The sequence below is a fragment of the Streptomyces sp. GQ60 genome (assembly GCF_059758875.1).
The window spans coordinates 170804-227725 of record NZ_JCAXEG010000011.1; the positions used below are offsets into that span (position 1 = coordinate 170804).

General features: G+C 72.3%; 51 protein-coding genes and 2 pseudogenes (2 of these 53 only partly in view). 37 read left to right on the top strand and 16 right to left on the bottom strand.

The window, feature by feature from the left end:
- The 9 genes from AC6CKD_RS25940 to AC6CKD_RS25980 all read left to right on the top strand — a co-directional run.
- Nucleotides 1–918, top strand: the 3' portion of a protein-coding gene (locus tag AC6CKD_RS25940) for an ABC transporter permease (protein WP_498330346.1). 363 nt of this gene lie to the left of the window's left edge; only the last 918 of its 1281 coding nucleotides appear in the window; its start codon lies beyond the left edge, outside the window; it ends in the stop codon at nt 916–918.
- A complete protein-coding gene (locus AC6CKD_RS25945) occupies nt 915–2702 on the top strand; it encodes an ABC transporter ATP-binding protein (protein WP_498330347.1) in 1788 nt (595 codons plus the stop codon). The genes AC6CKD_RS25940 and AC6CKD_RS25945 overlap by 4 nt, the downstream gene beginning before the upstream one ends.
- Entirely contained in the window at nt 2699–3736 is a 1038-nt protein-coding gene (locus AC6CKD_RS25950) for an LLM class flavin-dependent oxidoreductase (protein ID WP_498330349.1), read from the top strand. Before AC6CKD_RS25945 ends, AC6CKD_RS25950 begins: the two co-directional genes overlap by 4 nt.
- Nucleotides 3733–4395, top strand: a complete 663-nt coding sequence (locus AC6CKD_RS25955; protein ID WP_498330351.1) for a flavoprotein — start codon at nt 3733–3735, stop codon at nt 4393–4395. Before AC6CKD_RS25950 ends, AC6CKD_RS25955 begins: the two co-directional genes overlap by 4 nt.
- A complete protein-coding gene (locus tag AC6CKD_RS25960) occupies nt 4392–5411 on the top strand; it encodes a phosphotransferase (protein ID WP_498330352.1) in 1020 nt (339 codons plus the stop codon). Before AC6CKD_RS25955 ends, AC6CKD_RS25960 begins: the two co-directional genes overlap by 4 nt.
- Nucleotides 5353–5997 carry a GOLPH3/VPS74 family protein gene (locus AC6CKD_RS25965; RefSeq protein WP_498330353.1) on the top strand — a complete coding sequence of 215 codons (645 nt, stop codon included), beginning with the start codon at nt 5353–5355 and terminating at the stop codon, nt 5995–5997. The genes AC6CKD_RS25960 and AC6CKD_RS25965 overlap by 59 nt, the downstream gene beginning before the upstream one ends.
- Nucleotides 5987–8782 carry a M16 family metallopeptidase gene (locus AC6CKD_RS25970; RefSeq protein WP_498330355.1) on the top strand — a complete coding sequence of 932 codons (2796 nt, stop codon included), beginning with the start codon at nt 5987–5989 and terminating at the stop codon, nt 8780–8782. The genes AC6CKD_RS25965 and AC6CKD_RS25970 overlap by 11 nt, the downstream gene beginning before the upstream one ends.
- A 23-nt stretch (nt 8783–8805) precedes the next feature.
- Nucleotides 8806–9489, top strand: coding sequence for a response regulator (locus AC6CKD_RS25975; RefSeq protein ID WP_498330357.1), 684 nt, complete (start codon nt 8806–8808; stop codon nt 9487–9489).
- 152 nt (nt 9490–9641) lie between these two features.
- Nucleotides 9642–10598: a sensor histidine kinase gene (locus AC6CKD_RS25980; protein ID WP_498330358.1), complete on the top strand. Its 957-nt coding sequence runs from the start codon at nt 9642–9644 to the stop codon at nt 10596–10598.
- Between the two features lie 83 nt (nt 10599–10681).
- Here AC6CKD_RS25980 and AC6CKD_RS25985 read toward each other — a convergent pair whose 3' ends face one another.
- A complete protein-coding gene (locus AC6CKD_RS25985) occupies nt 10682–12181 on the bottom strand; it encodes an MDR family MFS transporter (protein WP_498330359.1) in 1500 nt (499 codons plus the stop codon).
- A 14-nt stretch (nt 12182–12195) separates the two neighbouring features.
- Nucleotides 12196–12828, bottom strand: coding sequence for an NADPH-dependent FMN reductase (locus tag AC6CKD_RS25990; protein ID WP_498330360.1), 633 nt, complete (start codon nt 12826–12828; stop codon nt 12196–12198).
- A 113-nt stretch (nt 12829–12941) separates the two neighbouring features.
- On the opposite strand from AC6CKD_RS25990, the gene AC6CKD_RS25995 reads away from it, so the two are divergent.
- The 5 genes from AC6CKD_RS25995 (at nt 12942) to AC6CKD_RS26015 (ending at nt 17431) form a co-directional block, all read left to right on the top strand.
- Nucleotides 12942–13613 (top strand): TetR/AcrR family transcriptional regulator, encoded by a 672-nt coding sequence (locus AC6CKD_RS25995; protein ID WP_498330361.1) that lies wholly within the window; start codon nt 12942–12944, stop codon nt 13611–13613.
- Between the two features lie 101 nt (nt 13614–13714).
- Nucleotides 13715–14872 carry a serine hydrolase domain-containing protein gene (locus AC6CKD_RS26000; RefSeq protein ID WP_498330503.1) on the top strand — a complete coding sequence of 386 codons (1158 nt, stop codon included), beginning with the start codon at nt 13715–13717 and terminating at the stop codon, nt 14870–14872.
- Nucleotides 14873–14937: 65 nt separating this feature from the next.
- Nucleotides 14938–15495 carry a GNAT family N-acetyltransferase gene (locus AC6CKD_RS26005; RefSeq protein WP_498330363.1) on the top strand — a complete coding sequence of 186 codons (558 nt, stop codon included), beginning with the start codon at nt 14938–14940 and terminating at the stop codon, nt 15493–15495.
- A gap of 65 nt (nt 15496–15560) precedes the next feature.
- Nucleotides 15561–16070 (top strand): SigE family RNA polymerase sigma factor, encoded by a 510-nt coding sequence (locus AC6CKD_RS26010; RefSeq protein WP_498330365.1) that lies wholly within the window; start codon nt 15561–15563, stop codon nt 16068–16070.
- Nucleotides 16071–16159: 89 nt separating this feature from the next.
- Nucleotides 16160–17431 carry a hypothetical protein gene (locus AC6CKD_RS26015; protein ID WP_498330367.1) on the top strand — a complete coding sequence of 424 codons (1272 nt, stop codon included), beginning with the start codon at nt 16160–16162 and terminating at the stop codon, nt 17429–17431.
- A 42-nt stretch (nt 17432–17473) separates the two neighbouring features.
- On the opposite strand, the gene AC6CKD_RS26020 is transcribed toward AC6CKD_RS26015, so the two are convergent.
- Nucleotides 17474–19141 (bottom strand): bifunctional 3'-5' exonuclease/DNA polymerase, encoded by a 1668-nt coding sequence (locus AC6CKD_RS26020; RefSeq protein ID WP_498330369.1) that lies wholly within the window; start codon nt 19139–19141, stop codon nt 17474–17476.
- A gap of 328 nt (nt 19142–19469) precedes the next feature.
- Here AC6CKD_RS26020 and AC6CKD_RS26025 point away from each other — a divergent pair, with 328 nt between their 5' ends.
- The 3 genes from AC6CKD_RS26025 (at nt 19470) to AC6CKD_RS26035 (ending at nt 23185) form a co-directional block, all read left to right on the top strand.
- A complete protein-coding gene (locus tag AC6CKD_RS26025; protein ID WP_498330371.1) occupies nt 19470–20636 on the top strand; it encodes a DUF2786 domain-containing protein in 1167 nt (388 codons plus the stop codon).
- 126 nt (nt 20637–20762) lie between these two features.
- The gene (locus AC6CKD_RS26030) at nt 20763–22844 is read left to right on the top strand and encodes an FUSC family protein (protein WP_498330373.1); all 2082 of its coding nucleotides are present in this window, start codon (nt 20763–20765) and stop codon (nt 22842–22844) included.
- Between the two features lie 104 nt (nt 22845–22948).
- Complete coding sequence (locus AC6CKD_RS26035) at nt 22949–23185, top strand: DUF397 domain-containing protein (protein WP_215011402.1); 237 nt, start codon at nt 22949–22951, stop codon at nt 23183–23185.
- Nucleotides 23186–23272: 87 nt separating this feature from the next.
- Here AC6CKD_RS26035 and AC6CKD_RS26040 read toward each other — a convergent pair whose 3' ends face one another.
- Nucleotides 23273–23782 carry an ATP-binding protein gene (locus tag AC6CKD_RS26040; protein WP_498330375.1) on the bottom strand — a complete coding sequence of 170 codons (510 nt, stop codon included), beginning with the start codon at nt 23780–23782 and terminating at the stop codon, nt 23273–23275.
- 341 nt (nt 23783–24123) lie between these two features.
- Between AC6CKD_RS26040 and AC6CKD_RS26045 the strand changes: the two genes are divergently transcribed.
- The 6 genes and pseudogenes from AC6CKD_RS26045 to AC6CKD_RS26070 all read left to right on the top strand — a co-directional run.
- On the top strand, nt 24124–24984 hold the full coding sequence (locus AC6CKD_RS26045; protein WP_498330376.1) for a Sco1979 family transcriptional regulator: 861 nt from the start codon (nt 24124–24126) through the stop codon (nt 24982–24984).
- Nucleotides 24985–25093: 109 nt separating this feature from the next.
- Nucleotides 25094–26551: an aldehyde dehydrogenase family protein gene (locus tag AC6CKD_RS26050; RefSeq protein WP_498330378.1), complete on the top strand. Its 1458-nt coding sequence runs from the start codon at nt 25094–25096 to the stop codon at nt 26549–26551.
- 60 nt (nt 26552–26611) lie between these two features.
- Nucleotides 26612–28681: pseudogene (mrdA, locus tag AC6CKD_RS26055) on the top strand (penicillin-binding protein 2); the annotation flags it as partial.
- A 119-nt stretch (nt 28682–28800) separates the two neighbouring features.
- Nucleotides 28801–29313: a DinB family protein gene (locus AC6CKD_RS26060; protein ID WP_498330380.1), complete on the top strand. Its 513-nt coding sequence runs from the start codon at nt 28801–28803 to the stop codon at nt 29311–29313.
- Between the two features lie 214 nt (nt 29314–29527).
- Nucleotides 29528–30280: a MerR family transcriptional regulator gene (locus AC6CKD_RS26065; RefSeq protein WP_498330382.1), complete on the top strand. Its 753-nt coding sequence runs from the start codon at nt 29528–29530 to the stop codon at nt 30278–30280.
- An 85-nt stretch (nt 30281–30365) separates the two neighbouring features.
- A pseudogene (locus AC6CKD_RS26070) lies at nt 30366–31037 on the top strand (DedA family protein); the annotation flags it as partial.
- 137 nt (nt 31038–31174) lie between these two features.
- Here AC6CKD_RS26070 and AC6CKD_RS26075 read toward each other — a convergent pair.
- Nucleotides 31175–32887: a threonine/serine exporter family protein gene (locus AC6CKD_RS26075; RefSeq protein ID WP_498330383.1), complete on the bottom strand. Its 1713-nt coding sequence runs from the start codon at nt 32885–32887 to the stop codon at nt 31175–31177.
- Nucleotides 32888–33069: 182 nt separating this feature from the next.
- Nucleotides 33070–33564: an inorganic diphosphatase gene (locus AC6CKD_RS26080; RefSeq protein ID WP_214947725.1), complete on the bottom strand. Its 495-nt coding sequence runs from the start codon at nt 33562–33564 to the stop codon at nt 33070–33072.
- Between the two features lie 161 nt (nt 33565–33725).
- On the opposite strand from AC6CKD_RS26080, the gene dacB reads away from it, so the two are divergent.
- The 7 genes from dacB to AC6CKD_RS26115 all read left to right on the top strand — a co-directional run bounded on the left by dacB (nt 33726) and on the right by AC6CKD_RS26115 (nt 42323).
- Nucleotides 33726–35168 carry a D-alanyl-D-alanine carboxypeptidase/D-alanyl-D-alanine endopeptidase gene (dacB, locus tag AC6CKD_RS26085; RefSeq protein ID WP_498330384.1) on the top strand — a complete coding sequence of 481 codons (1443 nt, stop codon included), beginning with the start codon at nt 33726–33728 and terminating at the stop codon, nt 35166–35168.
- 38 nt (nt 35169–35206) lie between these two features.
- Complete coding sequence (locus tag AC6CKD_RS26090; protein ID WP_498330385.1) at nt 35207–36358, top strand: zinc-dependent metalloprotease; 1152 nt, start codon at nt 35207–35209, stop codon at nt 36356–36358.
- 237 nt (nt 36359–36595) lie between these two features.
- Nucleotides 36596–37711 (top strand): tRNA lysidine(34) synthetase TilS, encoded by a 1116-nt coding sequence (tilS, locus tag AC6CKD_RS26095; RefSeq protein WP_498330387.1) that lies wholly within the window; start codon nt 36596–36598, stop codon nt 37709–37711.
- Between the two features lie 66 nt (nt 37712–37777).
- Entirely contained in the window at nt 37778–38338 is a 561-nt protein-coding gene (gene hpt / locus AC6CKD_RS26100; protein WP_030158549.1) for a hypoxanthine phosphoribosyltransferase, read from the top strand.
- 183 nt (nt 38339–38521) lie between these two features.
- On the top strand, nt 38522–40558 hold the full coding sequence (ftsH, locus tag AC6CKD_RS26105) for an ATP-dependent zinc metalloprotease FtsH (RefSeq protein ID WP_498330388.1): 2037 nt from the start codon (nt 38522–38524) through the stop codon (nt 40556–40558).
- Nucleotides 40559–40654: 96 nt separating this feature from the next.
- Nucleotides 40655–41263 carry a GTP cyclohydrolase I FolE gene (folE, locus tag AC6CKD_RS26110; RefSeq protein ID WP_403713815.1) on the top strand — a complete coding sequence of 203 codons (609 nt, stop codon included), beginning with the start codon at nt 40655–40657 and terminating at the stop codon, nt 41261–41263.
- 64 nt (nt 41264–41327) lie between these two features.
- A complete protein-coding gene (locus AC6CKD_RS26115; RefSeq protein WP_498330391.1) occupies nt 41328–42323 on the top strand; it encodes a hypothetical protein in 996 nt (331 codons plus the stop codon).
- 4 nt (nt 42324–42327) lie between these two features.
- On the opposite strand, the gene AC6CKD_RS26120 is transcribed toward AC6CKD_RS26115, so the two are convergent.
- From AC6CKD_RS26120 to AC6CKD_RS26145, 6 genes are all read right to left on the bottom strand, one after another.
- A complete protein-coding gene (locus tag AC6CKD_RS26120; protein ID WP_498330393.1) occupies nt 42328–42816 on the bottom strand; it encodes a DUF3180 domain-containing protein in 489 nt (162 codons plus the stop codon).
- Between the two features lie 94 nt (nt 42817–42910).
- Entirely contained in the window at nt 42911–43507 is a 597-nt protein-coding gene (gene folK / locus AC6CKD_RS26125) for a 2-amino-4-hydroxy-6-hydroxymethyldihydropteridine diphosphokinase (RefSeq protein ID WP_498330505.1), read from the bottom strand.
- 8 nt (nt 43508–43515) lie between these two features.
- Complete coding sequence (gene folB / locus AC6CKD_RS26130) at nt 43516–43875, bottom strand: dihydroneopterin aldolase (RefSeq protein ID WP_030010912.1); 360 nt, start codon at nt 43873–43875, stop codon at nt 43516–43518.
- 131 nt (nt 43876–44006) lie between these two features.
- Nucleotides 44007–44450: a nuclear transport factor 2 family protein gene (locus AC6CKD_RS26135; protein WP_498330396.1), complete on the bottom strand. Its 444-nt coding sequence runs from the start codon at nt 44448–44450 to the stop codon at nt 44007–44009.
- On the bottom strand, nt 44447–45352 hold the full coding sequence (gene folP / locus AC6CKD_RS26140; protein ID WP_498330398.1) for a dihydropteroate synthase: 906 nt from the start codon (nt 45350–45352) through the stop codon (nt 44447–44449). Before folP ends, AC6CKD_RS26135 begins: the two co-directional genes overlap by 4 nt.
- Nucleotides 45353–45462: 110 nt before the next feature.
- Complete coding sequence (locus AC6CKD_RS26145; RefSeq protein WP_498330400.1) at nt 45463–47313, bottom strand: phosphatidylglycerol lysyltransferase domain-containing protein; 1851 nt, start codon at nt 47311–47313, stop codon at nt 45463–45465.
- A gap of 152 nt (nt 47314–47465) precedes the next feature.
- Between AC6CKD_RS26145 and AC6CKD_RS26150 the strand changes: the two genes are divergently transcribed.
- A complete protein-coding gene (locus AC6CKD_RS26150; protein ID WP_498330402.1) occupies nt 47466–48572 on the top strand; it encodes an alpha/beta hydrolase in 1107 nt (368 codons plus the stop codon).
- 78 nt (nt 48573–48650) lie between these two features.
- On the opposite strand, the gene AC6CKD_RS26155 is transcribed toward AC6CKD_RS26150, so the two are convergent.
- Complete coding sequence (locus tag AC6CKD_RS26155; protein WP_498330404.1) at nt 48651–49640, bottom strand: ABC transporter ATP-binding protein; 990 nt, start codon at nt 49638–49640, stop codon at nt 48651–48653.
- A gap of 132 nt (nt 49641–49772) precedes the next feature.
- Here AC6CKD_RS26155 and AC6CKD_RS26160 point away from each other — a divergent pair, with 132 nt between their 5' ends.
- The 4 genes from AC6CKD_RS26160 to AC6CKD_RS26175 all read left to right on the top strand — a co-directional run bounded on the left by AC6CKD_RS26160 (nt 49773) and on the right by AC6CKD_RS26175 (nt 53512).
- Nucleotides 49773–50507: an ABC transporter permease gene (locus tag AC6CKD_RS26160; RefSeq protein ID WP_498330405.1), complete on the top strand. Its 735-nt coding sequence runs from the start codon at nt 49773–49775 to the stop codon at nt 50505–50507.
- Entirely contained in the window at nt 50507–51172 is a 666-nt protein-coding gene (locus AC6CKD_RS26165) for an ABC transporter permease (RefSeq protein ID WP_498330407.1), read from the top strand. Before AC6CKD_RS26160 ends, AC6CKD_RS26165 begins: the two co-directional genes overlap by 1 nt.
- Before the next feature lie 59 nt (nt 51173–51231).
- Nucleotides 51232–52224, top strand: a complete 993-nt coding sequence (locus AC6CKD_RS26170) for an ABC transporter substrate-binding protein (protein WP_498330408.1) — start codon at nt 51232–51234, stop codon at nt 52222–52224.
- Nucleotides 52225–52321: 97 nt separating this feature from the next.
- Nucleotides 52322–53512, top strand: a complete 1191-nt coding sequence (locus tag AC6CKD_RS26175) for a hypothetical protein (RefSeq protein ID WP_498330410.1) — start codon at nt 52322–52324, stop codon at nt 53510–53512.
- Between the two features lie 30 nt (nt 53513–53542).
- On the opposite strand, the gene AC6CKD_RS26180 is transcribed toward AC6CKD_RS26175, so the two are convergent.
- The 3 genes from AC6CKD_RS26180 to AC6CKD_RS26190 form a co-directional block, all read right to left on the bottom strand.
- Nucleotides 53543–53758, bottom strand: coding sequence for a hypothetical protein (locus AC6CKD_RS26180; RefSeq protein ID WP_498330412.1), 216 nt, complete (start codon nt 53756–53758; stop codon nt 53543–53545).
- Nucleotides 53759–53834: 76 nt separating this feature from the next.
- A complete protein-coding gene (locus AC6CKD_RS26185) occupies nt 53835–54734 on the bottom strand; it encodes an arylamine N-acetyltransferase family protein (protein ID WP_498330414.1) in 900 nt (299 codons plus the stop codon).
- 18 nt (nt 54735–54752) lie between these two features.
- On the bottom strand, nt 54753–55895 hold the full coding sequence (locus tag AC6CKD_RS26190) for an NADH-quinone oxidoreductase subunit D (protein ID WP_250754463.1): 1143 nt from the start codon (nt 55893–55895) through the stop codon (nt 54753–54755).
- Between the two features lie 124 nt (nt 55896–56019).
- Here AC6CKD_RS26190 and AC6CKD_RS26195 point away from each other — a divergent pair, with 124 nt between their 5' ends.
- Both AC6CKD_RS26195 and AC6CKD_RS26200 read left to right on the top strand, forming a co-directional pair.
- Nucleotides 56020–56511 (top strand): PH domain-containing protein, encoded by a 492-nt coding sequence (locus AC6CKD_RS26195; RefSeq protein ID WP_498330416.1) that lies wholly within the window; start codon nt 56020–56022, stop codon nt 56509–56511.
- A 203-nt stretch (nt 56512–56714) separates the two neighbouring features.
- A protein-coding gene (locus tag AC6CKD_RS26200) for a PH domain-containing protein (RefSeq protein ID WP_498330418.1) crosses the window boundary here: on the top strand, nt 56715–56922 show its start. The gene runs 1127 nt beyond the window's last position; 208 of the gene's 1335 nt are visible here — the first part of the coding sequence; it begins with the start codon at nt 56715–56717; the stop codon falls past the right edge of the window.

Consider the following 56922-nt stretch of genomic DNA (forward strand, 5'->3'; position numbering starts at 1 on the left):
AAGGCGGTCCACGAGGGCAAGGCCGAGGCCGCGCTCGTCGGCGGGCAGATCGTCGTCCAGGAGAAGCTTCCCGAGGCGCTGGGCGCGGCGGTGCAGGAGGCTCACCGCACGACCGTCACCGTGGACCGGCTGAGGAACGACGGCCTGCGGGACGGCGAGATCGCCGAGGCCCTGACCGTCGAGCCGCTTCAGGTGACGGCCCTCGATCCGGATGTGGAACGCGACTTCCAGCGGACGATGACCGCCGGAATCGGCGTGATGCTCCTCTTCTTCATGATGCTGATGTTCGGCCAGGGGATCGCCCAGGGCGTGCTGGAGGAGAAGTCGAGCCGGATCGTGGAGATCCTGCTCGCCAAGGTCAGGTCCTGGCACCTGCTCACCGGGAAGGTGCTGGGCATCGGGGTCGTCGCGCTCGCCCAGATCACCGCGATCATGGTGTGCGGAATCGGCTTCGCGCTGATCACCGGGCTGCTCGACGCTCCAGTCGACGCCATCGGCACCGGGCTGCTGGTCATCGCCTGGTTCGTTCCGGGCTACTTCCTCTTCGCCACGCTCTGGGCCCTGGCCGGCGCCATGGTCTCCCGCCAGGAGGACATCCAGCACGCGGCCGGCCCGGTCAGCTTCCTGCAGACGATCGGCTTCACCGCCGCGCTGCTGCCGTTCATCGATTTCAGCCCGACCCTCACCCGCATCTTCTCCATCGTCCCCGGCAGCTCGTGGGCCGTGATGCCCGTACGGATGGCCGCGGACCCGGTGCCCTGGTGGGACATCGTGGCGGCGGCGCTCCTGATGGCCGTGGCGATCGGCGTCCTGCTGCGCGTCGGCGGCCGCATCTACATGGCGGCGATCCTCCAGCACGGCGGAATCATCAAGACCCGGGAAGCGCTGCGGCGCGCCCGTGAAGGGGCCGGCTCATGAGCACCGACGGCACGGCGGCCGGTGGAGGGGCGCGCGGGGAGGACGCGGAGCTGCGGATCCTGCACGAACTGACCGCGGGCAACGGCCTGAAGGTGGCGGCCATCGCCGTCCTCTCGCTGCTTTCGGCGGCGGCGACCCTCGCGCTGCCGATGGTGGTCGGAACCCTGGTGCGGGAGGTCCAGGAGGGCAAGGGCCTCACCTGGACGACCGCCGCGATGGCCGGAGTCGGGGTGGGCGCCGCGGCGGCCGGGGCACTGGCCGCGTATCTGCTGTCCCAGTTGGGCGAGAGCCTGATCTGCCGGCTCCGCATCCGCACCATGCGCCACGGCCTCGGCCTGCGGATGTCCGACGCGCGCCGCGAAGGCAGCGGCAACCTGGCGTCGCGGCTGACCGCGGACGCGATGCAGCTGAAGGGCGCCATCGACATCGGGCCGATCCAGCTGCCGATGGCGTGCATCACCCTGGTCGGGACGCTGGTCATCATGGGCATCCTGGACTGGATGCTCCTGCTGATCACCATGGGGGGCTTCGTCACGGCCGTGGCGATCGTGGCCGTCGTGGTCGTGGGCCTGCGCCGGAAGTACGGCGCCGTCCAGGAGGAACTCGGTTCCCTCACCCAGCAGTTCGTGACGACCCTCGACGCGCTGACCGTCATCAAGGCGTACCGGGCGGAGCGCCAGGTCGCGCGGGTCCTGGCGGGCCGGGCGCAGAGCCTGTCCCGGCTCGGCACCGAGGTGGCCAGGCTCGAGTCCCTCGTGGTCCCGGTGATCAACCTGGGCCAGCAGATCGCGCTGCTCACCGTCCTCATCGGCGGTGGAGCCCGACTGGTCTCCGGAGACCTGGCCCTGGCGGACTTCGTCGCCTTCCTGCTCTACCTGCTGCAGCTCACCGCGCCGCTGATCATGGCGGCCTCGGGTGCCTCCACCATTCAAGCCGGGATGGTGGCCAAGGAGCGGTTCAAGAGCGTCTTCGCCCTGCCCGTGGAGACCGTGGAGCCCGTGCCGGCCGGCCGTGGGGCGGCCCTCGCTCCGGCACGGCCCGGAGCGCCCGCGGTGCGGTTCGACCGCGTCAGCTTCGGCTACGGCGACCAGCCCGTGCTGCACGAGGTGGACCTCACCGTGCCCGCCGCCGGCCTCACCGCCGTCGTCGGGCTCTCGGGAGCCGGCAAGTCCACCGTGCTGGGCCTCATCGAGCACTTCATCACCCCGCACTCCGGGCGGGTCGAGGTCTTCGGCCACGACCTGCGGCATCTTCCGCTCGGCGAACTCCGTGGGCAACTCGCTTACGTGGACCAGGGCTTCACCCTGGTCCGCGACTCGATCCGGATGAATCTGAACCTCGGCCGCGAGGACGCCCTGCCGGACGGGGCGCTCATGGAGGCGCTCGCCAAGGTCGGCCTGGAGGAGGAGATCCGGCGGCTCCCGGCCGGCCTCGACACCGTGCTGGGCGGCGGCGACGACCTGTCCGGCGGACAGCGCCAGCGGCTGGCGCTCGCGCGGGTGGCCCTCACCGACGCCCGGCTGGTGCTGCTGGACGAGCCGTCCTCGCAGCTCGACAGCGTCAACGAGGGGAAGCTGCGCCGCGTCGTGGACGACCTCGCGGGCGACCGCGCCGTGCTGGTCGTCGCACACCGCATCTCGACCGTGCAGCACGCCGACCAGGTGATCGTCATGGACCAGGGGCAGGTCATCGCCCAGGGCACGCACACCGGTCTGCTCGGCAGCTGCCCCGCGTACACCGAACTGGTCGCCGGCCAGCTCCTCAGCACCCTGGAGACCGCGTGAGCACCATCTCCGTCCTGATGCCGTTCATGCCGACCAGGTCGGAGCAGGCCCTGCCGCTGGCGGCCCTCGTACAGCACAGCGCGGCGCACCGGCTGTGGCAGGGGCAGGCGCTGGTCGTCGAACCCCACCAGACCTTCAGCCATCTGGCCGCCTCCGGCTTCCGGGTGCCCGTGGGCACGGGCGTGACCCTCATGCCGTTCCGGCACCCCTACGAGGCCGCCCTGCAGGCGCGGTCGCTGGCCCTGGCGACCGGCCATCCGGTGGTGGCCGGGTACGGTCCGGGCGCGGCCGTCCTGCAGCGCAGCGTGCTCGGCGCGCCCTACGCCAGCCCGCTCACCGCGGTACGCGAGTACCTGACCATCGTCGGCGGGCTGCTGGCGGGACGCCGGGTCGAGCACGACGGCGATTACTTCACCTGCCACGTCGAGCTGGTGCCGGAGCCCGGTCCTCCCGTCGAGGTCGGACTCGGTGTGCTGCGGCCCAGGATGGCCCGGGTCGCGGGGGAGGTCGCCGATGTCGCCATCACGTGGATGACCCCGCCCCGCTATCTGCGGGAGGTCATCGCGCCCGCCCTCCGCGAGGGCGCCCGGACGGCCGGGAGGCCGGTGCCGCGGCTGGTGGCGATGGTTCCCCTGGCGCTGGGCGCGGCCGACCGCGATCCGGTGGAACTGCTGCTCGCGGGCAACGCCGGACATCTGAAACTGCCGCACTACCAGGACATGCTGCGCCGGTCGGGAATCGACGTCGATCCGGACGACCTGGCCGGGTCGGCCAAGGCGGTGATCGCCGGGCGCGGCTTCGTCAGCGGTGACGCCGACGAGATCCTGGCCGTGCTCGACGAGTACCGGGCGGCCGGAGTGGACGAGATCGTGCTCAACGTCACCGGACTGTGCCGGCGCTACGGACTGCCCACGGCCCTCGGTGAACTGGAGACCCTCCTCGGCGCGCTCGCGGGGGGCGCCGTGTCCGGCGCGGACGGCACTGCGGCCGACGCCGGCCGCTTCGCCTCGGCCTCGCGCGGGGGTGTGCTGTGAACCACCAGGCGCCCGCCGCCGGCGGTGTCCCCGACTTCGGCGTCTCGCGGCTGCTCCTGGTCGGAACCGGGTCGGTCTCGGTCTCGGACCTGCCGTTCTGGGCGGAGTGGCTCCGCGCCTCCTACCCCCGTCTGGAGATCAAGACGGTGATCACGCGGAGCGCCGAACGCTTCGTGAGCCGGGCCTCGTTGGCGGCCCGGACCGGTGGTGACGTCCTCGTGGACGCCTGGCCCGAGGACACCGCACACGCCCGGCACGTCGCATGGGCGGAGTGGGCCGAAGCGGTGGTCGTCCATCCGGCGACGCTGCACTTCGTCGCCCGTCTCGCGCTCGGCCTGGCCGACACCCCCGCGCTCCTCGCCGCGCAGTGCACGGCCGCCCCCGTCGCGGTGGCGCCCGCGCTGCCGCCCGGTGGCCTGGACAGCGCCGCCTACCAAGCGCACTGGACCGCGCTGACCGCACGGCGCAACGTCGTGGTCGCGCCGCCCCGCTCGGGGGTGAGCGCGACCACCGGGCGGTCCGACGCGTGGGTGCCCGCGCTGCTGCCGGACGTCATCGAACTGCTGGAGCGGCGCAGGGTGGAACTCGCCGAGCGGGCCGGTGCGGCGGCGCCCCTGCCGCCGACGGCCGCGCTGCTGGCCGAGGGGAGCACGGTATGACGACCGAGTTCGCCACCGGCCTGCTCCGGACCACGATCACCCGCCGCGACGGCGGGGGACACCGCTGGACGAGATCCCCCGGTGGGCTGGCCCCCGCGCCCTTCTCCCCGGTGAACGCCGCCCTGGACGGCACGCTCGCGGTCCTCGGAACCCCGGGTGGCGCCCGGCTGGTGCCGGGCCGCGCGGGCGGCGGGCAGCAGGAGCGTACGTACGACCTCGGCGGCGGCGAATCCGTCGCCGGCTGCCTGCTGCGGGACGGCGCGCACGCCGGTCTGGAGCCCGCGGTGCGCGAACTGGGCGCCTTGCTCGGCGCCCTGCACGCCGTTCCGGCTCCCGTCACCGGACCGCGGCTCGTCGCCCCGTCGCGCGGACTGGTCCGGCTGGAGCGCTGGCTGGGCGGCCGCGCGCCGCAGGTGTGGGCCGCCCAGGCGGGGGCCATGCTGAAGGACCGGCTCGGGCCCGCCCGCTGGGCGACGCTGCGCGCCTGGTGCGCGCCGGCGTACGGGGACGGGGGCGACCGCCGCGAGGGGGCCGACCGTGGCGACGGGACCGACCGCCGCGACGGGACCGAGCCGCTGGTCGTGACCCACGGCGCCCCCGGACTGGGATCCCTCGTCGTCGATCCCTCCTCGGGTCGCGCCGAACTCCTCATCGGCGAGGACCTGTGCCTGGGCCCCTGGCACTCCGACCTGGGCTGGGCGCTCGGCGAGATCGTCGAGCTCTCCTGGCAGCTGGGAGGTGATGCCCGGCAGTGGCAGCGCCTCAGCGACGCGCTGCAGGAGGGCTACGGACGGCGGCTGGGCTCCACCTGGCCCCGGCACGCGGCCGTACGGGTCGCCCTCCATCTGCACGACTACACCGCGTACGTCGGCTGGCACCCGGTCGAGTTCGAGCGGTTCGCCGCGTTCCTCACCTTTCTCATCGATCTCATTCCTGTCCGTCCCCAGGAGGGTTCCCATGCAGAATCAGCTTTCACTTCCGTCCGGCCTGTACCTGCTGGCGTGGAACACGGATAAGCAGAAGCTCACCAGCACCGACACCATCGGCCATGTGGTGCGGGCCGGGGCGCTCGCCGAGCTCGCCCTGCGAGGGCTGCTCACCGACGCCGACGGCAGGCCCGCCGCGGCCGAGGGGGCGCCGACGGGAGAGCCGGCGCTCGACGATCTGCTCGGGCTCATCGCCCGCTCCAGGCCCCTGGCCTGGAAGGGATGGATCAACCAGGGCGTGAAGCCCACCCTCACCGCCGTGCGGGAACGGCTCGCGGAGGCGGGCTGCCTGAGTCTCGACGCCCACCGCCTCGGCGGCGTGGTCCCCGTGACGACCGTGAACCTGCGGTCCACCGAAGCCGGCGACGTCCTGCGGAACCAGGCCGTCCGGGCGCTGCGCGGCGAGGAGCCGGCCGACGCGGTGGCCGACCGCGACGCCGCTCTGGTCACGCTGGCCGCGGCGGGCGGTCTGCGTACCGTCATCAGCGAGGCGGAGACCAAGGCGTACGGACAGCGGCTCGCAGCGCTGGCCGGACGCGGCGGCCCGGCCTTCGAGTCGCTGCGCAGGATCCTTCCGGAACTCCGCGAGACGGTGGAGACCGCCCATGCGGGGTGAGCGTCCGCCGCTGCACCGGGTGACCCTGGCCAACGGGCTCCGGGTGCTGCTGGCACCCGATCCCCGCGCCCCGCGGGTGACGGTGTGCGTGCACTACGGGGTCGGCTTCCGTTCCGAACCCCCCGCCAGGGAGGGCTTCGCCCACCTCTTCGAGCACCTGATGTTCCGGGGCAGCGAGAGCCTGCCGAACGGCGCGTTCTACGACCACGTGCACGCCTCGGGCGGTGAGGCCAACGGCACCACCCACCAGGACTACACCGACTACTACCAGGCGGTACCGGCGGAGGCGCTGGAGCAGGCCCTGTTCAGCGAGGCGGACCGGATGCGGGCGCCCCGGTTCACCCCGGCCAGCCTCGCCGAGCAGCTCGACGGGGTCGCCCAGGAGATCCACCAGGCGACCGTGGCCCGCCCCTACGGCGGGTTCCCCTGGCCGCTGCTGCCCGGCCTGCTCTACGCGTCGCACGCCAACGCCCACGACGGGTACGGGGACATCGCGGAGCTGCGGCACACCACACCCGACCAGTGCGCCGAGTTCTTCGACACCCACTACGCCCCGTCCAACGCGGTCCTCACCGTCGGCGGCGGCTTCGACCTCCGTGCCGGGCTCGAACTCGTCGAGCGCCACTTCGCGGACATACCCGACCGCCCGGTACCGCCCCGCCCGGAGCTGGACGAGCCGGTGCCGGCGGCCGACCGGTGGAGCGTGTGCACCGAGGCCGGGGTCTCCGCGACCGCCGTCGCCGTCGGCTACCGCCTCCCCGACCCCGGCCGTGACCTGTCCGGCTACCTCGCACACCGGGTGCTGGCCAGGCTGCTGGCCGGCGATGGCGACGTCGACAGCAGCTGCGGCTTCTTCGGCCCCCTGGACGCCAGGAGTCCCGACACCCTGGTCCTCACCGGCCGCCTGGCGGCCGGGAGTTCGCCGCGGGACCTGCTGGCACGGATCGAGGGGCAGTGGGGGGCGTGGGCGGAGGGTGAGGACCGCGACGACGCCGTGGCCCGGGCCGTCGGCGCCCTGGTCCTGGAACACCACCGGGACCACGATGACCTCCAGGTCCGCACGCGCGCGCTGGGCCGGCTGGAAACGCTCTTCGGCCGCGCCGAGCTCCTCGACGAGCTCCCGCTGCGGCTCTCGGAGATCGGCCCGTCCCAGGTGGCCGAGGCGGCGCGGGGTCTGCTGCGCGCGCACAAGGCGGTTCTGGTGATCGAACCCGGCCCGGTGCGCACCCGCCCGGCAGCCGCGGTCCGCCCCGCGCCCGCGGCTTCCGCACCGTCCCCGGCCGCGTCCCCGGCCGCGCTTCAGGCCGCGCTTCAGGCCGTGTCCCCGGCCGCGCCCCTGGCAGCGCCCCCGACCGCCTCCCCGGCCGCGCCCCTGGCAGCGCCCCCGACCGCCTCCCCGACCGCGCCCCTGGCAGCGCCTCCGGCCTCGCCCCCCGCCGCTTCCCCCGCGATGGCGGGCCGGCCGCACCGCACCGCCGTGCAGCTGGGCAGCAGCCCGGCCGGACCGCGGCGCGTGCCCGGGCCCGCACCCGAGCCGCGCCCCGTCAAGGACCCGGTCCTCACCGTCGGCGCGGACGCCACCCTGGGCAACGGCCTGCGGCTGGTGGCCGTCCACACCCGCACCCCGGTGGTCGAGCTGCGCCTGAGGAAGCCCCTCGGCGTGCTGGGCTGGACCCGGCCCGACGCGGTGGACGAACTGCTGCGCCTGCTCAACCAGCGGGCCCGTACGGCCTGGCGGGCCGCCTCCGTACGGGGAGAACTCCAATGGTCCACCGACGGCCAGTGGCTGGAGGCGACCGGCCACGTCGCGCCGTCGGACGTGGACACCTGGCTGTCCGTCCTGGCCGATCTCGCCTCCGCCCCGGAACCGGCGGCCCGTGAGGGCGCGTTGCCGCGGACGTCGGCCGCCCCGCCGGTACCGCACGGACCGTCGCCGCTCCGCCCCGCGGACCGCGTGGCCGACGACGCTCTGCGCCGGCAGCTGGCGGGCCGGCCCGCGGCCGCCCTGGACGATCCGGCCGCGCTGCACCGCTCGGTCATGAACCCCGCGGGCGCGACCCTGATCGCCGTCGGCGCGCTGGACGGCGCCCGGCTGGCAGCGCGCGCCGAACACCTCCTCGCCCCGTGGACCCCGGCCGATGCTGACGCCGAGGAGCCCCCGGCGGAACGTTCCCGGCCCCACGACGGCGCGGACCTGCTCGTGGTGCGCCAGGACCACTACCCGGGCGCCCACCTCACGCTCCACGCGCCCGCCTCGATGACCGGTCCGGACGAGGCGGCGCGCTATGTCGCGACGGCGGTCTTCGGCGGGTACTTCGGGTCCCGTCTCGCCGCCCGCCTCGCCCGCCGCGGTACGTCGGCCTACGTGGCCCTGGCCGGGCGCGATGTCCTCGGGGACCGGCCGCGCGCGTACGTACGGGCATGGCTACCGGAAGCGTGGGTACCGGAGGCCCTCGGGGAACTGCGGGCAGAGGCCCTGGCCATGGCCACGGATCCGCCGGGAACCGCCGAGGTGTCCGCGGCCCGCGCCTTCTGCGCGGGGCAGCTGCTGTCCGTCTTCGACTCGCAGGCAGGGGTGGCGGACGTCCTGAGCCGGACGGTCGCCTATGGTCAGGCGCCCGACTGGGCCGCCCGGTTGCCGCGCCTGATGCGCGAGGTGAGCACGGCGGACGTCGCCCGTGTCGGCGGCGAACTCTTCGCGGTGCGGCCGCTGGCCGGAGTGCTCGTGGGGAGAACGGGCCCGAGGCCGGCGGACGAAACGGAACTCCGTAGAGTGAGGCGCTGAAGTGTCCTGACGGAGGAGAGACCGTGATCCGCGTTGTCGTGGTGGACGACGAGCAGCTGGTCCGCTCCGTGCTGCGTCTCATCCTGTCCTCCGCGAGCGACATCGAGGTCGTCGCGGACTGCGGCGGAGGGCAGGCGGTGGCCACCGTCGTCGCGCACCGGCCCGATGTGGTGCTGCTGGACATCCGGATGCCGGAGGTGGACGGCCTGAGCGTGCTGCGCGGGCTGCGGGCCGCCCTCGCGGCGCGGCTTCCCGCCGTCGCGATGCTGACCACGTTCGACGCGGAGGAGTACCTCGGGCCCGCCCTGCGGCTCGGTGCGACGGGATTCCTGCTCAAGGACACGGACCCGGAGCTCCTGGTCCAGTCCGTACGCATCCTGGCCACCGGGAGCAGCGTGCTGGCTCCCGGTGTCGTCCGCACGGTCATCGACCACTACCTGGACCCCGCGACCGACGCGGATCAGCAGGCGGCCAAGGCGGTGCAGACGCTCACGGCGCGCGAACGGGAAGTGCTGGCGCTCCTCGGCGAAGGCCTGTCGAACCTGCAGACGGCCGAGCGTCTGGAACTCGCGAGCAGCACGATCAAGGACCACGTCAGCGTCGTGCTCGCCAAGCTCGGCGGAATCAACCGGGTCCAGGCCGCCGTGGTCGCCGACCGCGCCGGGCTCGTGGACGGCCCGCACCTCGGCCGCGGAGCGTCGAGCTGAGCACCCTGCCGCCGTGGCCGGCGAGGATCGGCCCGGTCGCGGCGGCCGCCATCGAAGCGCTGCTGGTCAACGGTGTCTCGCCCAGTCCCGCACTGGGACTGTCGCTGTTCGCCGCCGCGGGCCTGCTGCTGCGCCACCGCCATCCGCTGACGGTGCTGCTGGCCACGCTGCCGGGGCTGTACATCGGCTACACCGTTTTCGCTTCGCTCATCGCCCTGTACACCGTCGCCTGCCGGCGCGGCGACCGCCGGCTCCTGGCGGGGTGCGCGGTGCTGGTCGCCGCCGCCCACTTCCTGCCCTACCCCATCGGCAACCCGGTGCCGTCCCCGTCCCGGGAGGTCGCGCTGCAGATCATCGACGCGTTCGTGACCGCCGGGGGGCCCATCATCCTGGGCCTCTTCGTCACCACCCGCCGGGAACTCGCGGCCCGCCTGGCGGAGCTCACCCGCAGCCGGGGCCGCGAGAACCGGCTGCTGGCCGAGCGCGTACTGGCCACGGAACGGGTCAGGCTGGCCCGCGAGATGCACGACGTGGTGGCCCACCAGGTCTCCCTGATCAGTCTCCAGGCGGGTGGCCTCACGGTGGTGGCCCGCGACCCGGCGGCCCGGGACGCCGCGGCGACGATCCGGGAACTGTCCGTCCGGACCCTGAACGAACTGCGCCAGATGGTGGGCGTACTGCGGGCGGCGGGCGGGAACTGCGAACAGCTCGGCCCGCAGCCCCGCCTCTCCGACATCCCCCGGCTGATCGAGGACAGCGGGCTCACCGTCGAGTGGGACGTCGCCGAGGGCCTCACGGGCCGGTTCCCGGAGTCCGTGGAGCGTGCCGCGTTCCGGACGGTGCAGGAGACGCTGACCAACGTGCGCAAGCACGCCCCCGGCGCCTCGGTGCGGATCGGGATCCGCCAGGAGGCCGACGGGCTGCGCGTAGAGATCCGCAGCGGTCCGCCCGACCCCACGGTCCAGCACCCGGACCTCCCCCACGGCGGCCATGGCCTGGTCGGCCTGCGCGAGCGCGCCCAGCTCCTGGGCGGCGCCTTCGAGGCCCGCCCGACGGAGGACGGCGGATTCCTGGTCAGCGCCCGCCTCCCGACGGGCGCCAGGCCCTGAGCTGCCGACGCCTCGGCCGGCGGCCGGCGCAGGGGTGACCGCCCGGAGCGACTCGTGGAGCCGTGGCCGCCGGCCGGGGACCGTCAGGGATGGCGGGTGGGGAGTCGGGAGGCCGGTACGAGGGCCAGGGCGAGGAGGACCGCCGCGATCGCGTAGGTGGTGCGGAAGCCCGCCGGGGTCGTGCCCGCGCCGCTCAGGGTGACCGAGAGGAGGGCCGTGCCGATCGAGGCGCCGATCTGGGAGTTGATGCTGAGGATCGTGCTCGCCGCGGTCAGGCGGGGCCGGGGGAGGTCCCGGCTCGCGGTGGTCATCGTCGGCATCATGACCATCCCGGCGCCGATGCCCATGACGGCCGAAGCGGTGACGAACCGCCAGGGCGCCGCATCCGGCGAGCCCGCCTGGAGGGCGGTCAGGGCCATGCCCAGCGCGCCCACCGCGATCCCGGCCCGGATCAGCCGGCGCGGGGAGACCTTGTCGACGCGGCGGGAGGCGATCTGCATGACCAGCCCGACGGCGAGCCCGGTCGGCGCGCCCAGGAGCCCGGCCGCCGTCGCGCTCATGCCGCGGCCCTGCTGCCAGTACATCGGTGCGAGCAGCATGGATCCGAAGTAGCCGCAGGTGAAGAGGGCGAGCGTGGCGATGCCCGCCCGGAAGGTGCGGTCGCCGAGGAGCTTCAGGTCGAGCAGCGGCTCGCGGGCGGTCAGGGCCCGGCGGGCGAAGGCGGCGACGAGCGCGGCTCCGGCCAGGGTGGGGAGCAGGGCGTCGGGTGCGGTGAAGGTGCCGCCCTCCCCGCCGCGTGCCAGGCCGTAGAGGAGCAGGGCGAGGCCCGGGGACAGCATCAGCAGGCCGGGTACGTCCAGCCGAGGCGGGGGAACCGGGGTGCTCGCGGCGTCGGGGCGCAGCAGTTTCGCGGCGAGGAACAGGGCGAGCGCCCCGACGGGCAGGTTGACCAGGAAGATCCACTGCCAGGACGCGGAGTCGACCAGCCAGCCGCCGAGTACCGGACCGGCCACCGGCCCGACGATGATGGGCAGCCCGAGCAGGGCCATCACCCGCCCGAGCCGGGCCGGGTCCGCCGTCCGCATCACCATGGCCATGCCGACGGGCATGAGCAGCCCGCCGCCGAGGCCCTGTACCGCGCGGAAGGCGATCAGGCTTCCGGCGCTCCACGCGCACGCGGCGAGCAGTGATCCGAGGGAGAAGAGGGTGAGGGCGCCCAGGTAGGTGCGTTTGGCGCCGAAGCGGCCCATGGCCCAGGCCGAGGCCGGGATGACGGCGGCGAGCGCGAGCGTGTACGCGCTGGCCGCCCACTGGATCGTCGCCAGGGGTGCGCGGAAGGCCTCGGAGAGGCGGTGCAGGGCGACGTTGACGATCGTCATGTCGAGCACCGACATGACCGAGCCGACGATGACGACTCCGGCGGTGCGCCGGAGCTGCCGCGCGGATGATGCGGTGGACGTCGATGACGCGGGTGAAGTCGATGAGCCCGACGCGGTGGCCGGGTCCGCGGTGTCCGTGGGCTCTGCGGGCTCCGCGGGCTCCGCGGTCGGTTCGGGCCGGCCGGGTTCCTGGGTCGTACGCATCCCCGTGCCGCCCCTCAGCCCTGGTACGGGCGGCTCGCGCGGGCCTCGCGCAGCGCGCGGCCCCACCAGGCCAGCTGGCCGGCCATGCCCTTGACCGCGCCCTCGGCCACGGCGGTGTCCCGCGGTACGCCGTCCGGGCCGAGCCCGGACCACGGCCCGTGCAGGCTGACGGAGTCGCGCACGGTCACGGCGTGCAGCTCGGCGAAGATCAGCCGGAGCTGCTCGACGGCGCGCAGGCCGCCGCCGAGGCCGCCGTAGGAGACGAAGCCGGCCGGCTTCGCGTGCCATTCCTCGCGGTGCCAGTCGATGAGGTTCTTCAGCACGGCCGGGAAGCTGTGGTTGTACTCGGGGGTGACGATGACGAAGGCCTCGGCGGCGGCCAGCCGCGGGCTGACCTCCGCGAGGGCGGCGGCCGCTCGCGGGTCCGGCGAGCCGCCCCAGCCGGGCATGACCAGCGGGAGGTCGACGTCGGCGAGGTCGATGAGGTCGAGGTCGAGGCCGCCGAGGGCGTTCGCGACGCCGAGGAACCAGTCGGCGACGGCGGGGCCCTGACGGCCCTCGCGGACGCTGCCGAGGATGACGGCGACGCGCAGCGGCACCTCCTCGTGGGGGGTGGCGGGAGTGGTGGCGGAAGTGGTGTCGGGCATGGCAGGGTCCCCCTCGTTGGCGGGGCGGCCGTTCGGTACGGCCGCTCCTCCGGTAAACTACAACGAGCGTTGTAAAAAATGCAACGTGCGTTGTACTTTTTTGTGGAGGCGAAGTGAGCAGCGGTACCACCGGAGCCACGGGAACCAATGCCAGGAAGCTGGAGAAGCAGCTCGCCATCGCGAGCGCCTCCTGCGGGGTCTTCGGCCGCGAGGGCTACGCCCGGGCCACGGTCGACGAGCTCGCCGCCGCCGCCGGCATCTCGACCCGCACGCTCTACAACCACTTCCCGGGCGGCAAGGCGATGCTCTTCGCCACCGTCGTCACGTGGAGTTCGGGACGGGTGCGCGACGCCCAGATCGCCGAGATCGAAGCCGTCCTGAACCCCGAACGCCCGCCCCGCCCCGAGGATCTGGAGCGCGACCTCGTCGCCTTCGCCCACCGGATCATCGGCCTCATGACGGACTACGCCGACCACTTCGCCCTCATCCGCCACATCCACGCCGAGGCCGACCACGTGCCGCCGGAGGTGCTGGAGGCCTGGGTGAACGCCGGCCCCGGACCGGTGTCCCGCGCCCTCGCGCACGCGATGGCGGGCCTCGAGGCCGCCGGGCTGCTCGACGTGCGCGGTGACGCGATGATGGCGGGCGCCCACTTCATGACGCTGTCCGCGCACTCCATCTCGCAGCTGTCGCACTACGGGGTGGTGCCCCTCCCCAAGGAGCAGACCGACCGTCTGATCGCGGGCGGCGTGGGCGCCTTCCTGCGGGCCTACCGGGCCGGCTGAGCCTTCCGGTCGCCCGGCCCCGGCCCCGGGGCTACGTTGGACGGGTGAGCACGACACGGTTGCGCAGGGCGGCTGTGGGAGCGGCCGCAGTGGGGCTCCTGATGGTGCCCGTGGGGGCCGGTGCCGGGTACGCGGTGGACGTGCCGACACCCCCGGCGGCGAGCAGTCCGGCCGTCTCCGACGAATTTCCGCAGCTCACCCCGGCCGTGGCGCGCCAGCTCGACGACGCCATCCGCAAGGTGATGGACGAGGCGAAGGTGCCCGGGGTCCAAGTGGCCCTGTCGGCGCCGGGCAAGGGAGCGTACGTACGGGCCTTCGGCGTGGCCGACAAGGCCACCGGGGCGCCCATGACCGACGGCCTCAACATGCGGATCGGCAGCGAGACCAAGACCTTCACCGTGACGGCGATGCTGAAGCTGGTCGACGAGGGCAAGATCGGGCTGGACGACCCCATCGGCAGGTACATCGACGGCGTGCCGAACGGCGACCGCATCACGCTGCGCGAGCTGGCGGGCATGCGCAGCGGACTGTTCAACTACTCGGCCGACGAGGACTTCTACAAGGCGCTGACCAGCGATCCCCAGCGGCCCTTCACCCCGCAGGAGCTGCTCGACTACTCCTTCAAGCACCCGGTGCTCTTCGAACCCGACGCGAAGTTCGACTACTGCAACACCAACCTGATCCTGATCGGGCTCGTCGTGGAGAAGATCAGCGGGCAGACGCTCGCCGACTACGTCACCCAGGAGGTCGTCGAACCCGCCGGGCTGAAGAACACCCTGTTCCCGACCGGCGCCGAGTTCCCGGCCCCGCACGCCCAGGGCTACACCGACCAGACGGCCTCGGGGAAGACCGAGGACGCGGCCGGCTGGAACCCCTCCTGGGGCTGGGCCGCCGGAGCGATGATCTCCGACCTCCCGGACCTGCGGCGGTGGGCGAAGGTGCTGGCCACGGGTGAGCTGCTCACCCCCGCCACCCAGGCCGAGCGCCTCGATGTCGTACCGGCGCTGCCGGGAACCGGCTACGGACTGGGGATCTTCAACGTCCAGGGGTGGATCGGGCACAACGGCTCCATCCCGGGCTACCAGACCCTGGCCGTCTACGACGCGCGGTCGAAGGCCACCCTGGTGGTGCTGCTCAACACCGACATCTCCGCCGAGGGCGAGGAGCCGAGCACGCTGTTCGGCGAGGCCATCACCAAGATCGTGACCCCGCAGCACGTCTACACCCTCCCGGCCCAGCCCGTCACGGGGAAGGACTGACCATCCCGGCCCCGCTGCCCGCGCACAATGGATTCGGCGCGCGGGAGCGGACGAGGGAGAGCGATATGAACGGTCGGACGGCACAGGGCGAAGTCCGGGGGGCGGGGGACCCGGAGAAGGTGGTCCTGCGCGAGGCGGGCGAGGCGGATCTGGACGCCGCCGCCGAGCTGTTCCGCGGCTACCTGGAGTTCTACGAGGTGGACGTGGAGGACCCGGAGCGCCCGCGCGCCTTCCTGGCGGAGCGACTGGCGGGCGGGGACTCCTTCATCCTGCTCGCCGAGGTCCCCGGTGCGGGCACCGTCGGCTTCACCCAGGTCTACCCCGTGTTCTCCTCGCTGGCCATGAAGCCCGCCTGGCTGCTGGGCGACCTGTACGTGGCCCCCGCCGGCCGCCGTACGGGCGCGGGCCGCGCGCTGCTGCGCGAGGTGCTGCGCCGGGCGCGGGAGGCCGGGGTCTCGGGCGTGCAGCTGGAGACGGCGTACGACAACCTCGTCGCGCAGGGGCTGTACGAGGCGGAGGGGTTCGCCCGCGAGGAGTTCCACCTGTACTTCCACGACCTCTCCGGGGCGGGTTCCGGGGCGGCTTCCGGAGCGGGTTCCGAGAGCGTTTCCGAAGCGGTCTGAGATCTGCTGAAACATTCCGGGCTCCCGTCGCGTCATTGGGGTGAGACGGACGCGAGGGGGAGCCGATGGGGTACGGACGCAGAGACGGGTTCCGTGAGTTCGCGGCGGGCAGGTCGGCGCACTTGTACCGGTCGGCCTGTCTGCTGACGAGCGGTGACACCCACCTCGCCGAGGATCTCGTACAGGAGACCCTCGGGCGGATGTACCTGCTCTGGGCGCGCGTGGCCCGGATAGACAATCCGGCGGCGTACGCGCAGACGGTGCTGGTGCGTGCCTTCCTGACGCACCAGCGCCGCCGGTCGACCGGGGAGCGTCCGGTCGGGGAGTTCCCCGACGCGGGCGCACCGGCCGGCGGTGATCCCGCGCTGCGGCTGACGCTGCTGGAGGCGCTGGCACGGCTGGCGCCGAAGGACCGGGCCGTCCTGGTGCTGCGGTACTGGGAGGACCGCAGCGTCGAGGAGACCGCCGACGCGATGAACGTCAGCTCGGCGGCCGTACGGACCCGCAGCTCGCGGGCGCTGGCCCGGCTGCGGGAGCAACTGGGCGGTTCGCTGGCGGAGTTCGCGGGGCGCTGAGCCTCCTCTTCCTCCTGTCTTCCTCCTGTGCGCACGCTCCTCCATCCTTCTCGATCCGCGATCCCTTTGAACGGAAGGTCTGATTCCGCATGCCCTTTGAAGACGAGCTCGGTGAGGCCCTCCGGCGTACGGGTGAAGGCTTCACGGCCGAAGGCCGCGACCTCGTGGGCGCCGGGGAACGGCGCGGACGGCGGATGGTGGCCCGTCGCCGGGCGGCCGTGGCCGGCGGCTCGGTGCTCGCCCTGGCACTGATCGGTACCGCCGGGGCCTACGCGAACGGGCTGCTCGGGCCGGGGGGCGGCGGGGGCGGCGGAGGGAACGTGGCCTCCTCGCAGGAGCCTCCCGCGCTGGGCCCGTTGGTGCGGGAGAACACCAGCCGCGTCGGCACCGGGGCCGTCTCCGCCGACCAGCTCGTCGGGGTGCTCAAGCAGCTCATGCCGCAGGGCACGCTCAGCGACGTCGAGGCCCGGGGAACGGACCACGAGCTGGGCCCGATGGTGACCGGGGTCTTCGACGACGGCGAGGGCAAGAGCCGCATCGGCTTCAGCCTCAACCGGGTCGACCCGAAGGGCGAGATGGCCGACGACATGCTGAAGTGCCCCTCCAAGACCACCACGAAATTCGACAGTTGCACCTCGGAGACGCTCCCGGACGGCTCCCGGCTCCTTCTCTACAAGGGCTACGTGTTCCCCGACCACCGGGCGAACGTCAAGTCCTGGCGCGCCGTCGTGGTGACCCCCCAGGGGTTCATCGTGGACGCCCACGAGGAGAACTCGGCGGCGGAGAAGGGCACGCCCGTCAGCCGTCCGACACCGCCCCTCACGCTCGCGCAGCTCCAGGCGCTCGTGACGTCCCCGCTGTGGCACCCGGCCCTGAACGACCTGCCGGCCGCCGGCCAGTCCGAGCCGCGTCCGGCCCCGCGCCAGGGGCCGAAGGCGGTGGACATCCTGGCCGAGCTGCTGGGCACGGACGGGATCCCGGTCGTGCGCCGGGACGAGGCGGGGCGCGATCTGGGCTATCTGGTGCTCGACGAGGGCAAGGGCGCATCACTGGTCAGCCTGGAGATCCAGTCGGACAACCCGGAGGAGCCCGGGACGTGGGCGGACCTGTTCACGGCCGCCGAGACGCTGCCGGACGGAACGAAGATCCTGACCCGGCAGCGGGAGGGGGACAAGGGCGTGGCCGGCATGGTCTGGTGGAGCGCCGAGGCGCTGCGGCCGAACGGGTCCCGGCTGATCGTGTCCGCGTTCAACGCCGAGACCCAGTCGTCGGCGGTGACCCGCAAGGAGCCGGTGCTGTCGGTGCAGCGGCTGAAGGAAATCGTGACGAGCCCGAAGTGGGCCTCGGAGTACGGGCAGTAGGAGGAAGCGGCGTGCGAAGGAACCGGCGGGCCGGCCGCTCCCCTACTTCGCGTCCGCGTAGCACTCCACGACGGCCGTGGTGAACGGGAAGCGGACGGGGGTGTCGCCGAAGGTGAGGCGGCCGGCCAGGTCGCCCGCCTCGCGGATCGCCGCGGCCACGGCCCGCGCCTCCTCCTCGGGGCAGTGGACGATGACCTCGTCGTGCTGGAAGAAGACCAGCTCGGCCCGCATCCCCGCCTCCGCGAGGGACCGGCGCAGGGCCGCGAGCAGGAGCAGCGCCCAGTCCGCGGCGCTGCCCTGCACGACGAAGTTGCGGGTGAAGCGGCCGCGGGCCCGGGCGTCGGTCGAGGCATAGCTCGGCACCCAGCCGTCGGGGGCCTCCTCGGCGTCCTCGGGATCGGCCGGCGGCGGGCAGGTCCGGCCCAGCCAGGTCCGTACGAGCCGCCCCTCCTCGCCCGCCTTCGCGGCGTCGTCCACGTAGGCCACGGCCCGGGGGAAACGGCGGCGCAGCGCGGCCAGGTTCTTCAGGCCGTCCCCGGAGGTCTGCCCGTACACCGCGCCGAGCACGGCGATCTTCGCCATGTCGCGGTCGCCGGAGAAGCCCTGGCGGGAGATGGAGGTGTACAGGTCCTCGGGGCGGCCGGCCACCTCCATGAAGGCGGGGTCGCGGGAGATCGCGGCGAGCACCCGGGGCTCCATCTGGTCGGCGTCGGCCACCACCAGCCGCCAGCCGGGGTCGGCGACGACCGCCCGGCGGATCACCTTGGGGATCTGCAGGGCCCCGCCGCCGTTGGTGACCCAGCGGCCGGTGTAGGTGCCGCCGGGGATGAACTCGGGGCGGAAGCGCCCGTCGTGGACCCAGTCCCCGAGCCAGGACCAGCCGTGGGCGGTGTAGATCCGGTACAGCTTCTTGAAGGCGAGCAGCGGCTCCACCGCGGGGTGTTCCAGTTCCTGGATCTCCCAGCGGCGGGTGGACTTCAGCTTGATCCCGGCCTCCGCGAAGGCCTTGACGACGTCGGCGGGCAGCTCGGGCCGTACGCGCCGCCCGAACGCCGCCGACACCTCGTCGGCCAGCTCCGCGAGCCGGCGGGGCTGGCCGCGGCCCGCGTACCGCTCGCCGAGCAGCTCGGTGAGCAGGGACCGGTGGACGTCGGCCCGCCAGGGCAGGCCCGCGCGGTTCATCTCCGCGGCCACGAGGAAGGCGGCCGACTCGGAGGCCACGAGCAGCCGCATCCGGTCGGGGTGGGCGGTGGCGTCGAGCCGCTTCGCCTGGTCGGCGTGGACGGCCACCAGGGCGTCGAGCGGGACGGGGGCGGGCTGGGGGTCGAAGAGGGAGTGCTGGCTCCCGGGCTCCGCCGCGCGCTGCGGCGGATCGGGCGGTACGGGCGCGTTCGTCAGCCGGGCCCAGGCGGCGGCCGCCGAACGGGGTTCGCCGAGCCGGCCTTCGTGGGCGAGCAGGAGCAGCTCGGCGTCCTCGATGTCGTGGCAGCGCTCGACGCGGGCGCCGGCGGCGAGCAGGCGGGGGTACACGGCGGGGGTGGACCGCCAGACCCAGCGGGTGCCGGTGGGGGCGGCGCGGATCGCCTCGGCGGGGTCGGTGGTGGTGACACGGGCTCCGCCCGTGGGCCCGCCGGGACCGGGTAGGGGCGCGGCGTGCCACCGGCCGTCGCCGTCCTCGGCGAGGGCCCACCGGGGGGTGTGCTCGCTCATGAGTGCGAGTGTCCCACCGGGGTCTGACAGGGCTGCCGTGCGGCGCGGCCGCACAGGTGTGCGTGCCGCTGCGCGGGGCTGTCCCCGCCCCGCCCTTCCTCCGTTCCCAGGGCGCTGCCCTGACCCGGTCCTCGAACGCCGGACGGGCTGGGAGGGGGTACCGGGCTCCGCCCGGACCCCTCGGGGCTCCGCCCGGACCCCGGTCCTCACACGCCGGACGGCTGAAAGAGCCGGACCCCGGTCCTCGAGCGCCGGGCGGTTGGAGACGTGCCGGGCGGCTGGAGACGTGCCGGACGGAGGGGGGAGGCGGGCATGCCAAGCTGAAGGGGTGAGAGACATCGTCGACCGGGCCTGCGAGGCCGCGCTGTACAACCAGGACGACGCCGGGCTGGACGCCGGGGCGTCGGTGCTCGTCGCCGAGGGGGACCGGTGGGGCGGGGTCGGGCAGGCGCTGCTCGCGCGCGGGGAGGCTTACGTGCGCCAGGCCTGGGAGCGCGGATGGCGCCCGGCCGACGTGCTGCGGCTCGTACGCCGGGACCTGGAGCCGCCGCACCTGCGGATCGCCGAGGACCTGATCGCCGCCGAGGCCCGGCGGTACGCGCGGCTGCCCGAGCGGTGGACCGAGGCCGAGGTGTGGTGGGGGGACGACCCCCAGTACGGGGAGCGGCTGGTCCAGCGCGAGCGCACCGACCGCTTCAGCCTGGCCGGGGCCGTCCTGGAGGTGTTCCGGCTGCTGATCCGGCTGCCGTCCATCGAACCGGTCGGGCCGCTGCCGGGGGACCCCGCCGACGTACTCGAACACGCGCACATCGAGCCCCGCATGCTCGGCCGGATCCGGGCGCTGCTCGCGAAGGCCGAGGCGACCACCTTTCCCGAGGAGGCGGAGGCGCTCAGCGCCAAGGCGCAGGAGCTCATGGCCCGGCACACCGTGGACGCGGCCCTGCTCGCGGTGAAGTCCGGCACCGCGCAGATACCCGGCGCCTGCCGGATCGGCGTCGAGGCCCCGTACGAGGAGGCCAAGGCCGTGCTGCTCGACGCGGTGGCGGGCGCGAACCGCTGCCGGTCCGTGTGGAACAGCGCCTACGAGTTCTCCACCGTCGTCGGCTTCGAGAGCGACCTGGAGGCGGTGGAGCTGCTCTACACCTCCCTGCTCGTGCAGGGCACCGCCGCCATGACCCGCGCGGAGGCCGGGCAGCGGGCGGGCGGGCGCAAGCGCACCAAGACCTTCCGGCAGTCCTTCCTCCTGGCCTACGCGAGCCGTCTCGGCCAGCGTCTCGCCGAGACGGCCGAGCACACGGTGGCCGAGGTGCCCGACAACCTGCCGGCCCTGGTCGCCCGGGACGTCGCCGTCACCTCGCGGGCCGAGGAGATGTTCCCCCGGACCACGACGACCCGGCTGCGCGGCGCGACCGACCTCGCGGGCTGGGAGGACGGCACGGCCGCCGCCGACCGGGCGCACGTGGCCAACGCCGGCCGCGCCTCCCTGCGGCAGTAGCCCGGCCCGGTACGGACGCCCCGCGCAGCGGCACGCACCCGGTGCCGGGGCCGACGCCTGATGCCCGGCCAGGGCACGGCACCGCCGGTCCCCGGGATCCGCCCCCGCCAGGGCTACGCTCGGGGCATGAGCTGGGTCCGGGCGCTGAAGGACACCGCCCGGTCCGGACTGCGGGTCGAGCGGACCCGGCTGCAACCCCTCATCGCGCTCCGCGCCGCCGTCGGCCTCGCCCTCGTCATCGGCGCGGGCCTCGCCTTCCTCGGGCCCGGCTCCGCCGCCAGCTCCGCCTTCGGCGCGTACATGGCGGCCATCGCCACCTTCCAGAAGAGCTGGCGGCCCCGGCCCGTCCTCGCGCTCGCCGCCGGGCTGACCCTGGCCGTGTCCACCTTCATCGGCTACCTCGTCGGGTCCTCGCACACCCTGGCCTTCCTGCTGCTGCTCGCCGTGTGGAGCTTCGCGGCGGGCCTGATGTGGGCGGCCGGCCCGACCGCCGGCATCATCGCCTCCGGCAACGTCGCGATCATGCTGGTCACCGTCACCCTGCCCACCTCCGTGCCCCAGGCCGCCGGGCACGCCGCGATGATCGCCGCCGGCGGGGTGGTCCAGGCCCTGCTGATCCTCCTCTTCCCCGTCCGGCGGTGGGGCGCCCAGCGCGACGCCCTGGCCGACGCCCTCGCCGCCGAGGCCGACTACGCGCGCCGCCTGCGCCAGGACCCGGTCGCCTCCTTCGACCCGCAGCCGCTGATGAGGGCGCGCGACGCCGCGACCGTGACGGCGCGCCAGGCCCGCCGCCGCCCCGCCGAGCTGCACGGCGCGCGGGGGCTCGCGGAGCGGATCCGGCCCGTGCTGGCCCTGCTGGCCGACCCGGCGGTCGGGGCCCCGGCCGAGGGCCCGGCGCGGGACCGGGTACGGGACCTGCTCGCCGCGGCCGGGTCGGTGCTGGACGCCGCCGCGTCCGCGATCCGGCACGGGGAGGCGGTGCGGCTGCCCGGGCCGGCCCTCGCGGTGCTCAAGGCCCCCGACACCGACGAGCTGCTCCAGGGCGCCGCGCTGCGCGCCGCGCACAGGCTGGCCGCCCTGCTGGACGACGTACTCGACACCGCCGATCCGGGCTCCGGGCGCACCGCCGATCCCGGGGAGTCGATGCTGCGGCCCGCGCTGCCGGCGCTCGCGCCGATGGTGCTGGCCGCCGTACGGGCCGAGCTGCACCCCGGGTCGCCGATCCTGCGGCACGCCGTGCGGGTCACCGCCGTCGCCTGCGCGGGCTACGGCATCGGCCACGCGCTGCCGTTCGGCCACGCCTACTGGGCCCCGATGGCCTCCGTCATGGTCATGCGCCCCGATTTCACGCAGACCTACAGCCGCGCCGTGGCCCGCTTCGGCGGCACCCTGGTCGGGGTCGCCCTCGCGACGGCCGTGGTGCAGCTCGCGCAGCCGGGGATGTACGTGTCCGGACTGCTCGCCGTCGTCAGCGCGGGCCTGATGTACACCTTCATGCGCACCGGGTACGCCGTCTCGATGGTCTTCGTCTCCGCCTACGTGGTCTTCCTGCTCGGCATGGGCGGCCTGCGCTGGGACCAGACCGTGCCGGACCGCGTCACCCTCACCCTGGTCGGCGGGGTCCTCGCGATGATCTCGTACGCCGTCTACCCGGCCTGGGAGACCCCGCGACTGCGGACCCGGCTGGCCGACTGGGTGGCCGCCGGCGGGCGGTACGCGGCGGCCGTGCTCGGCCAGTACGCCGACCCGGCCGGAGCGCGCCGCGGCGAGGTGCGCGAGGCCCTGCTGGCGGCGCGCGACGCCCGGGTCGCCTGGCAGGAGGCGGTGGACCGGGCCGCCGGGGAGCCGGTGCGCCACCGCGGGATCTCCCACGCGGCCGCCGAGGACGCGGGCCGGGCCCTGGCCGCGATGGGCCGCCACGCGATGCTGCTGGAGGCGCACTTTCCGGAGCGGTCCCAGCCCCCGGTCCCGGGCGCGGCCGAGCTGGCCAGGGCGCTGCGCGAGGCGACCGAGGCGGGCGCGAAGGCGGTACGGGAGCGCCGGGTGCCCGACTGGGAGGGGGTCCGCGCGGCGCTGGCCGACGGGGACGCCCCCGAGCCGGGCGTGCTGCGCGGGGCGGCGCGGCAGTTGCTGGACTCCCTGGAGGAGGTCTCCGACGCCCTGCGCGCCCCGCCCCGTCCCGGGTCCGGGGAAAGTCGTCACCCTTAGTGGTGGCGTGCCCTCCGTTCGTGCACGTGCATCTGCCCATGCAGGCGTTCATGAACAGAGCTATGATCCGGTGCAGTTGACATCTGCACTATCGGGGGCTTCCTGTGGACCACGCGTACAACGGGATGGCAGCTGCAGAGCTTGACGGGGTGACCTGGCAGAAGAGCAGACACAGCAACTCGCAAGGTTCCTGTGTGGAGTTCGCGAAACTGCCCGGAGGCGACGTTGCCATGCGCAACTCGCGCTTTCCGGACGGACCGGCACTCGTGTACACGCCGGCCGAGATAGAAGCGCTGCTGCTGGGTGTCAAGGACGGCGAGTTCGACCACCTGATCGGCTGAAGACCAGCCCAAGATCAGCCATGCACGTGCAGCGGCCGGGATTGATCGCCATGATCAATCCCGGCATCTTGTCGTATCCGTGGTGCTTCACTCCTGGAGCGTGAACAGCGCCCAGACCACCTTGCCGGTCAGCCGCCCCGCGAGCGGATGCCAGCCCCAGCTGTCGCTGTAGGAGTCGACGAGGAAGAGTCCCCGCCCCGACTCCAGGTCGCAGTTGCGCTCCGTGGCCTCCGGCGCGAAGCTCCCGCCGGGCCGGTCCTCGCTGGGGTCCCGCACCGCGCACACCAGCCGGGTGCTCCACCGCATCAGGTGCAGCCGCACCGGCGGTTCGCCCTCGCCGGCGGCCGGCCGGGAGTCGTCCGGGAGGGCGTGGCGCAGCGCGTTGGTGACGAGTTCGGAGACGACCAGGGCCACGTCGTCGAACCGGTCGTCGAGTCCCCACTGGGCAAGGGTGGAACGCGTGAAGGTGCGCGCACCGCGCACCGCTTCGAGGCGGGCGGGAAGGGCGCAGGACGCGGACCCGGAGACAGCCGTGGGGTCGACCGGGGGAAGCCCCTGCCGTAACGGCTCGAGCATGGTCGATCCATTCGTCCCCATGCGAGGCACTCCCGGGATTCGAAAGAACTGCGGGGCACGCAGGTGCGCGGGACCATGGTTCCGAATGCCGAAGCCGGATGCAAGGGCAGATGCACGTGCACGCGCCGGACCTGTCCGGTCCCGTGACGGTTCTTGCTCATTTCTTCCTACGCATCCTTACGCACTTCTTTTACGGCGAGGTCAAATCCGTTACAGAACGAGTACGGGCAGATGCGTTTTGGTGGCAGACTGCGGGCTTTGAGGGGCGCGGGGGCCCCTGCGACGCAGCCGTACGCAGACAAGCACAGCCAGACACGCGTTTCCGTACGTATCCATCCACGGCATGGGGAGGGGCAGGGCTCGTGACCGCAGAAGCCAGTGGTTCTGTGGTGCGCCGCATCCTCCTGGGCTCCCAGCTCAGGCGACTCCGAGAATCCCGCGGCATCACCCGTGAGGCGGCCGGTTACTCGATCCGCGCATCCGAATCGAAGATCAGCCGCTTGGAGTTGGGAAGGGTGAGCTTCAAGGCCAGGGACGTAGAGGACCTCCTCACGCTCTACGGAGTCACGGACGGCGCGGAGCGGGAATCCCTTCTGGGACTGGTCCGCGAAGCCAACGTGGCCGGCTGGTGGCACAGCTACGGCGATGTCCTGCCGGGCTGGTTCCAGACGTACGTGGGCCTGGAAGGCGCCGCCTCCCTCATCCGCATCTACGAAGTCCAGTTCGTGCACGGCTTGTTGCAGACCGAGGCCTACGCCCAGGCCGTCGTCAGCCGCGGCATGCCCGGCGCCGGCCGCGCCGAGATCGACCGCCGGGTCGCGCTGCGCCTGGAGCGCCAGAAGGTGCTGGTCTCCGAGAACGCCCCCGTCTTCCACGCCGTCCTCGACGAGGCCGCCCTGCGCCGCCCGTACGGCGACCGGGACGTGATGCGGGGCCAGTTGGAGCACCTCATCGAGATCTCGCAGCGGCCGAACGTGCACCTGCAGGTCATGCCCTTCTCCTTCGGCGGCCACGCCGGCGAGAGCGGCGCCTTCACCCTGCTGCGCTTCCCGGAGTCCGACCTCCAGGACGTCGTCTATCTGGAACAGCTCACCAGCGCCCTCTACCTCGACAAAGACGAGGAAGTGGGGCAGTACGAGCGGGCGATGCTGCGCCTCCAGAGCGACTGCCCGGACCCCGGCAAGACCCGCGATCTCCTGCGCGGTCTGCTCCAACTGTCTTGATTCGCACGTACTATGACGCCTGATCAGGCAGTGATGCCTGGTCGGGCGTGACGACGACCCACGGGTCTCCGGTGCAGCGCAAGGACGCGCGTTCGACGTAAGGGATGGCATGTCCATATTCGAGGACCTGGCTCACCAGTACATCGACGGCGAATGGCTGGCCGGGACCGGTTCGTGGGACATCATCGACGTCAACCCGTACAACGGGGAGAAGCTCGCGGCCATCACCGTGGCCACCGTCGAGCAGGTCGACCGGGCGTACCGGGCCGCCGAGCGGGCCCAGAAGGAATGGGCCGCCACCAGCCCCTACACCAGACGAGCCGTCCTGGAACGCGCCCTGCGGATCACCGAGGAGCGCGAGAAGGAGATCGTCGAGGCGATGATCGACGAACTCGGCGGGACCCGTCCCAAGGCCGAGTACGAGGTCCACCTCGCGATGGAGTTCATCCGCGAGGCCATGCAGCTGGCCGTCCGGCCCGAGGGGCGCATCCTGCCCTCGCCGGTCGAGGGCAAGGAGAACCGGGTCCAGCGCCTGCCCGTCGGGGTCGTCGCCGTGATCAGCCCCTTCAACTTCCCCTTCCTGGTCACCCTGAAGTCGGTCGCCCCGGCCCTGGCCCTCGGCAACGCCGTCGTCGTCAAGCCGAACCAGAACGCGCCCGTCGTGGGCGGCGGGGTCATCGCCAAGATCTTCGAGGACGCCGGGCTCCCGGCCGGGCTGCTCAACGTCCTGGTCACCGACATAGCCGAAATAGGCGACGCGCTCCTGACCCACCCCGTCCCCAAGGTCATCTCCTTCGCCGGTTCCGACCGGGTCGGCCGGCACGTCGGCGCGGTCGCCGCCCGCCACTTCAAGCGGACCGTCCTGGAGCTCAGCGGCAACAGCGCGCTCGTCGTCCTCGACGACGCCGACCTCGACTACGCGGTGGACGCGGCCGTCTTCAGCCGCTTCGTCTACCAGGGCCAGGTCTGCATGGCCGCCAACCGGATCCTGGTCGACGCCTCCGTCGCCGAGGAGTTCACCGAGAAGTTCACCGCCCGCGTCCGGGCCCTGAAAACCGGCGACCCGCACGACGCCGACACCCACATCGGCCCGCTGATCAACTCCTTCCAGGCCGACGCCCTCACCGCCCTCGTCGACCGCGCCGTCGACTCCGGCGCGCAGGCCCTCGTACGGGGCTCCACGCGCGGCAACCTGGTCGAGCCGACCGTGCTCGCCGGGCTTCCCGAGGACTCCCCGCTGCTCGGCCAGGAGATCTTCGGCCCCGTCGCCCTCCTCGTCGTCTTCGACGGCGAGGACGAGGCGGTCCGCCTCACCAACGCGACCCCGTACGGACTCAGCGGCGCCGTCCACACCCGGGACGTGGAGCGCGGGGTCCGCTTCGCGCAGCGCATCGAGACCGGCATGATCCACGTCAACGACTCCACCATCGGTGACGAGCCGCTCGCGGCGTTCGGCGGGGAGAAGGCCTCCGGGCTGGGCCGCCTCAACGGCGAGGCCACCGTCGAGGCCTTCACCACCCAGAAATGGATCTCGGTCCAGCACGGCCGGACGCAGTTCCCGTTCTGACCCGCGAGGGGATCTAGACTCGGGCGGGTCAGGCGAGGACCAGTCCGGGGGAGAGCCGAGTTGAGCAACATACCGGAGACGGGGCGCACGCCCCGGGTCCAGAACCGGCTCGTCATGATCCAGATCGTGGTGTTCTCGCTGCTGCTGACCCTCGGCGGGCGTCTGTGGTACCTCCAGATACGCAACGGCCAGGAGTACACGGACGAGGCGAAGAACAACCACACCCAGCAGGTGGTGCAGCCTGCCGTGCGCGGCTCGATCCTCGATTCCCGCGGGATCCCGCTCGCCGACAACGAGACCCGCATGGTGGTCTCCGCCAGCCGCACCGAACTCTCCAAGATGAAGGACCGCGGCAAGGGCGTCCTGACCCACCTCGCCGGGGTGCTGGGCCTCAACCCCGACGACGTCGTCAACGGCGTCCGGCTGTGCGACGCCAAGACCCCCAAGCCCTGCTGGAACGGCTCCCCGTACCAGCCGATCCCCATCACCGACGAGGCGACGACCGAGCAGGTCCTGGAGATACGGGAGCACGCCGAGCAGTTCCCCGGCATCACCGCCGAGCCCACCGCCCTGCGCCGCTACGCCGGCCCCGACGGTGCCAACACCTCCCAGGTGCTCGGATACCTCTCCCCGGTGACCGACGAGGAGATCACCAAGGCGAAGGGCTCCGACTCCCCGTACCTGCGCTCCGACCAGGTGGGCCGCAGCGGCCTGGAGCGCACCTACGACAAGGAGCTCCGCGGCAAGGCGGGCATCACCCGCTACGAGGTGGACAACCTCGGCCGGATCATCGGCGAGGGCGTGAGCGACGAGCCGCAGGCGGGCGCCAACATCGTGACCTCGATCGACTCGCGCGTGCAGGCCGTGGCCGAGCGCGAGCTGAACAACGCGATGATCGAGGCCCGCAAGGCCATCGACAAGAACAACACGGGCCGCCACTACGTGGCCGACTCCGGAGCCGTCGTGGTCATGGAGTCCAAGACCGGCCGGGTCGTCGCGATGGCGTCCAACCCGACCTACGACCCGAACGCCTGGGTCGGCGGCATCGCCGCGAAGGACTACGCCTCCCTGACCGACAAGGAATCGAACTACCCGCTGCTGAACCGCGCCATCCAGGGCCAGGCGGCCCCCGGCTCGATCTTCAAGGTGGTCTCCTCGACGGCCGCGGTCAACGCCGGCTACCCCTTCAACAAGCTCTACGGCTGCCCGAGCTCGTACTCGGTGGGCAGCCAGGTCTTCACCAACTTCGAGTCCCAGGGCTACGGCGACATCACCATCGGCAAGGCCCTGGAAGTCTCCTGCGACACCGTCTACTACGCCATCGCCGACCAGGAGTGGAAGAAGGACGGCGGCATCAAGCCCAAGGCGCAGCCCCGCGACTGGTTCTTCAAGACCGCCCACGAGTTCGGCCTCGGCAAGCGCACCGGCATCGACCTGCCCAGCGAGGTCCCGGGCCGGGTACCCGACCGCCAGTGGAAGAAGGACTTCTTCGAGGCGAACAAGGCCGCCTGGTGCCGCGACGGCAAGAAGGACGGCTCGTACGCCGAGAAGATCGCCTACGAGAACTGCCGCCAGGGCAACCAGCTCCGCGAGGGCGACGCGATCAACTACTCCATCGGCCAGGGCGACACCCTCGTCACCCCGATCCAGATGGCCTCCGTCTACGCCGCCATCGCCAACGGCGGCACCCTGCACCAGCCCAGCATCGGCAAGGCCGTGGTCAGCGCCGACGGCGCCTCGGTGAAGGAGATCACCCCGAAGGAGCGGGGCAAGCTCCCCATGAACGCCAAGCTCCGCAAGGACATCGACGGCGCCCTCGCCGACGTGGCCACCACCGGCAGTGCGGCCTGGCGGTTCGGCGGCTGGCCGCAGAAGCAGATCCCGATGCACGCGAAGACCGGTACGGCCGAGGTCCAGGGCAAGCAGACCACCTCGTGGTTCGCCTCCTACACCGAGGACTACTCGATCGTGATGACCATCTCCCAGGGCGGCACCGGCTCCGGCGCCTCGGGGCCGGCCGTCCGCAAGATCTACGAGGCGATGTACGGGCTGGACGAGAAGGGCGCCCAGGACCTGACGAAGGCCCTGCTCCCCAAGCCGCAGACGGAACTCCCGCCGGTCCGGCAGGAAAACCAGTGATTCCGGTGAGGGGCGCGATTGCGGACAGGAACTGACCGCAAGGGTTCGTAGCGTGGTTCTTGTCAGCAGGAGAGACCCGCAGGGCACCCGGAACAGAAGGCGGTCAGGTCATGGCTCAGATTTCCATGGAGATCCTCGGTGACGAGCGCGGCACGCTCCTCACCTTCGTCGAGGCCCAGCGCGCGGCCCTGCGCGAGGCGGCCCGGGGGCTGACCGAGGAGCAGGCGGCGAGCCGGCCCAGCGTCAGCGAACTCTCCCTGTCCGGGCTGCTCAAGCACGCGGCGCAGTGCGAGCTCGGCTGGCTGCGGATGGCGCAGGGCGCGACCGCCCCGGAGGAGGGCCAGGAGGAGGCCTGGGCGGACGGCTTCCGCCTGGTCGGGGACGAGTCCGTGCAGTCGGTGCTGGCCCACTGGGACGAGGCCAGGCAGGAGACGGAGGCGTTCATCACCGCCGTACCCAGCCTCGACGACACCTTCCCGCTGCCCCCGGCCCCGTGGTTCCCGGCGGACGCCAAGGTCTCGATGCGCTGGATGCTCCTCCACCTGGTGGAGGAGTTCGCCCGGCACGCGGGCCACGCGGACATCCTCCGCGAATCCATCGACGGCACCCGCGCCATGGGCTAGCCGCGGTGCGCCGGGGCCGGCTCAGTAGCCCTGGACCGGGGGCCTGATCGCACGGATCGAGGGGGCGGGTACTCCTCTTCGCCCACGACCCGGGCGACGCCTTCGAAGGGGTCCTCGCCCCGTCCCCCCGATGCCCCCCGCCCCCGGGACTTGCACCTCACGCGGCGTGAGGGGCCAGGCTGGGACGCGTACCCGAGAAGAGGAGCGGAAAGCCATGGGCTACTCCGTGGGCCAGGTCGCCGGATTCGCCGGAGTGACGGTGCGCACGCTGCACCACTACGACGAGATCGGGCTGCTCTCCCCGAGCGGCCGCAGCAGGGCGGGACACCGGCGGTACGACGACGCCGACCTCGACCGCCTGCAGCGGGTCCTGTTCTACCGGGAGCTCGGCTTTCCGCTCGACGAGGTCGCGGTCCTGCTGGACGACCCGGAATCGGACCCGGGGGAGCACCTGCGCCGGCAGCACGCCCTCCTGTCCGACCGGATCGACCGGCTCCAGCGGATGGCCGCGGCCGTCGAGCACGCCATGGAGGCGAAGAAGATGGGCATCAACCTCACACCCGAGGAGAAGTTCGAGGTCTTCGGGGACTTCGACCCCGAAGAGCACGCCGAGGAGGCCGAGCGCCGCTGGGGCGACACGTACCGCGAGTCCGCCCGCCGGACCGCCGCGTACACCAAGGAGGACTGGCTGCGGATCCAGGCCCTGGCCGAGGACATCAACCGGCGGTTCGCCGCCCTCCTGGACGCCGGGACGTCCGCGGAGTCCGAGGAGGCCATGGACCTGGCCGAGGAGCACCGCGGCTGGATCAACGGCAGCTACTACTTCTGCACGTACGAGATCCACACCGGCCTCGGTGAGATGTACGTCGCGGACGAGCGGTTCACGGCGTACTACGAGGCCGTCCGGCCCGGACTGGCGGTGTTCGTGCGGGACGCGATCCTGGCGAACGCGGTCCGCAAGGCGTAGCCGCCGCTCCCTGGAACCAGGCGGGGGTGGTGTGCGTTCATAATTGGACGGACACCCCCACCTGATCCAGGAGAGCCCGGAACCCGTGAATACGCTTGCGCTCGGCCCCGAGTGGATCTCCCCGGAGTATCTGATCGGGCAATTCGGCCTGGTCGGCACCCTGGTCATCGTGTTCGCCGAGTCGGGGCTCTTCGCCTTCCTGCCCGGCGACTCCCTGCTCTTCACGATGGGCCTGTTCGTCGCGAGCGGCACCATCAGCCAGCCGCTGTGGCTGGTGTGCACCCTGATCGTGGCCGCCGCGATCATCGGTGACCAGGTCGGATACATGATCGGCAAGGTCTTCGGCCCGAAGATCTTCAACAAGCCGAACTCCAAGCTCTTCAAGCGCGAGAACCTCGACGCGGCGCACGACTTCATGGAGAAGCACGGCCCCAAGGCCATCGTGCTCGCGCGCTTCGTGCCGATCATCCGCACCTTCGCGCCGATGGTCGCGGGCGCGACCGCGATGAAGTACCGCACCTTCCTGACGTTCAACATCATCGGCGGCATCCTCTGGGGTGCGGGCGTCACGATCCTGGGCTACCAGCTCGGCCAGTTCGAGATCATCAAGAACAACGTCGAGCCGATCTTCATCGGCATCGTCCTGATCTCGGTCATCCCGGTGGTCTTCGAGGTGCTCAAGTCCCGCAAGCAGAAGAAGGCGGCGGCGGAGGCCGGCGGCACGGAGCCCGGCGCCGGCGAGGACCCGCAGGCCCCGGGCCAGCAGCGCAGCGGCCGCCACGCGAAGCGCTAGCCGCCACGCGGAGCGCCAGGGCTGCTCGAAGCCTCGTACGATGCCCCGCCGACCGGGATTCCCGGTCGGCGGGGCATCGGCGTGTCTGGTGCCGACACAGCCTAGAACCCGCGGGTGCGCTTGGCCGCGCTGCGCTTGGCAGCACTGGCCGCGCCGGGGATGCGCATGAACAGGCGGGACGTCTCGGAGCCGAGGTTGACGCCGATCGCGATGGCGAGGGCGATGGCCGCGGCGTTCGTCAGCGAGCCCAGCCCCTCGTTCAGCCGGTTCTCGGCGATCAGCAGGAGCCCGTAGTACGTGGCCGAGCCGGGCAGCAGCGGGCCGATGGCGGCCGTGACGAAGGGGAGGGCCGAGGAGAACCTGTGCCGGGCGAGGAGCTGTCCGAAGAGGCCGACCAGCCCGGCGGCGATCGCGGTGGACGGCACCGGCGGCATGTTGGCGGCGTAGTGCAGGGCCCCGTAGATCACCCAGGCGATCCCGCCGTTCAACGTCACGAACCACACGGTGGAACGTTCCTGCTGGAGCAGGATCGCGAACGTGAACACCAGAACCATCGAGGCGGCGATCTGGAGCAGTGGCCGCTGCTCGATCTGCAGGACGTCCTCCGGCTGCGGATTGGAGCCGAACTGGACGCCGACGTAGAGCACCACCAGGACGCCCATGATGATGCCGATGAAGAGGTACATGACCTCCAGCAGCCGGGCGGAGGCGGTGATGTAGTAGCCGGTCAAACCGTCCTGCACGGCCGCGACCAGGGCCCGTCCCGGCAGCAGCGCGAAGAGCCCGCCGGTGATCACGGCCGAGGAGCGCACGTCGAACTCGGTGAGCTTCAGCGCCACCCCCATCGCCGCCGGGGGCATCGCCGCGACCACGAACTGGTAGAACTCCGGCAGACCGCGCCCGGCGCACAGCCAGGCCAGCCGGTCGCCGAGCACCGCCCCGAGTGCGGCTGCGAAGAACACCAGCACGCCACCGCCGACCAGCGTGGAGGCCGCGCCGGCGAGCAGACCGGCGGCGCCGGTGAGCACCCAGCCGGGGTACGGGTGCCGGTTGCGGCGGATCTCGGCGAGCCGGCGGTAGGCGTCCTCCAGCGAGATGTCGACCTCGTGCGCGGTGATGTCGTTGACGAGCCTGAACACGGCCGAGAGCCGGGTGTAGTCCGTGCCGCGGCGGCGGACGGTGCGGTTCGCCGACACCGGGTCGTCCACCAGGGAGGGCTGGTGGGTGATCGACAGCAGGGTGAAGGTGACGGTGGGCTCGCAGCGGTCCAGGCCGTAGCTGCGCGCCACGGCGAACATCGCGGCCTCCACGTCCTCCGCGCCCTCGCCGCCCGAGAGCAACAGCTCGCCGATGCGCAGCGTCAGGTCGAGCACGCGGCCCACGGCGGGCCCGGTCTCCACGGCCAGCCGCTGCGAGGGCTCCGGCACCGGCCGGACGTCGACCGGCATGCGCAGCACCGTGCGCATGCGGTCCTGCCAGGGGGACTCCTTCAACCGCGTGACGGGGAGGCCCGGAGGGCCGGTGTAGGCGGGCGGGGAGTGGGCGGCGCTGTAGGTGTGCGGCGTGGCGAACGCGGACGCTGGGCCATCGGGGTCCAGGGGCACCGAGGCGAGGCCGTCGGGGACCGCGAACTCCGAGGTCGGCTGGTCCTCCTCGGCCGCCTCCGGCTCCCCGACCCCGTGCGGCACCGAGAACGCGCTGCGCGCCTCGTCCGACTTCGGCTTCCGGTCCTCTGCCCCGGATCCCTCACCCTCCGCCACGCGTCCTCCAGTCCCTGGCCCGGCCGTATCAGTATGCGGAACGCATTGATCCATCGCGCAGGCGGTACGCACGGCGCAGCCGCCGAATCCAGCCGCCGGCAGCCGACCCGCAGCCGCCCCCGGCAACGGACCGCACCCGGACACGACGACGGGCGGCACCCCGTTCAAGGGATGCCGCCCGCGATGTCACAGGGGCCGGCGGGGCCTCAGCCCCGCCCGCCCTCACCGAGCGGAGCTCAGTGGTGGCCGCCCTGGGCCTCGAGGCGCTTGTACGAGGCCTCGATCTCGGCCTCGGCCTCGGTACGGCCGACCCAGTTCGCGCCCTCGACCGACTTGCCCGGCTCCAGGTCCTTGTAGACCTCGAAGAAGTGCTGGATCTCCAGGCGGTCGAACTCGGACACGTGGTGGATGTCGCGCAGGTGCTCCACACGCGGGTCGGACGCCGGCACGCACAGCAGCTTGGCGTCGCCGCCCGCCTCGTCCGTCATGTTGAACATGCCGATCGCGCGGCACTTGATCAGGCAGCCCGGGAAGGTCGGCTCGTCCAGGATGACCAGCGCGTCCAGCGGGTCGCCGTCCTCGCCGAGGGTGTTCTCGACGAAGCCGTAGTCGGCCGGGTAGCTGGTCGAGGTGAAGAGGCGACGGTCCAGGCGGATCCGGCCGGTCTCGTGGTCCACCTCGTACTTGTTCCGCGAACCCTTGGGGATCTCGATGGTGACGTCGAACTCCACGTCCTGCTCCTCCATGATCAGCTTCATTGCTCGGGGCTGCGTCGTTCACCTGCGTGCGCGGTAGACCCAGCCCTGCCGGGTGGGGTGCCATGCTCGCGGCAAGACGCAATGGTTAAGTGTCCCTCACGCATATGTGTGATCGCGAAAGGGGCTGGTCCGAGGTGCCATTGGTCAAGACCTGGCAGCTCATCGCGGTGTCGGCCGTCGCCGGCCTCGCCCTGTCGGCCGCGACGGTCGCCGCCGCGGGTCCTTGGGACTCCGGCCAGCGTAAGGCCGAGCGGGACAAGGCCGCCTCCTGGGGCCGTACGGGTGGCGCAGATCACGGTGCGGACCCTGCCGCGGCGGCCCCGCGGGCCGCCCCCAGCGCCCCCGGGGTGCTCGCCGGCGTACGCCCGGCCGGACCCGGGGCCGGCGGCCAGGCCGGAGCCGTGGACCCCGGCGCCCTCGCCGCCGCCCTGCGGCCGCTGCTCGCCGACCCCGCCCTCGGGACCGTCCGCGGCGCCTCCGTGGTCGACACCGCCACCGGGCAGGTGCTCTACGAGTCCGGGGCCCGGGAAGCCATGACCCCCGCCTCCACGGTCAAGATCGCCACTGCGGCGGCCGCCCTCGCCGCCCTCGGCCCCGACCACCGCATCCGCACCACCGTGACCCCCGGCGCCGGACCCGGCCAGATCATCCTGGTCGGCGGCGGCGATCCCTCGCTCACCGCCAAGAAGAAGGCCCCGGCCGGCTCCGGCGGCAGCCTCGTCGCGCTCGCCGCGGACACCGCCCAGGCCCTCAAGGCCGCCGGCACCGACGCGGTGACCCTCGGCTACGACGACTCGCTCTACACCGGCCCCGTCCTGCACCCGATCGGCGAGAACCCCAACCTCGCGCCCGTCACGGCCCTGACCGCCGACGAAGGCCGCCCCGACGAATCCTTCTCCGGCCCCGTCAAGCGCAGCCAGGACCCCTCCCGGGACACCGCACGGGCCTTCGCCGCCCTGCTCAAGGAACGCGGGGTCAAGGTCACCGCCGAGCCCGCCAGGGCCAAGGCCGCCACCGGCGCCGTGCCGCTCGCCACCACCCTCTCACCCCCGCTCGCCGGGCTCGTCGAGCGGATGCTGACCCACAGCGACAACGACATCGCCGAAGCCCTGGCCCGCCAGACCGCCCTCGCCTCCGGAGCGCCCGCCGGCTTCGACGGCGTCGCCCAGGCCGTGGGCGCCCGACTCGCCGCCCTCGGGGTCGACACCGCGGGCTCCCGCTTCGCCGACGGCAGCGGCCTCAACCGCGCCGACAAGGTCAGCGCCGGCCTGCTCACCGCCCTCCTCGCCAAGGCCGCCGACCCGCTCCACCCCGAACTCCGGCCCGTCCTCACCGGACTGCCCGTCGCCGGATTCACCGGAACCCTGCGCGCCCGCAACTCCGGCACCTCCCCGGCGGCCGGCCTGCTGCGGGCCAAGACCGGCACCCTGAGCGGCGTGAACTCCCTCGCCGGCACCGTCGTCGACCCCACCGGCCGACTGCTCGCCTTCGCGTTCCTGACCGCGAACACCCCGGAGCCCCTCGCCGCCGAGAAGGGCCTCGACAAACTCGCCGCGACCGTGGCCACCGCCTCCTAGGGATCCCGCCCGCGCGCAGGTCCACGTACGGTTGACGCATGACGAGCTTCGGCGGTGCGGAGATGGTCGACTGGAACCTCGCGGTGGCGACCGCGACCAGGCTCGTGCGGCCCGGCCCGGAGGTGAGCCGGGACGAGGCGCGGGCCGTCGTCGCGGAGCTGCGCGGGCACGCCAAGACCTCGGAACGGCATGTGCGCGAGTTCACCCGGATGATGCCCGAAGGCATGACCCCGGCCGACACCCCCGTCCTCGTCGTGGACCGGGCCGGCTGGGTCAAGGCCAACGTGGCGGGCTTCCGCGAGCTCCTGTCCCCGCTCCTCGGCAAGATGCAGGACCGCCGCGCCGGCACCCCCGGAGGCGCCGTCCTCGGCGCGGTGGGCGGCAAGGTCACCGGCGTCGAGCTGGGCATGCTGCTCAGCTTCCTGGCCTCCCGCGTGCTCGGCCAGTACGAGACCTTCGCGCCCGCCGGCCTCGACCTCCCGGGCTCCGCCACGGGCGGCCGGCTGCTGCTCGTCGCGCCGAACATCGTCCACGTCGAGCGGGAGCTGGAGGTGGACCCGCACGACTTCCGGCTCTGGGTCTGCCTGCACGAGGAGACGCACCGTACCCAGTTCACGGCCGTCCCGTGGCTCCGCGAACATCTGGAGGGCGAAATCCAGACGTTCCTCGGCGCCACCGAAGTGGACCCGATGACCGTCCTGGAACGGCTCCGCGAGGCCGCCCAGTCCTTCGCCGGCGCCCGCCCCGACGCGGAGCACGGAGACGAGGGCCGCTCCCTCGTCGAACTCGTCCAGACCCCCGAACAGCGCGAGGTGCTGGCCCGGCTCACCGCCGTCATGTCCCTGCTGGAGGGCCACGCCGACTTCGTCATGGACGGGGTCGGCCCCGAGGTCGTGCCCTCGGTCGCCGAGATCCGCGAGAAGTTCCAGCAGCGCAGGGCCAGCGGAGCCGGCCGGCTCGACGCCGCGCTGCGCAAGATCCTCGGCCTCGACGCGAAGCTGCGCCAGTACCGCGACGGCGAGCGCTTCGTGCGCGCCGTCGTCGGCCAGGTCGGCATGGACGGCTTCAACCGCGTCTGGACCTCCCCGAACACACTGCCGACCAAGGCCGAGATCGCCAGCCCCGCGGACTGGGTGGCCCGGGTCCACCGCAAGGGGAGCGAGCAGAGCGAGGCAAGCGAAGAGGTGTGACCGGAGAGGCGTGAAGATGTCCCTCTGGGGGAAGCAGCGTCACCCGTCCGAGGGACCGTGGGGCGTGGAAGGGCGTGCGATGCTCGGGGAACGGCTCGGTTCTGTCACCATCGTCGCACTCTGAGTGACAACCCCCACGTGCGGTGGGGGACCGGGCAGCACCCCAGCACCACCTCCTCCCCCAACGCCTCCCCAGCGCCTGACGAGGCATCCGAACTCCACCGAAGGGCACCGGACATGGGTCCCCATCCTGCGGTCGCGGCGATACGCCTGGCGGTCCGCCGCGTACTCCACGACGTCCTCACCGACCTCACCGACCGACCCGCCACCACCCCCGCACCCCGGGTCGGCCGCCCCGGCCGCACCGTCGGGTCCTCGGCCGGTGCCGCCCCCCACGACCCCCTCCCCGACACCGCCCCGCTCGTCCTCGTCGCCTGCTCCGGCGGCGCGGACTCCATGGCGCTCGCCTCCGCCCTCGCCTTCGAGGCCCCCAAACTCGGAATCCGGGCCGGCGGCATCACCGTCGACCACGGCCTCCAGGACGGCTCCGCGCTGCGCGCCGCCGAGGTCGTCGCCCGCATGACCGCGCTGTGCCTCGACCCCGTCGAGTCCGTCGCCGTGCGCGTAGGCCGTGACGGAGGCCCCGAGGCCGCCGCCCGCGACGCCCGCTACGCGGCCCTGGACGAGGCCGCCGACCGGCTGGGCGCCGTCGCCGTGCTGCTCGGCCACACCCGCGACGACCAAGCCGAAACCGTCCTGCTGGGCCTCGCCCGCGGCTCCGGCATCCGCTCGCTCTCCGGTATGGCCGAGGTCTCCGGAGGCCCCGGCGACCCCGGCACCCGCAACCGCAGCCACCGGTACCGCCGGCCCTTCCTCCAGGTCGACCGGCAGACCGCCCGCAAGGCCTGCATGGTCCAGTCCCTCGCCGTCTGGGACGACCCGCACAACATCGACCCCGCCTACACCCGCTCCCGGCTGCGCCACGAGGGCCTGCCCGCCCTGGAGAAGGCGCTCGGCAAGGGAGTCGTGGAGGCGCTCGCCCGCACCGCCCAGCTCTCCCGCGACGACGCCGACGCCCTGGACGCCTGGGCCGCCGAGGCCGAGAACGGCGTGCGCGACGAGGACGGCCGCCTGGAGTGCGCCAAGCTGTACGCGCTGCCCCCCGCGGTCCGCCGCCGCGTACTGCGCCGGGCGGTCGTCGCCGCCGGTTCCCCCGCAGGCTCCCTCTTCGCCCGCCACATCGAGGAAGTCGACCGGCTCATCACCGGATGGCGCGGTCAGGGAGCCATCAACCTGCCCGGCCGGGTCGAGGCCCAGCGGCAGGGTGGCAGACTGGTCATCCGGCAGGGCTGATTGGTGCTGAAACACGGCTGAGACCTCCGGGGTCACCCCCCGGAGCCCCGGCCGACAACGAAAGTGATGCGGGTGGACGAGAAGGACATGGGCAGCGACCTCCAGTCGGTGCTCATCACCAAGGAAGAGATCGACGCGAAGCTGGCCGAGCTGGCCGCGAAGATCGACGCGGAGTACGCGGGCAAGGACCTGCTCATCGTCGGCGTCCTCAAGGGCGCGGTGATGGTGATGGCGGACCTGGCGCGTGCCTTGTCCACCCCGCTCACGATGGACTGGATGGCGGTGTCCTCGTACGGCGCCGGAACCCAGTCCTCGGGCGTGGTGCGGATCCTCAAGGACCTGGACACCGACATCAAGGACAAGCACGTCCTGATCGTCGAGGACATCATCGACTCGGGCCTGACCCTGTCCTGGCTGCTGTCGAACCTCGGCTCCCGCCAGCCGGCCTCCCTGGAGGTCGTCACGCTGCTGCGCAAGCCCGACGCCGCCAAGGTCGCCATCGACGTGAAGTGGGTCGGCTTCGACATCCCGAACGAGTTCGTCGTCGGCTACGGCCTCGACTACGCCGAGAAGTACCGCAACCTGCCGTTCGTCGGCACCCTCGCTCCCCACGTCTACGGCGGCTGATCCCAGAGCCCGACAGGGGAACCCTGGAGCGATTCCCGCCGTTGGAGCATGGAAAGGCGGGTCTGTCAGCCGTCCCATGAGGCCGCGGGTGACAATGCAGGGGTACATTCCGAAGAACAGTCTTTACTCACAGCAGCATTTACCTACGGGCAGGAGGGACGGGGTGCCTAGCGCCCCGTATGGATGGACGTGAAGCGATACTTCCGTGGGCCGGTTATGTGGATCGTGCTGGCCGTCCTCGCCGTGGTCGTGTTGATGAACGTCGTCGGCTCCGGCGGCGGCTACAAGTCGGTGGAGACCAGCGAGGTCATCAAGGCGATCAACAGTGGCCAGGTGGACAGCGCCAAGCTCACCACCGGTGACAGCCAGATGATCAAGATCGAGCTGAAGAAGGACCAGAAGCTCGGCGACAACGACGGCACCAAGTTCCAGGCCAACTACATCGGGGACCAGGGCGTACAGCTCGCCCAGAGCCTCCAGACCAAGTACGAAGCCGGTCAGATCCCCGACGGATACTCCGTCACGCCGGACAAGACCAGCCCGTTCCTGAGCGTGCTGCTCTCGCTGCTGCCGTTCGTCCTCATCGTCGTCGTCTTCCTGTTCCTGATGAACCAGATGCAGGGCGGTGGTTCCCGGGTCATGCAGTTCGGGAAGTCCAAGGCCAAGCTCATCACCAAGGACACCCCGAAGACGACGTTCGCCGATGTCGCGGGTTCGGACGAGGCAGTCGAGGAACTCCACGAGATCAAGGAGTTCCTGCAGGAGCCGGCGAAGTTCCAGGCCGTCGGCGCCAAGATCCCCAAGGGCGTGCTGCTCTACGGCCCGCCCGGCACCGGTAAGACCCTGCTCGCGCGTGCCGTCGCGGGCGAGGCCGGTGTTCCCTTCTACTCGATCTCCGGTTCCGACTTCGTCGAGATGTTCGTCGGTGTCGGTGCCTCGCGTGTCCGCGACCTGTTCGAACAGGCCAAGGCCAACGCCCCGGCGATCGTCTTCGTCGACGAGATCGACGCCGTCGGCCGGCACCGCGGTGCAGGTCTGGGCGGCGGTCACGACGAGCGCGAGCAGACCCTCAACCAGCTCCTGGTCGAGATGGACGGCTTCGACGTGAAGGGCGGGGTCATCCTGATCGCCGCCACGAACCGTCCGGACATCCTCGACCCGGCCCTCCTGCGCCCCGGCCGATTCGACCGCCAGATCGCGGTCGACCGTCCGGACATGCAGGGCCGTCTGGAGATCCTCAAGGTCCACCAGAAGGGCAAGCCGACCGCACCGGACGTGGACCTGGGCGCCGTCGCCCGCCGCACGCCCGGCTTCACGGGTGCCGATCTCGCCAACGTCCTGAACGAGGCCGCGCTGCTCACGGCCCGCTCGGACCAGAAGCTGATCGACAACCACGCGCTGGACGAGGCGATCGACCGCGTCGTGGCGGGTCCGCAGAAGCGGACCCGGATCATGTCGGACCGGGAAAAGAAGATCACCGCGTACCACGAGGGCGGACACGCCCTGGTCGCGGCGGCTTCCCCGAACTCCGACCCGGTCCACAAGATCACGATCCTGTCCCGCGGCCGGGCCCTGGGCTACACCATGGTCCTGCCCGACGAGGACAGGTACTCGACCACGCGCAACGAGATGCTCGACCAGCTCGCGTACATGCTGGGCGGGCGCGCGGCCGAGGAACTGGTCTTCCACGACCCGACCACGGGCGCCGCGAACGACATCGAGAAGGCCACGGCAACGGCCCGCGCGATGGTCACCCAGTACGGCATGACCGAGCGCCTCGGCGCGATCAAGTTCGGCGGGGACAACACCGAGCCGTTCCTGGGCCGCGAGATGTCGCACCCGAGGGACTACTCGGAGGAGGTTGCCGCGCTGGTCGACGAAGAGGTCAAGAAGCTCATCGAGACCGCGCACAACGAGGCCTGGGAGATCCTGGTCGAGAACCGCGACGTTCTCGACAACCTGGTCCTCGCCCTCCTGGAGAAGGAGACGCTCAACAAGGAGCAGATCGCCGAGGTCTTCTCGACGATCGTGAAGCGTCCGGCACGTCCGGCGTGGACCGGCTCCTCGCACCGCACGCCGTCCACCCGTCCGCCGGTGCTCTCTCCCAAGGAGCTCCAGCTGACGAACGCGGCGAACGGCACGTCGGCGGCCTCGGCCGCCCCGGCCGTATCCGTGGACAAGGCCCCGGAGCCCTCCCCGGAGGAGCGCCCGGAGGCCTAGTACCTCCCGGAATGGAAGCCGCGCCCCCCAGGTTCTAGCCTGGGGGGCGCGGCACTTTCACGTGCCGGTGATCGCGCAGACAGGAACGAGGCAGAGATGACCGACCCAGTGACCCTGACCGGTGGCGAGGGCACGATCGGCGAGTTCGACGAGAAGCGCGCCGAGGCGGCGGTCCGCGAGCTCCTGATCGCGGTCGGCGAGGACCCGGACCGCGAGGGGCTTCTCGAGACGCCGGCGCGGGTGGCACGGGCGTACCGGGAGATATTCGGGGGTCTGTGGCAGAAGCCCGAAGAGGTGCTGACCACGACGTTCGACCTCGGCCACGACGAGATGGTCCTGGTGAAGGACATCGAGGTCATGTCTTCCTGTGAGCATCATTTGGTGCCGTTTGTCGGAGTTGCCCATGTTGGGTACATTCCGTCCGTGGACGGCAAGATCACCGGCCTGTCGAAGCTGGCCCGGCTGGTGGACGTGTTCGCGCGTCGCCCCCAGGTGCAGGAGCGGCTGACCACGCAGATCGCGGACTCGCTGATGGAGATCCTGGAACCGCGCGGGGTCATCGTGGTCATCGAGTGCGAGCACATGTGCATGACCATGCGCGGCGTCCGCAAGCCCGGCGCGAAGACCATCACCTCGGCCGTGCGCGGCCAGCTCCGCGACCCCGCGACCCGCAACGAGGCGATGAGCCTGATCATCGCTCGTTAGCCGGGTTGTCAGACCCGCCCGATAACGTCGTCGATCAGGTGATTTCACTTGATCGGGGGGCGGTATGGGCGGGCTGCCGAGCAAGCAGATGGTCAGTGGGGTGGAGGGACAGGCTCAGGCGAGAACCGTCAGCGTGGGCGACCGGCTCTGGACCCTGGTCGGGGCACGGACGGTGCAGACGGTCGTCACGTCGGTGACGGCCGTCAAAGCTCGCGCGGTCGTTGACGTGGTTACGGACCAGCAGACTTTTTGCGTCGCTCCGGACCAGCTCCTGGGCACCGCTGCAGGGTGGCTGCCTGCGTCTGAGGCTGCAGGCAGCGCCGTTCTCTGGAGCCCGGCGCGCAACCTGTGTCGCCAGCGTCTCGAGATCCGGTCCGGTTATGAGTTCGGCTACTTGGTTGGTGCTACCTGTTCCGATGGGACCGTCGGCACGAACTATGTGTCCCTCATTGTCAACGACGAGGGCTTTGCCAGCCGGTACGCGGCGTGCCTGGCGGCGGCCACCGGCCTCACAGCCCGGCTGGAGCCGGTCACCCGGCCCTCCGGCTACCTTCAGCGGGACCTTCCGGGCTTCCGGGTACGCGTCGTCTCTTCGTACCTCGCCGACTTGCTGAGGCAATATGTGGGCGGCGACGCTCACCACATGCGACAGGGCTTCCCCCGCGTCGTGCTGCGGGACGACGTGACCTTCAACGGCTTCCTGGACGGCTACGTCGACGGCGACGGGTACCGGAGCAGTGGCGCCTGGGGGTGCCGGATCGTAGTGAGCGCCAACGTTCCCTTCCTGCGCGAGATGGCGGAGATCATTGGGGCCAGGTTCACACCGAGTGGCGTTCCGGGGCGAGCGTCGCGTGTGTACATCTCCGATGCCTGGAGGCAGCGCGGAACGTTTCATCGCGAAGAGCATCCCCTCCTGCTGCAGGAGGCGACGACGGCTCGGGTACGGGAGGTCAGGCTGCGCACGGCCACCGGAGCGAAGCCCTTCACGCTCTACAGCTACCGCCTGGACCCTCACCCGGGGTTCCTGGTGAGCGGGCACCTCGTGCGCGCTCCCGGGTGACGGCTCAGGCCCGGGCTCGGGCCTCCGGGGTGGGGTCCTCGTCGTCCGGGAGTTTGAGGACGTGTTCCAGGAAGAGGGCCGCCGCTACGACCGCCGCGCCCGCCAGGACCGAGAAGCCGGCGTACCAGGTCTGGTCGCGGCGGGCGGGGACGTCCATGGCGGAGGTGAGCAGGAAGACGCCGACGCCGCCGTAGGCGCCCGCGACCAGGGCCGCCACCAGGGCGCTCGCCTGGCCGAAGACCACCGCGCGGGCCGCCATCAGGGGCTCCACGCCCTTGGCGCCGGGCACCCGGTCGCGCTGGGCCTTCAGGCGGGAGCGCAGCGACAGGGCCGTCGCCAGCAGGACCACCGCGATGGCTCCGAGCACGATGGGCGCGGCCACCGGGACGCCCGGGAGCGAGCCGTAGGCGTTCCACAGCCGGGCTCCGGCCCAGGACAGCACCGCGGCGATCGCGAAAATGCCCGCCAGGACCGCCGGCCTCAGTTGCTTCACGTGCGCTTCTCCCGCCATTCCCGCCGCGCCCGCTCTCCGTGCGTGCGTATCCCGTGATCCTAAGTGTTCGACGGCCCCGCCCCGCGGGCGCGGCTCACTCGGGGAGGCGCAGTTCCAGGTCCGTGCGCTGGGTGAGCCCCTCGTGGCCGAGGGCGGACAGGAGCGCGGCGACGGGCCCGTGGCCCGCGATCTGCGCTTCGGGGTCGATGTCGTTCCAGGGGGCCAGCACGAAGGCGCGCTGGTGGGCGCGCGGGTGCGGGAGGGTGAGGACGGGGTCGGCGGAGACCACGTCGGCGTAGGCGATGACGTCGACGTCGATCGTCCGGGGTCCCCAGCGCTCCTCGCGGACGCGGTCGAAGGCTTCTTCGATGGCGTGGCCGCGCTCCAGCAGGGAGCTGGGGGGCAGGGTGGTCTTCACCGAGATGACGGCGTTGAGGTACGAGGGCTGCGAGCCCGGGTCCACGCCCCACGGCTCCGTCTCGTACACCGGGGAGACCGCCTTGACCCGCAGGCCCGGGGTGTCGCCGAGGGCGTCGATGGCGCCCTGGAGGGTCTCCAGGCGGTTGCCCAGGTTCGCGCCGAGCGCGACGACGGCCCACTTGGGGTTGGACAGGGTGACGTCCGCCGCGTCCACGGCCTCGACCACGGAGGCGGGTACCGGCTGGACGGTGGGGTCGCTCTGGGCGTTCATTCCGTTGTTCACGCGCGGCTCCGGGTGATCGTGATGGTCACGTCGTCGAAGGGGACGGTGATCGGCGCGTCCGGTTTGTGGACGACGACCTCCACCTGGGCGACCGCCTCGTGCTTGAGGCACTGCTGGGCGATCCGCTCGGCGAGCGTCTCGATCAGGTCCACGGGCTCACCCTGGACCACGTCGACGACTTCTTCCGCGACTACCCCGTAGTGCACGGTCTTAGCCAGGTCGTCGCCCGCCGCCGCGGGACGGGTGTCGAGGTGGAGCACGAGGTCGACGATGAAGGTCTGGCCTTCCTCGCGTTCCCGGGGGAAGACGCCATGGTGCCCGCGAGCCTTGAGGCCGCGCAGCGCGACACGATCCACGCGAATCACTCCTGCTTTTCGTAGGTGCTTCCGGTCCGGGACTCCCCGGATCCATGGCCGGAGCCGAGTGCGGTCGGCGTCGTCCACCTTCGAATTTACCTGCGAAATACCTCCGGGCCCGACGGAGGGGGTCAGGAGGGCTCCTCCTCCTCGTCCTCGTCGGAGTCCGTGAGGACGGGAGAACCGTGGTGCGACCAGAGCCGCCAGCCCTCCGGTGTGCGTCGGAACACATTCGTGGCGACGACGAGCTGACCCACGAGCGGGCCCAGTTCACCGCCGTCCTCGGCGGGGCCGCCGCTGAGGATGTTCTCGGTGCAGGTCACCAGGGCGGTGTCGCCTATGACGGTGACCTTGGTGTCGGTGAGGAAGAACTGGATGTACTCGGTGTGCGACATGATCAGCGCGTAGGAGCGCAGCACTTCGCCGCGTCCCGACAGCACCGGCCAGCCCGGGTGCACGCAGGAGATCTCGTCTTCGAGCCAGAGCGCCGACAGCGTGTCGAAGTCCCCCCGCTCCATGGCCTCGTAGAAGGCCGTGTTGACCTCTTCGACGGATTCGATGTCGGTACGGCTCACCGTGCCCCTTCCTCGTTGCTACGGGTCGTACGCAGTGCCCCTTCCACGGCGCGGGCCACCCGAACCGCGTCGGCGCTCGCCCGTACCTCGTGGACCCGTACGGCCCAGGCGCCCTGCGCGGCGGCGAGGGCGGACACGGCGGCGGTGGCGGCGTCGCGTTCGCGGGCGGGCGGCGGGGAGGCGTCGTCGGCGCCGGCCAGCACCCGGCCGAGGAAACGCTTCCTCGACGCGGCCACCAGCAGGGGGAAGCCCAGTGCGCGCAGCTCGGAGAGGTGGGCGACCAGGGACAGGTCGTGTTCGGCGTTCTTGGCGAAGCCCAGGCCGGGGTCGACCAGGAGCCGTTCGGGGGCGATGCCGCCGGTGACGACGGCGTCGATGCGGGTGCGGAGCTCGGCGGTGACCTCGGCGAGGACGTCCTCGTAGACGGCGAGGCTGTTCATGCCGTCGCTGAAGCCGCGCCAGTGCATGACGACGAAGGGCACTTCGGCGGCGGCGACGGCCGGGATCATCCCGGGGTCGGCGAGGCCGCCGCTGACGTCGTTGACCAGGGTGGCGCCGGCGGCCACGGCCCGGGCGGCGACGGAGGCGCGCATCGTGTCGACCGAGACGACGACCCCTTCGGAGGCGAGGCCGCGGACGACGGGGACGACCCGGCGCAGCTCCTCCTCCTCGTCGACGCGGGAGGCGCCGGGGCGGGTGGACTCGCCGCCGACGTCCACGAGGTCGGCGCCCTGGGCGACGAGGTCGAGGCCGCGCTTGACGGCCGCGGTGGTGTCGAACCAGCGGCCGCCGTCGGAGAAGGAGTCGGGGGTGACGTTGACGACGCCCATGACCCCGCAGCGGTCCCATTCCGGCAGCCCTGTGACCCGGCCCCTGTCGGCGGCCCCGCGCTCGTTGTTCATGACTCCAGGGTATGGGCTGGGCCGGAAGGGGCCCTGGACGGAGTCCAGGGCCCCTTCCGGGGCCGGTGTACGGGGCCGGTGTACGGGCCCGGGCGTACGGGAACGGCGGCTCAGGCGGCCTGGACCTCGCGCTCCGCCTGGGCGGGGACGGCCGGCACCCGGTGGTGGGCGCAGGTGCGGACCGGCTTGGGGCGCCGGCGGCCGGCGAACAGCCGGGGCAGGGCCAGCGTGACGAACCCCTCGGCCTGCATCGCGGCGAAGCCGATGCGGGGCAGGTCCCGGGTGGTGCGGAAGACCACGAAGCGGGGCTCCCAGCGGGGGCGGAACTTCGCGTTGAACTTGTACAGCGACTCGATCTGGAACCAGCGCGAGAGGAACACCAGCAGGCTGCGCCACATCCGCAGGACCGGGCCGGCGCCGATCTTCTCGCCGCGGGCCAGGGCCGAGCGGAACATCGCGAAGTTCAGGGAGACCTTCTCGATGCCGAGGGCCGGGGAGGCCTCCAGGGAGGCGACGATCAGGAGTTCGTTCATGCCGGGGTCGGCGGCGCGGTCGCGGCGCATCAGCTCCAGCGACATGCCGTCCTTGCCCCACGGGACGAAGTGCAGGACGGCCTTGAGGTCGCCGAAGGGGGAGGTGTCGCCCTCTTCGACGCGGTGCGCGGTGGCGATGTAGCAGTCGCCGTCGCCGGGGTCGCCGACGCGGCCGAGCGCCATGGAGAAGCCGCGTTCGGTGTCGGTGCCGCGCCAGGCCTCGGCGGCGCCGCGCACCTGTTCGAGCTCGGTCTCGGTCAGCTCGCTGACCCGGCGGACCTTGGTGGTGTAGCCGTTGCGCTCGATGCGCTTCACCATCTGCCGGACGTTGCGCATGGCCCGCCCGGAGAGGGAGAAGTCTTTGACGTCGACGATCGCCTCGTCCCCGAGCTCCAGGGCGTCGAGCCCGGTCTCGCGGGTCCAGACCTCGCCGCCGGTCTCGCTGCAGCCCATGACGGCGGGGGTCCAGGAGTGGGTCTTGGCCTCTTCCATGAACCGTTCGATGGCGCCGGGCCAGGCCTCGACGTCTCCGACCGGGTCGCCGGAGGCGAGCATCACGCCGGAGACGACGCGGTAGGTGACGGCGGCCTTGCCGCTGGGGGAGAAGACGACGGCCTTGTCGCGGCGCAGCGCGAAGTGGCCGAGCGAGTCGCGGCCGCCGTGCCGGGCGAGCAGCTCGCGGAGCTTGAGCTCGTCGTCGGCGGTGAGCCGGGCGGCCGGGTGCTCGGGGCGGAAGGCCAGGTAGATGGTGGTGACGGCGGTGAGCATGCCGAGGGCGCCCAGCGAGTAGCCGACGGTCCAGGACACCCGGCCGGCGTAGTCGACGGGGCCCTCGAAACCGAAGAGCCCGTAGACGACGTGGCTGATCTGCTCATAAACACCCGGATTGCCTACGACGCGGCCGGGGTGCGAGTTGACGATGACCAGACCGAGGCCGATGGAGCCCGCGCTCATCAGCACGAAGTTGGCGAGCGCCTTCCACCGGCTGCGCGGGTCGGGCAGCGCCTTGAACTCGCTCTGGTGGCGCAGCAGCAGCGCCAGGAGCACCGCCGCGATGACCACGCCGAGGATCGAGTGGCGGTACGTGAACTGCGCGACGGCGCCGGCCGGCAGCAGCACCACGGCGGCCCGCCAGGCGCGGCGCTTGCGGCGCTTGAGCCCGTGGGCGAGCAGCAGCAGCAGGACGCCGGCGCTGAGGGCCAGGGCGGCCGCGAAGGGGCCGAAGGAGCCGGGCAGCACTTCGGTGACCGCGTGGATGCGGCTGTGCCGGAACCGCGGGAAGACTCCCGCGGCGATGTCCAGCAGGCCGACGACCGTGACGGCGGTGCCCACGACCCCCGGGACGGACTCCGGTCGTGGTCCTCGGAGGATTCGGCTGAGCGGCTTCGGAACCTGTCCCGACTTATCGCCATCTATCCTGCTAGACATCGCTTCCCGTTGCTCCGCGAGAGATCATGTGGCCGAAGGCCGCTGGAGCCTCCGTTGGGTGGTGCGTCCACTAGGACGACATCGAGGGGGAGCGGGTTCACTCTTCCGTCGAGAAAAAACTAGTCCTGCCATAGAAAGTCGACTGACTGCTCATGGGTCTCACCAGTAATACGGTTCTGGCGCTGGCCATCCTTGCCGGTGCGCTGCTGTTCGCGGCCACGGTGTGGTTCTGGCCGAAGCTCTCGGGCCGCTCCTGGCGCTCGGTCCTCGGCCGGATCGGCCTCCTGCTGGCGACACAGCTGGCGCTGTTCGCGGCGATCGGCCTCGGCGCGAACAAGTCGTTCCTCTTCTACGGGTCCTGGGCCGACCTCTTCGGCCAGGAGACCTCGATCGGCAAGGTCGTCGACCATTCGATGAGCAGCGCCGACATCAAGGTCGTCGACAAGCAGGAGCTGGACGTGCCCGGCGGCGCCAAGCCGCAGGTCGGCGGGCAGATCCTGAAAGTGGCCATAACCGGCCAGAAGTCGAAGATAACGACCCAGGGCTACGTGTGGCTGCCGCCGGAGTACTTCCAGCCGCAGCACAAGGACCAGAACTTCCCGGCCTCCATCGTCCTCACGGGCTACCCGGGCATGGCGGAGAACCTGGTCAAGGGGCTGGACTACCCGATGACGGCCTACAAGCAGGTCAAGTTGGGCAAGATGAAGCCGATGATCCTGGTCATGCTCCGTCCGACCCCCGGTGCGCGCGACACCGAGTGCGTGGACATACCCGGTGGCCCGCAGACCGAGACCTTCTACGGCCAGGACCTTCCGCAGGCGGTCCAGAACACCTTCCGGGTCGGCAAGAAGCCCGAGAACATGGGCTTCATCGGCAACTCCACGGGCGGTTACTGCGCCCTGAAGATCACCGCGCACTACCCGCAGACCTTCGGCGCCGCCGCGGGGCTGTCCGCGTACTACGAGGCCGCGGACGACCCGACGACCGGTGACCTCTTCCACGGGGACGCGCAGCTGAAGGTGCGCGCGAACGTGCTGGAGTCGGTGAAGGCGAAGCAGCCGTCCGGGACGTCGTTCCTGGTCACCAGCAGCGAGAAGGGCGAGCCGAACCTCGCCGACACGAAGAAGTTCATCAAGCTGGTCAAGGGCCCGGACCGGGTCTCCTCGATCATCCTCGACAGCGGCGGCCACAACTTCAACACGTGGCGCCGCGAGATCCCGCCGATGCTGGCGTGGATGAGCGGCAGGATCCAGGCGTAAGAGGGGCCGGGCCCGAGACCCGGGCCCTCCTCGCTCGGGCCCTCCTCGCTCGGGCTTCCTTCGCTCGGGCTTCCTCGCTCAGGCGTCCTGGAGCTGGGCCCGGCGCAGGGCCCGGTGCACCCCTTCCGGGGTGAGTACGCCGATCAGCGCGCCGGAGTCGGGGTCCGTGACCCCGATCCGGCCCGAGTCCTCCTGGAGCAGCAGCGCGAGCGCCTCGCGCAGACTGGCCCCCAGCGCCACAGCGGCGGTGGGGGCCTTTCCGTCCGCGGCGGCCGGGTCGGCCGGGTCGGCCAGGTCGGACAGGTCGGCCCGCGCCACCGCGGTGACCGCGAGCCGCTTCAGCCCGCGGTCGGTGCCGACGAAGCCGGCCACGTAATCGGTCGCGGGGGCGCCCAGCACCTGCGCGGGGCGGGCGAACTGCTCGATGGTGCCCGCTCCGTAGACCGCGATGCGGTCCCCGAGCCGGACCGCCTCCTCCAGGTCGTGCGTGACCAGCAGGATCGTTTTGCGCACGGTCTGCTGGAGCGTCAGGAACTCGTTCTGCAGCCGCTCGCGCACCACCGGGTCCACCGCGCCGAACGGCTCGTCCATCAGGAGCACCGGCGGGTCCGCGGCGAGCGCCCGGGCCACGCCGACGCGCTGGCGCTGGCCGCCGGAGAGCTGCTCCGGGTAGCGGCCCCCGTAGACGGCCGGGTCCAGCCCGACCAGGTCGAGGAGTTCCGCGGCCCGCGCGCGGGCCTTGGCCTTCGGGGTGCCGATGAGCTGCGGCACGGTGGCCGTGTTCTCCAGCACCGTCTTGTGCGGGAACAGCCCGACCTGCTGGATGACGTAGCCGATGCGGCGGCGCAGTTCTACCGGGTCGGCGGCGGCGATCTCCTCGCCGTTCAGCAGGATCCGGCCGGAGGTCGGCTCGATGAGCCGGTTGACCATCTTCATGGTGGTCGTCTTGCCGCAGCCGGACGGGCCCACCAGGGTGACCAGTTCGCCCTCGGCGACCTCGAAGGACAGGTCCGCGACGGCCGTGGTCCCGTCGGGGTAGCGCTTGGTCACGTGCTCGAATCGGATCACCCGGCCATCTTTCCCTACCTGCGGGGTCCGTTTGTGAAGGGCGTGTTGCCCGCGTGCGAAGGATTCCGGCCATTGTGGGTGCCGGGGGTTATGGTCGCTCCTACGACGGTCGGTGACGGGGGGCGAGGGGTGATGGCCGGGCAGAGCTGCCTGGTGGCGAACGACTGGGTCTGCTGGGAGTACGTCACGTCCCGCTCCCAAGAGCTCACCGACGCCACCCTCGAACACGTGTGGATCACGGGCGTGTCGGTGCTGATCGGCATCGCCGTGTCCGTCCCGCTCGCCCTGCTGGCCCGCCGCGGCCGCCACTGGGCGGCCCCCGTGCTGGGCCTCACCACCCTGCTCTACACGGTTCCCTCGCTCGCCATGTTCTCGCTGCTGCTGCCGGTCTTCGGGCTCTCGGCGGCGCTGGTGGTGACGGGCCTGGTGCTGTATTCGCTGACCATCCTCGTGCGCAACGTGCTGGCCGGTCTCGAAGCGGTGCCCGAGGAGGTACGGGAAGCCGCGCGCGGGATGGGGTACGGCCCGGGCCGGCTGCTGTGGCACGTCGAACTGCCGCTGGCGCTGCCCGCCCTGCTGGCCGGCGTACGGATCGCGACCGTCTCCACCGTCGCGCTCACCACCGTGGGCTCCATCGTGGGCAAGGGCGGCCTCGGCAACCTCATCGCGCCGGCCGTGAACAGCTCCTTCAAGGCCCAGGTGCTCACCGCCGCCGTGCTGTGCGTGCTCCTCGCGCTCGTCGCGGACCTGGCTCTGCTCGGCCTCCAGCGGCTGCTGACCCCCTGGACCCGTGCGACCCGGGCGACCCGCGCGACGCGTGCCGGTCGCGCCACCCGCGGAGCCGACGTCAGCGCGGGAGCCGTCTGATGGGAGTGCTGGGACAGGCCGGGGACTGGCTGGCCGACGGAGCCAACTGGTCCGGGGAGAGCGGGGTCTGGCACCGGCTCGGCGAGCACGCGTACGTCAGCGGGATCGCCCTGGTGCTGGCCTGTGCGGTGGCCCTGCCGGTCGGACTGTGGCTCGGCCACCTCGGCAAGGGCGGCGGCCTCGCCGTCAACGTCTCCAACATCGGGCGGGCCGTCCCGGTCTTCGCGGTGCTGGCGCTGTTCATGGTCTCCCCGCTGCGGGGCGCCGGGTACGTGCCCACCATCGCCGCGCTGGTGCTCTTCGCGATCCCGCCGCTCCTGACCAACGCCTACGTCGGCATGCGCGAGGTCGACCGCTCGGTGGTGGAGGCCGCGCGGGGCATGGGCATGTCCGGCCGCCAGCTGTTCTGGCGGGTGGAACTGCCCCTCGCGCGCGGACTGGTGATGACGGGCCTGCGCTCGGGAGCCGTCCAGGTCATCGCGACGGCCACCATCGCCGCCATGGTCGGCCAGGGCGGGCTCGGCCGGATCATCACCGCCGGCTTCAACACGTACAACACCCCGCAGGTCGTCGCGGGAGCCCTGCTGGTCGCGGCGCTGGCGCTGCTCGTGGAGGGCGCGCTGGTGGTGGCCGACCGGCTGCTGCCGGGCGCGGCCACGCGCTGAGCGAGGCTGCCCGCCGAGCGGGGCACCGACACGTTTCCCCACCCTCGAAGGAGATTGAGATGAGCAAGTCCACGCGCGCCCTCGGCGCGGCCCTGGGTGCCGTCGCCCTGACCGCATCGCTCGCCGCGTGCGGCGGCGACAGCCTGGAGAAGACCAAGGACGGGGGCTCCTCCGCGGCAGCCTCCGGGTCGTCCGAGGGCGGCAAGGGCGGCAAGCTGGTGATCGGCGCCGCCGGATTCACCGAGTCCAACGTGCTGGCCGAGCTGTACGCGCAGATCCTGGCGGACGCCGGCTACAGCACCTCGATCACCACGGTCAACAACCGCGAGCTGTACGAACCCTCGCTGGAGAAGGGCGAGATCGACGTCGTCCCGGAGTACGCGGCGACCCTCGCGGAGTTCCTCAACGCCAAGGTGAACGGCTCCAAGGCGCCGACCGAGAAGCCGGTCGCGTCGAGCGATGTGACGGCGACCGTGGCGGCCCTGGAGAAGCTGGCGGCCCCGCTGGGGCTGAAGGCGCTGCCCGCCGGTTCGGCGGTCGACCAGAACGCCTTCGCGGTGAGCAGGGAATTCGCCGCGAAGAACAATCTCAAGACCCTTTCCGATCTAGGCAAGTCCGGTCTGAAGGTGAAGATCGCGGCGGGTGACGAATGCGCGGTGCGGCCCTTCTGCGCGCCCGGATTGAAGACGGCATACGGAATCGACGTTTCCGGTATTGACCCCAAGGGCGTCGGGACCCCGCAGGCCAAGCAGGCGGTGAAGGACGGTGCGGACCAGCTCGTCCTCACCACCACCACGGACGCCACCCTCGACAGCTTCGGCCTGGTCCTGCTGGACGACGACAAGAAGCTCCAGAACGCCGACAACGTGCTCCCGGTGGTCAACGCCAAGGACGCCGGAGCCCCCGAGATCGCGGCCGCCCTCGACAAGATCACCAAGGCGCTCACCACGGCCGACCTGGTCGAGCTGAACCGCAAGGTCGACGCCGAGCGGGCCAAGCCGGCGGATGTCGCGAAGGCCTACCTGGAGTCCAAGGGACTTCTGAAGAAGTAGGAGTTGCGCCTTTCGGGCGCCAAGTGCGGTAACCGCTCGGGAACAGATTCCCGGGCGGCTACCCCACACCCTGTCCACGCCCTGTAAATTTCTGGCCATGCCCCGTGGACGCCACCGCAATCCCGAACCCCTTCACCGGCTGCTCACGCCGACGGCCGTCGCCGGTGTGTCCGTCGCCGGCGCCGGCGCCGCCTGGCTGCTCGCCGAACCGATGGCGCTGCGCCTGCTCGTGGCGCTCACCGCGGCCGCCGGCCTGGCCGGCGCCGTCGTCATGCGCTCGTGGGACCTGGCGGCCGGCCGCCGGGTCACCGAGCTCGCGCGCGAGCGGGTCAAGGACGAGTGGCGGACGGAGGAGCGGATAGCCGAGCTCGAATCCGACCTCGAAGAGGCCCGGGTGCTGCGCGGCAAGCTCGACGCCAAACTGCGCGCCAAGCGGGTCGAACTCGCGGGCCTGCGCGGGGAGCACGCGTCGCTGCTGCGCCGGTACGCCACCGCCGAGACCGAGCGGGCGAGCGCCCTGGAGGGACGCCGGCTGCTGGCCATCGAGGCCGCGGTCCCGGCGGCCCGGGCCGCTTCCGCCGAGTCGGGTGCGAAGGAACTTCCCGCGGTCTCCGAGGAGCGCACCAGCGCCGGAGCGGCCACCTCGGTGGGCTTCGCCCGCGCCCACGCCGCGCTGGCGGCGCTGGCGGACAAGACGGCCAAGGCCGGAGAGGCGGCCGCGTCCGCCCCGAAGGCCCGGACGGGCGCCCCCGCCCTCCCCGCGGCGCCCTCGGCGGCCTCCGCCCTCCCGGCGGCGCCGGCCCTCCCCGCGGCCTCAGCCCTCCCCGCGGCGCCCGTCGGCTCCGCCGCGCCCGCCGTCCCGGCGCAGCCCGCCGAGCTGGAGTCGCACGCCCGCCCCGCGCTCACCGGCCCGGTGCCCGTGGGCCCGGCGGCCGCCGTCCCCGCGCGCCGGCTCGCGGCCGCGGTGAACCCGTACGCCGCCCACCACAGGCCCGCCTCGCGCGTCGAGGGCGGCTTCGACTTCTTCGGTACGAAGAACGCGGCGCAGGCCCGCGCGGTCATCGAGTCCGTCCAGAACGAGGACCTCGCCGATGTCGTCGGCGCCGAGGCCCTAGCCGTCCACGAGGCGGAGTCCGCTCAGGGCGGGCCGGAGCCGAGGGCCCTGGTCGGCACCGTCGAGGCGCCGCCCACCGCCGAGCACCGCGCCGTGGGCCAGGTCATCGATCTCACCGCCCACGACGAGACCGAGCCGATCGACGTGGTCGAGCTCCGTACCGCGATCTCCTAGCGCGGCGAACTCCGCCCGCCCCGACAGGACTTAAAACAGCTGGAGTTGGCCCGGCAGCGGGGACAGGGTGAAGCCGTCCAGCGTGGCGGCGGCGGCGCCCAGGGTCACGCGGGCGCGGGATCCGGGGCAGGAGACGAGGTCCCCGCGGACCCGCCCGGCGGGCGGGTCGTGGCGGGCGATCCGCCCGGCGGTGACGGCGCAGTCGCGGCCGCAGGAGGGGCAGGCCCGGCGGGGTGAGAGGGACATCCCCCAAGTCTGCCCTGCCCCGGTGACATTGGCCCCCCGGCCGTCGGCCCCGGCCGTACCGCCGGGCGGTCCGGGGTCAGTCCTCCCGGGTGGCCGCCCAGCTCTCGTGGGCCCGGCTCACCCGGGTCCACAGGGCCGTGCGGTCGGTCGGGGTCAGGTCGTCGAGCTCGCGGCCGAAGACGCCCTCCAGCGCGGCGTAGAACTCCCCGGGGCCGTCGAGCACGCGCTCCGTGGTCCCCTTCACCGGGTCGATCCGGCTCAGTACCCGCCCCCGCAGGGCGTCGATGCCGTCGGCGTCGCGCCGCAGGGCCGCGAAGGTCCGTACGAAACCGGAGTCCTCGGAGGTGGACAGCCGGACGTGTTCGGCCTCGAAGCCGGCCGCCGCGGTCGTCCCGGCGGGTTCCGTGCGGAAGTTGACGAGCGGGGCGGAGCTGCCCGGGTGGCGGTAGAGCCAGCCGGTGCCGGGCAGCCGCTCCAGGGAGTAGGCGAAGGCTCCCTGGCGGTAGGAGCCTTCGCGCAGCGGCAGCGGCTCGTACGGGCCGTCGCCGAGCCCGGCGTCCACGTAGAAGTCGGTGGAGCCGGAGGTCCCGGCCCGCGGCACGCGCACGGTGAGGGCCAGGTGGTCGCCGCTCACGCCGCGTGCGGCGGCCTCGGACTGGGATTCCTTGTACACGCCGCCCACATGGCGGGTGACGTCGTAGCCGAGGTGGCCGAGGAGCGCCGCGAAGGCCCCGTTGAGGTGGAAGCAGTAGCCTCCGCGTCCGGCGGCGAAGCGGCGTGCCGACAGCTCGGGGTCGATGCCGGGGGCGCGGCCCAGCTGGATGTCGACGTTCTCGTACGGGACGCGCTCCAGGTGCGCCCGCTGGAGGGCGAACAGCCCCTCCACGGACGGCGCACCGGGCTCCTCGATGCCGAGCCGCCGCAGGTAGGCGGCGTATATGCCGGGGTACGGGCGTGCTGATGTGCCGGAGGTCATGCGGGCAGCCTAGGCCGGTCACTTGTCGATGTCGCCGACGACGAAGAACAGCGAGCCGAGGATCGAGACCATGTCCGCGACGAGCTGCCCGGGGAGCAGCACCGCCAGCGCCTGGATGTTGTTGTAGGAGGCCGAGCGCAGCTTGAGCCGGTACGGGGTCTTCTCTCCCTTGGAGACCAGGTAGTAGCCGTTGATGCCCAGGGGGTTCTCGGTCCACGCGTACGTCTCGCCCTCCGGCGCCTTCAGCACCTTCGGCAGCCGCTGGTTGATCGGGCCGGGAGCCAGCTCCGCCATCCGGTCCAGACAGGCGACGGCGATGTCCAGCGCGTTGTGGGTCTGCTCCAGGAGCACCTCGAAGCGGGCCAGGCAGTCGCCCTCGGTGCGGGTGACGACCTTCAGGACGTCCTGGAGCTCGCCGTAGGCCAGGTACGGCTCGTCGCGGCGCAGGTCGAAGTCGACGCCGGAGGCGCGGGCGATCGGGCCGGAGACCCCGTACGCGTGCACGGCCTCGGCGGACAGGACGCCGACGCCGCGGGTGCGGGCGCGGAAGATCTCGTTGCCGCGGACCAGGTCGTCGTAGACGTGCATGCGGGTGTTGACGTCGGCGATGGCGGCGCGGGCCCGGCCGAGCCAGCCGGCCGGGAGGTCCTCCTTGAGGCCGCCGACCCGGTTGAACATGTAGTGCATGCGGCCGCCGGAGATCTCCTCCATGACGGCCTGCAGTTCCTCGCGCTCGCGGAACGCGTGGAAGATCGGGGTGATGCCGCCCAGCTCCAGGGGGTACGAGCCGAGGAACATCAGGTGGTTCAGGACCCGGTTCAGCTCGGCGAGCAGGGTGCGCATCCACACGGCCCGCTCGGGCACCTCCATGCCGAGCATCCGCTCGACGGCCATGACGACGCCCAGCTCGTTGGAGAACGCGGACAGCCAGTCGTGGCGGTTCGCGAGCATCACGATCTGGCGGTAGTCGCGGGCCTCGAAGAGCTTCTCGGCGCCGCGGTGCATGTAGCCGACCACCGGCTCGGCGCTCACGATCCGCTCGCCGTCCAGGACGAGGCGCAGGCGCAGCACGCCGTGCGTGGAAGGGTGCTGGGGGCCGATGTTGAGCACCATGTCGGTGCTCTCCGCCGCGCCGCCGATGCCGACCGTGGTCTCCGTCATGGCGGCATTGTCTCAGTCGGCGGGGGTGACCTGTCGCTCGGTCCGGATCGCGGATCGGGGAGCGGCGGCCGACAGCCGTCGCGAGCCCGGCCCGCGGGACGGGAAGCGCCCCTAGGCTGGGGGGATGGACACGGGGACAGAGGGTGAGACGGTTCTGCCCGAGTGGGTGGGGCTGCCGGGCGGGCTGCTGACTCTGCGCAGGCTGGTGCTGGTGCTGTGGATGTCCCTCTTCGCGGTGGTGACGGCCGTCGTGCTGGGGCTGGCCGTCGGACCGCAGTGGGCGTCGGTCGGCGGGTTCTGGCTGCTGGTACTGGCCTGGGGCTGGGTGATGCTCGGCCGGAACTGGCGGTCCTGGCGGTACGCGGAGCGCGCGGACGACCTGCTGATCAGCCGCGGCGTGATGTGGCGGGAGCAGACCGTGGTCCCGTACGGGCGGATGCAGCTGGTCGAGGTGACCTCGGGCCCGCTGGAGCGCCGCTTCGGACTGGCCTCCGTGCAGCTCCACACGGCGGCGGCGGCGACCGACGCCAGGATCCCCGGGCTCACGCCCGAGGAGGCGGAACGGCTGCGCGACCGGTTGACGGAGCTCGGCGAGGCAAGGTCGGCGGGCCTGTGACGCCGCCGGTGGAAGCAGGGGCCGGGGCCGGGGCCGCCCCCGGGCCCGCTGCGGCCGGAGCTGGGTCCGCGGCGGCCGGGGCCGGGTCGGAGACCGGGGCCGCATCCGAGGCCGCATCCGAGGCCGCATCCGAGGCCGCGTCCGAGGCCGCGTCCGCGGCCGCGGCCGGAACGGGGCCCGCCGTGTCCGGAGCCGGGCCCGCCGTGTCCGCGGTCGGGGCGGAGTCCCCGGCGCCGGCGGCCGGTCCCGCCCAGGAGCGGCGGCTGCACGTCCTCACCCCGCTGCGCCGTGCCTGGGTGCCGATCGCGGCGACCATCGGCCTCCTCGCCCAGCAGGGCGAGAACGTCACCGAGTGGGTGACGTCCGTCTCCACCGTGCTGCGGCTCCTCGCGCTGGTCGCGCTGCTCCTCG

Bases quoted from the DNA above. Each gene is read 5' to 3' on its own strand.
- AC6CKD_RS26090 (WP_498330385.1), top strand. From the start codon at position 35,207: ATGACGAGCTTCGGCGGTGCGGAGATGGTCGACTGGAACCTCGCGGTG.
- AC6CKD_RS26150 (WP_498330402.1), top strand. From the start codon at position 47,466: ATGGGTCTCACCAGTAATACGGTTCTGGCGCTGGCCATCCTTGCCGGT.
- AC6CKD_RS26075 (WP_498330383.1), bottom strand. From the start codon at position 32,887: ATGGATCAATGCGTTCCGCATACTGATACGGCCGGGCCAGGGACTGGA.
- AC6CKD_RS26190 (WP_250754463.1), bottom strand. From the start codon at position 55,895: ATGACGGAGACCACGGTCGGCATCGGCGGCGCGGCGGAGAGCACCGAC.
- hpt (WP_030158549.1), top strand. From the start codon at position 37,778: ATGCGGGTGGACGAGAAGGACATGGGCAGCGACCTCCAGTCGGTGCTC.
- folK (WP_498330505.1), bottom strand. From the start codon at position 43,507: ATGAACGCCCAGAGCGACCCCACCGTCCAGCCGGTACCCGCCTCCGTG.
- folE (WP_403713815.1), top strand. From the start codon at position 40,655: ATGACCGACCCAGTGACCCTGACCGGTGGCGAGGGCACGATCGGCGAG.
- AC6CKD_RS26185 (WP_498330414.1), bottom strand. From the start codon at position 54,734: ATGACCTCCGGCACATCAGCACGCCCGTACCCCGGCATATACGCCGCC.
- AC6CKD_RS25970 (WP_498330355.1), top strand. From the start codon at position 5,987: ATGCGGGGTGAGCGTCCGCCGCTGCACCGGGTGACCCTGGCCAACGGG.
- AC6CKD_RS26060 (WP_498330380.1), top strand. From the start codon at position 28,801: ATGGCTCAGATTTCCATGGAGATCCTCGGTGACGAGCGCGGCACGCTC.
- folP (WP_498330398.1), bottom strand. From the start codon at position 45,352: ATGAACAACGAGCGCGGGGCCGCCGACAGGGGCCGGGTCACAGGGCTG.
- AC6CKD_RS26165 (WP_498330407.1), top strand. From the start codon at position 50,507: ATGGGAGTGCTGGGACAGGCCGGGGACTGGCTGGCCGACGGAGCCAAC.
- AC6CKD_RS26145 (WP_498330400.1), bottom strand. From the start codon at position 47,313: ATGTCTAGCAGGATAGATGGCGATAAGTCGGGACAGGTTCCGAAGCCG.
- AC6CKD_RS26000 (WP_498330503.1), top strand. From the start codon at position 13,715: ATGGTGCCCGTGGGGGCCGGTGCCGGGTACGCGGTGGACGTGCCGACA.
- AC6CKD_RS25960 (WP_498330352.1), top strand. From the start codon at position 4,392: ATGACGACCGAGTTCGCCACCGGCCTGCTCCGGACCACGATCACCCGC.
- AC6CKD_RS26015 (WP_498330367.1), top strand. From the start codon at position 16,160: ATGCCCTTTGAAGACGAGCTCGGTGAGGCCCTCCGGCGTACGGGTGAA.
- AC6CKD_RS25945 (WP_498330347.1), top strand. From the start codon at position 915: ATGAGCACCGACGGCACGGCGGCCGGTGGAGGGGCGCGCGGGGAGGAC.
- AC6CKD_RS26030 (WP_498330373.1), top strand. From the start codon at position 20,763: ATGAGCTGGGTCCGGGCGCTGAAGGACACCGCCCGGTCCGGACTGCGG.
- AC6CKD_RS26005 (WP_498330363.1), top strand. From the start codon at position 14,938: ATGAACGGTCGGACGGCACAGGGCGAAGTCCGGGGGGCGGGGGACCCG.
- AC6CKD_RS26020 (WP_498330369.1), bottom strand. From the start codon at position 19,141: ATGAGCGAGCACACCCCCCGGTGGGCCCTCGCCGAGGACGGCGACGGC.
- AC6CKD_RS26175 (WP_498330410.1), top strand. From the start codon at position 52,322: ATGCCCCGTGGACGCCACCGCAATCCCGAACCCCTTCACCGGCTGCTC.
- AC6CKD_RS26010 (WP_498330365.1), top strand. From the start codon at position 15,561: ATGGGGTACGGACGCAGAGACGGGTTCCGTGAGTTCGCGGCGGGCAGG.
- ftsH (WP_498330388.1), top strand. From the start codon at position 38,522: ATGGACGTGAAGCGATACTTCCGTGGGCCGGTTATGTGGATCGTGCTG.
- AC6CKD_RS26180 (WP_498330412.1), bottom strand. From the start codon at position 53,758: ATGTCCCTCTCACCCCGCCGGGCCTGCCCCTCCTGCGGCCGCGACTGC.
- AC6CKD_RS26195 (WP_498330416.1), top strand. From the start codon at position 56,020: ATGGACACGGGGACAGAGGGTGAGACGGTTCTGCCCGAGTGGGTGGGG.
- AC6CKD_RS26115 (WP_498330391.1), top strand. From the start codon at position 41,328: ATGGGCGGGCTGCCGAGCAAGCAGATGGTCAGTGGGGTGGAGGGACAG.
- AC6CKD_RS25965 (WP_498330353.1), top strand. From the start codon at position 5,353: ATGCAGAATCAGCTTTCACTTCCGTCCGGCCTGTACCTGCTGGCGTGG.
- AC6CKD_RS26065 (WP_498330382.1), top strand. From the start codon at position 29,528: ATGGGCTACTCCGTGGGCCAGGTCGCCGGATTCGCCGGAGTGACGGTG.
- AC6CKD_RS26160 (WP_498330405.1), top strand. From the start codon at position 49,773: ATGGCCGGGCAGAGCTGCCTGGTGGCGAACGACTGGGTCTGCTGGGAG.
- AC6CKD_RS26170 (WP_498330408.1), top strand. From the start codon at position 51,232: ATGAGCAAGTCCACGCGCGCCCTCGGCGCGGCCCTGGGTGCCGTCGCC.
- AC6CKD_RS26040 (WP_498330375.1), bottom strand. From the start codon at position 23,782: ATGGGGACGAATGGATCGACCATGCTCGAGCCGTTACGGCAGGGGCTT.
- AC6CKD_RS25985 (WP_498330359.1), bottom strand. From the start codon at position 12,181: ATGCGTACGACCCAGGAACCCGGCCGGCCCGAACCGACCGCGGAGCCC.
- tilS (WP_498330387.1), top strand. From the start codon at position 36,596: ATGGGTCCCCATCCTGCGGTCGCGGCGATACGCCTGGCGGTCCGCCGC.
- AC6CKD_RS26050 (WP_498330378.1), top strand. From the start codon at position 25,094: ATGTCCATATTCGAGGACCTGGCTCACCAGTACATCGACGGCGAATGG.
- AC6CKD_RS25990 (WP_498330360.1), bottom strand. From the start codon at position 12,828: ATGCCCGACACCACTTCCGCCACCACTCCCGCCACCCCCCACGAGGAG.